This window comes from Sphingosinicella sp. YJ22, assembly GCF_011320075.1.
Lineage (GTDB): Bacteria > Pseudomonadota > Alphaproteobacteria > Sphingomonadales > Sphingomonadaceae > Allosphingosinicella.
The window spans coordinates 1-53,842 of the sequence record NZ_JAANPA010000011.1 but is presented as its reverse complement, the minus strand read 5'-3'; the positions used below and the strand labels follow the sequence as shown (position 1 = coordinate 53,842).

Below are 53,842 nucleotides of genomic sequence, written 5' to 3'. Positions count from 1 at the left end.
TGCGGTCGCTCGGCATCACCATCAGGTCGATCGGCCGGGCGACGCCGAGGTTCGACGCCATCGCCGCATCGAACGACAGGAATCCGCATTTGACCGCCTCGGCCAGCGGCGTGTCGCTGCGCACTTCGCGGTCGAGGATCGGCCGGCCATATTTGGTCTCGCCGATCTGAAAGAACGGCACTTCCGGCTTGCACTGGATGAAGTTGCCGGCGTCGTACATCAGGAACAGGGCAGGGGGCTGGTTGCCGATTCGGCCGCCGAGCAGGATCGCCGAGTTCGCCGAGATGTTGAGGCTCTCGAGCGCCCTGCCGACGCTTCGGCCGGCGATCTGGATCGCCTCGCCGACCAGCTGCGCGGCGCGGAACATGGTGCCGGCCTCGTGCAGGCTGCGGCGCATCTCGCCCTCCGGCCCTTCCGCGGCGAGCCCTTCGCAAATCAAAGTCATCACCGTCTGCGTGACCGACAGATTGCCCGCGGTGCAGGCGTAGATGGTCCGGTCGGGACCTTCGGCGAGCAGGTGGAGCTTCTTGTACATCGAGAAATTGTCGACCCCGGCATTGGTCCGGGTGTCGGCCATCATGACGAGCCCCTCGTCGAGCAGCATCCCCAGGCAATAGGTCATCCCAAGTCCCCTTTGGTCCGTGCAGCCGTCGTTGCTGCGCTTCTCGCAATCACGGACGCGAAAGTCACGACTGGCTCTGCCGCTGTTGCTGGCGTCGGCCTACCTCCTTCACCTCGACATCGACGCTGTGCGACTGGTCGCCGCCACCGGCGACCCGGCCGGAGAAGGGGGCGGCGTCGTGATAGTCGAGTCCGCAGGCGACCCGGACATAGGCCGCGTCGGTGGAGATGCCGTGGGTCGGATCGTAGCCGATCCAGCCGAGGTCGCGGTCCCACGCCTCCGCCCAGGCATGGGTGGCCGGCTGGCGATGCTCGCCGTCGCGCCGGTAGAGATGGCCGGACACGTAGCGGGCGGGAATGCCGAGCGCTCGGGCGGCGGCGATGAAGATGTGGGCGAAGTCCTGGCACACGCCGTGGCCCGCCTCGAACGCCTCGTCGGCGCTGGTGTCGAGCTCGGTGGCCTCGGCGTCGAAGCGCATGCGCAGGAACAGCCGGTCGTTGAGATGATGCAGGATCGCCCGGTCGTCATGATCGTGCTTGCGCAGGGCATGGACGAGGGGGGCGAGCGACCGTCCCGCCTCGGTCAGCGGAGTCGCGCGCAGGAAGACCTGCGGCGGCAGGTCGTACGGCACCTCGCCGACGATACCTGCGCGGTCCTCGGTCAGCACCCGGCCGGTGACTCTGACTTCGAGTCCGCCCGGCGGCCGGTCCATGTAGAGCATGTGGACGATATTGCCGAAGCCGTCGCGATGCTCGCGCAGCCGCGCGTCGCTGTCGACGTCGATGCGCCAGTCCAGCACCGTCTGGCCGGCGAAGCTGTGCGGAGTCACGCGCAGCAGCTGGATCAGCCGAGTCGCCGGCTCGGGATAATGATAGACGGTAGTGTAGCGGATACCGAGCTGCATCAGGCGAACCGGAACTGGTGGGCGATGGCGGCGCCGAGCGCGTTGTTCTCGCGCACGAACCGCTGCAACCATTCGTGCAGCCCGCGCTGGAACAGGGCGTCGATATCGTCGCCCTCGACCGCGGTCAGGCGCTGCCGTGCGAGGCGGTCGGCCTCGCCCTGGCGGCCGGTGCGGGCGCCGCACTCGGCGAGCAGCTCGACCGTCTCGGCGGCGCAGAAATGGAGCGAGCGCGGCAGCTCGCGGCGGAACACCAGCAGGTCGGCGACCCACCACGGCGCGAGCCCCTGCGGGTAGAGCAGGCGGTAGGCGAGCCGCGCCGAGACGATGTGGAGGATGGTGTCCCACTGGTCGCGGTCGAGGGTGCCGCCAACCTGCTCTCCTTCCGGCAGAAGCAGGTAATATTTGACGTCGAGCAGGCGCGCCGTGTTGTCGGCGCGCTCGATCAGGGTGCCGAGCCGGATGAACCAATAGGCCTCGGCGCGAAGCATTCGGGTGAGGGCGCCCTCGAAGCCGCGCGCCTCGGCCTTGAGCGCGTCGACGAGAGTGAGGGTGGCCTGGGTGCCGCCGGGGCTGGCGCGGCCGCGAATGGTGAGCCAGGCGCGGTTGATCGCTTCCCATACCTCGCGCGACAAGGCGTTGCGCGCGGCGCGGGCATTGTCGCGGGCGCGGGCGAGGCAGGAGCGCACCGACCCGTCATTGGCGTCGCTGAGCGTGAGATAGCGGCGCGCCGCGAATGCTCCGAAATTCTCCTGGGTCGCCTCGAACCCCGGCATTGCGCCGACCACGGCGAGGGCGCTGCGCCAGGTCTGGTCGCTCTCCGCCCGAGTGCCCAGCGAATCGAGCCGGATCGTCGCCTCGACCAGGCTGGTGGTGAACTCGGCGCGCTCCATATAGCGGCCGATCCAGAACAGGTTGGTGGCGGTGCGCGACAGCATCAGCCGGTCGTTCTGCCCGGCGCCGCGTCGGCGAGGATGAAGCTGTCCTTGGTGCCGCCGCCCTGGCTCGAATTGACGACCAGCGAGCCTTCGCGAAGCGCCACCCGGGTGAGTCCGCCGGGCACGGTCACCACCCGGTCCGGCCCGCTCAGCACGAACGGGCGAAAGTCGACATGGCGCGGCACGATGCCCTTGGCGGTGATGGTCGGGACGGTCGACAGGGCGAGGGTCGGCTGCGCGATGTAGCGGTGCGGCTCGGCGACCAGCGCGGCGCGGAAGTCCTCGATCTGCTTGTGCGTCGAGGCCGGCCCGACCAGCATCCCGTAGCCGCCGGAGCCGTCGACCAGCTTGACCACGAGCTCGGGCAAATGGTCGAGGACATATTTGAGCGCGGAGGGGTCGCGGCAGCACCAGGTCTCGACGTTGGGGAGCTTGGCGTCCTCGCCGGCATAATAGCGGACGATCTGCGGCATGTAGGAGTAGATCGCCTTGTCGTCGGCGATGCCGGTGCCCGGCGCGTTGGCGATGGTGACGTTGCCGGCGAGATAGGCGGCGATCAGCCCGGGCACGCCGAGCATCGAATCGGGCCGGAACACGAGCGGATCGAGGAAGGCATCGTCGACTCGGCGGTAGATGACGTCGACCCGCACCCGGCCCTCGGTGGTGCGCATCCACACCACGTCGTCGTCGACCTCGAGGTCGCGGCCCTCGACCAGCTCGATGCCCATATTGTCGGCCAGGAAGCTGTGCTCGTAGAAGGCCGAATTGTGATGGCCGGGCGTCAGCAGCACGCAGACCGGTTCGCGGCCCCGATGGGGCGCGGCCGCGAACAAGGTTTCATGCAGCAGCTCCGGATAGGAATCGACGGGCTCGACCGCGAAGATCTCGAACAGCTCGGGGCAAAGCCGAAGCATCGCCTCACGATTCTCGAGCATGTAGGAGACGCCCGACGGCGTTCGGACATTGTCCTCCAGCACATAGAATTCGTCCGGCCCGGTGCGAACGATGTCGATGCCGCAGATATGGGTGTAGATCCCGTGGGGCGGCCGCGCCCCGGCGACGCCCGCGCAGAATCGCGGGTTGGCGAGCACCACGTCGGCCGGCACCACGCCGTCGGCGATGATCCGCCGAGCGCCATAGACGTCGTCGACGAAGGCGTTGATCGCCCGCACCCGCTGCTCGAGCCCTTCCGACAGGCGCCGCCATTCGGCGGCGGCGAAGATTCGCGGGATGATGTCGAACGGGATGATGCGCTCGGCCGCTTCCTCGTCGCCATAGACGTTGAAGGTGATGCCCATCTGGCGGAAGGCGGCCTCGGCGGTCTGCTGGCGGCGGTCGAGCTCGGCGGGCGGGGTGGCCTTGAGCCAGCCGGCGAGCGCCTCGAAACCCTCGCGCGCCGCGGCGTTGCGCCGGCCGCCACCCCAGAGCTCGTCGAACGCCGCGCCTGCCATCGCCCCTCGCTCGGTCGGCCCATGACAGGCCGCGCCGGTTACAATGCCTGAACGCGGCAAAAACCCCAAATGCGCACAAGGTTGCGCGGGCGCCGACATTCACCTCGCGTTCACGCGCCAAACCGCTTCAATCATGCTCCCTTCCGACAGGCTCAGGACAAGCCTTGGCCTCCCCCCAAGCACCCGCTAAGAAGCCCGCCATGCTGAAGAACAATCGTCCGCTGCTTGCCCTCGCGCTCGGCGCCGCAATCATCCCGCTCGCCGGCTGCGCCAGCGGTTTCGGGAGCACCCGGGCCGACACGCGCTATGTCGCGCGCGACGTCAACACGCTGTACAATGCGGGCTACGACCGGCTTCAGCGGGGCGATTACACGACCGCCGCGGCGATCTTCGACGAGGTCGAGCGCCAGCATCCCTATTCGATCTGGGCGCGGCGGGCGCAGTTGATGAGCGCCTTCTCTTATTATGCGGTCCGCGATTACCAGAAGTCGATCGACGCCTCGCGCCGCTTCCTCGCCATTCACCCGGGCAACCGCTCGGCGCCCTACGCCCTCTATCTGATCGCGCTCAGCCAATATGAGCAGATCAGCGACGTCACCCGCGACCAGGGCATCACTCAGCAGGCGCTGGCCTCGCTCGGCGAGGTCATCCGGCGCTATCCGAATTCGCCTTATGCCGACGACGCGCGGCTGAAGGTCGACCTCGTCCGCGACCATCTCGCCGGCAAGGAGATGGAAGTCGGCCGCTTCTACCAGCGCCGCCGCCAGTGGCTCGCCTCGGTCCACCGCTTCCGCACCGTCATCGACACCTACCAGACGACGACTCACGTTCCGGAAGCGTTGATGCGTCTCACGGAATCCTATGTCGCCCTCGGCATCCCGATCGAGGCGCAGCGCTCGGCCGCCGTGCTCGGCGCCAACTATCCGTCGACCGTCTGGTATCGCCGCGCCTACGAGTTGATGCAGGACTATCCCAACATGCGGCCGCTGCGCGCCGAGCCGGTTCCGCAGCCGACCCCGGCGGCCGCGGCGAGCAACGAGCCGCCGCAGCAGCCGGTCGGCCCGCCGCCGACGCCCGAGGTTGGCAGTCCGTCCGAGCCGCAGCCCGATCCGAATCCGACTCCGGGCAACTGAGGCGGTTCCCCGCGAGCGCGAGTTTGAATTAAGAGGGCGGTGAATGCTGACCGCCCTCTCCATCCGCGATGTCGTCCTGATCGAGACGCTGGACCTGGAGTTCGGCGACGGCCTCGGCGTGCTCACCGGCGAGACCGGGGCAGGCAAGTCGATCCTGCTCGACGCCTTGGGCCTCGCATTGGGCGCCCGCGCCGACAGCGGCCTCGTGCGCAGCGGCCAGGCGCAGGCGGCGGTCACCGTCACCTTCGAGGTGGCGCGCGACCATCCGGTCCATGCCCTGCTCGACGGCAACGGCCTTGCCGGCGAGTCGGGTGAGCCGATCGTCGTTCGCCGCCTGGTCAAGGCCGACGGCGGCAGCCGCGCCTTCGTCAACGACCAGCCGGTCTCGGCCGGCCTGCTCCGCGAGCTTGGCCCGACCCTGGTCGAGATCCACGGCCAGCATGACGACCGTGGCCTCCTCAATCCGCGCGGCCACCGCGCCCTGCTCGACACGTTCGGCGGAATCGACACCGCCGCGACGGCAAGCGCCTGGACGCGCCTGCGCTCGGCGGAAACGGCGCTGGAGGAGGCGCGCGCGGTGGTCGAGGCGGCGGAGCGCGACCGCGAATGGCTCGAACATGCCGTCGGCGAGCTCGAAGGGCTCGCTCCCGGCGAGGGCGAGGACGCCCATCTCGCCGAGCTGCGCGCCTCGATGCAGACCGGCGCCCGTCTCGGCGAGGAGCTTGCGGCCGTCGAATCCCTCCTCGGCGGCTCCGAAGGCGGCCTCGCCCAGCTTCGCCAGGCGTCGCGCCGGCTCGACCGGATGGCGCCCGAGCACGAACATCTCGCCACCGCGCTGGCCGCATTGGACCGCGCCGTCATCGAGGCGAGCGAGGCCGAGGACGCGCTGGAGCGGGCGCGCGAGGCGCTTTCCTTCGATCCGGCGCGGCTGGAGGAAGCCGAGGCGCGACTGTTCGACATCCGCGCCGCCGCCCGCAAGCACCGCGTCGAGCCGGACGCGCTTCCCGCGCTACTCGCCGAGCTGCGCGAGCGTCTCCAGGCAGTCGAAGCCGGCGGGGAGCGCCTGCACGAACTGGAGCGCGCCGTCGCGGCCGAGCGCTCGGCCTATGACGATGCAGCCGACGCCCTGAGCGCCCGGCGCCGCGCCGCGGCCGAACGGCTCGACGCCGCCGTCGCCACCGAATTGAAGCCGCTGAAACTCGACTCCGCCCGCTTCCGCACCGTCCTCGTCCCCGCCGAGCCGGGAGCTTCGGGCCGCGACCGCGTCGAATTCGAGATATCTACCAATCCCGGCGCGCCGTTCGGTGGCCTGTCCAAGATCGCCAGCGGCGGCGAGCTGTCGCGCTTCATTCTCGCGCTGAAGGTCGCGCTGGCGGAATCGGGCGGGGCGACGACGATGATCTTCGACGAGATCGACCGCGGCGTCGGCGGCGCCGTCGCGAGCGCGATCGGCGAGCGCCTCCACCGCCTCGCCGAACGAAGCCAAGTCCTCGTCGTCACCCACTCGCCCCAGGTCGCCGCCCGCGGCCGCGCCCACCTGCTCATCGAGAAGAGCCACGACGGCACCGTCACCCGAACCAGCGTCCACGCCCTCGACGACGCCCGCCGCCGCGAGGAGATCGCCCGAATGCTCTCAGGCGCCGAGATCACCGACGAGGCGCGGGCGCAGGCCGGGCGGCTGCTGGAGGCGGCGTGATGAGGACTTGGCTCTTGGTCGCAGGCCTCGGCGCAATGGTTGGCTGCTCGCAACCGCATCGCTTCGAGGTCGATATCAGCGGTGTTGAAGTCGATCGCGCTGAATTGACCCTCTACAACGAGACGACCGCCATGACGCACGAGGGAAATATCGTGTCCGCCGAGCGAGCAAATCGGGCTGACGGATCGGGACAGATTGCCATCTACCGCGTTGGTGGTGAGCCAATCATCTGTCCGATTGGCTACGTTTCCAGCGGGGAGAGCGAGCCCCATCGTTTCGTCACGCGCAACGGCACATGCCAGCCCGTATGACCGAAGCCGAAGCCGCCGAGCGTCTGGCCTTTCTCGCCGCCGAGATCGCGCGGCACAACGCGCTCTATCATACCGACGACGCGCCGGAGATTTCGGACGCGGAGTATGACGCTTTGGGGCGGGAGAATGCCGCGCTGGAGAAGCAATTCCCCCACCTCGTGCGCGCGGATTCGCCGTCGCGGCAGGTCGGCGCGGCGCCCGCGGCGCATCTGTCCAAGGTCCGCCACGCGCTGCCGATGCTCAGCCTCGACAACGCCTTCGCGGACGAGGACGTCGCCGACTTCATCGACCGGGTGCGGCGCTATTTGAACCTGCCGACGGACGCGGAGGTCGCGCTCACCGCCGAGCCGAAGATCGACGGCCTGTCCTGCTCGCTTCGCTACGAGAAGGGCGTGCTCGTCCTCGCCGCCACGCGCGGCGACGGCACCACCGGCGAGGTGGTGACCGACAATGTCCGGACCATCCCCGACGTGCCGCAGCGCCTTGCCGGCGACGTGCCCGAAATGTTCGAGGTGCGCGGCGAGGTCTATATGTCGAAGGCCGATTTCGCGGCCCTCAACTCCCGCCTGCTCGCCGAGGCCGACGACCCCGAGAAGGCGCGCCAGTTCGCCAATCCGCGCAATGCCGCCGCCGGCTCGCTCCGTCAGAAGGACGCGGGCGTCACCGCTACGCGGCCTTTGCGCTTCTATGCTCATGGCTGGGGCGAGGTGTCGGCGCTTCCCGCCGACACGCAGCTTGGGGTCATGCGGGCGATCGCAAGCTGGGGCCTGCCGATCGCTCAGGACCTCGGTCGCTTCACCGATCTCGACGGCCTGCTCGGCCATTATCGCGCGATCGAGGCCAAGCGCGCCGACCTGCCGTTCGACATCGACGGCGTGGTCTACAAGGTCGACCGGCTCGACTGGCAACAGCGCCTCGGCTTCGTCGCCCGAGCGCCGCGCTGGGCGATCGCCCACAAATTCCCCGCCGAGAAGGCCGAGACCGAGCTCGTCGCGATCGACATCCAGGTCGGCCGCACCGGCAAGCTCACCCCGGTCGCGCGACTGAAGCCGGTCAGCGTCGGCGGGGTCACCGTCACCAACGCGACGCTTCACAACAAGGACGAGATCAAGCGGCTCGGAGTGCGTCCCGGCGACCGGGTCCTCATCCAGCGCGCCGGCGACGTCATCCCCCAGGTGCTGGAGAACCGCACCCCCGAGGCCGCCCGCCCGCCCTACGTTTTCCCGACCCATTGCCCCGAATGCGGCTCCGAAGCGGTGCGCGAGGAGGGCGAGGTCGACGTGCGCTGCACCGGCGGCCTGATCTGCCCCGCCCAGCGCGTCGAGCGCCTTCGCCATTTCGTCAGCCGCCACGCGCTCGACATCGAAGGGCTCGGAATCACCCATATCGAAAGCTTCTTCCGCGACGGCCTGCTCCAGTCGCCGGCCGACATCTTCAAGCTCACCAAGGAGAAGCTGCTCAGCCGCGAGCGCTGGGCGGAGATCTCCGCTCAGAACCTCGTCGCCGCGATCGACGCCAAGCGCCGCCCACCGCTCGACCGCCTCCTCTACGCGCTCGGCATCCGCCATGTCGGCGAGGTCACCGCCCGCGACCTCGCCCGCCGCTACCGAAGCTGGGAAGCCTTCATGGCCATGATCGACTCGGCGCTCGCCATCCGCGCCGACATCCAGCCGGTGCTCGGCGAGGACGAGCGCAAGTGCCTCCAACGCCGCAACAAGGCGGTCGTCGAGGCGGTCGCGACTCCCAACATCGGCCCCGAGGTCGCCAACGCGATCCTCGATTTCTTCGAGGAGCCGCACAATCGCGAGGTCGTGAGCGACATCCTCGCGGCCGGAGTCGAGATCGAGGACGTCGTCCACGAGGTCCGGGAATCGCCGGTGACCGGCAAGACGGTCGTCTTCACCGGAAGCCTCGAGGAGCTGTCCCGCGACGAGGCCAAGGCCCAGGCGGAATCGCTTGGCGCCAAGGTCGCCGGCTCGGTCTCGGCCAAGACCGACCTCGTCGTCGCCGGCCCCGGCGCGGGCTCCAAGCTCAAGAAGGCCGCCGACCTCGGCATCGAGGTGATCGACGAAGCCGCCTGGCTGGAGATCGTGCGCGCCGCCCGCGGCTAGGCGCTTCGTATCGCCCGCCGATCCTGCTATCCTCGGAGCGATCAAGGAGGCGTGCATGAAGATTGCCCTTCTCGTCGCGGCGCTGGCCGCTCAGGCCACGGCCCCGGCGCAAACGCCGACCGCCGAGGCGCCCGCAGAGCCCCAGCGCGCCGCGCGCAACATGCTGCAGGAGTCCCGTCCCGGCTGCACCCCGATCGTGGTTCAGGTGTCAGGCGAGAACCGGCGCTACGAAGGCACCCGGCTCGACCAGCAGCCGCCGGCGCAATTGCTCTACGCGGTCGATCGCAACGTCGACGGCTGCCGCGAGGTGACCTTCGTCAATGACGAGGATCGCCAGCGGGTGCAGCGGGGCCGCTGATCATGATGTGGGCGGCCGCGCTGATCCTGCTCCAGGGCGCGCAGCCCGCACCGCCGCAGCAGACGGAGCGAACCGGGGCGCCGTCCCGATGGGGCGCATGCGTCGAGGAAGAATCCTGGCGGCGCGACGACTGGTCGGCCGGACGTCCGGGCGCTCAGCGGCTCGGCGACCTGCCGGCGGGCGAGCTGGTCGAGGCGGTGCTTCGCGAAGTCGACCGCTGCGAGAGCGCCGCTCCCGCGCCGCCCGCGCCGCGTCGGCCGGAAAAGCCCGCGGGCTAGCTCAGCGCGGCCGGCGCAGGACGAGCGTCGGCCAGTCCCCCCGACTGATCGTGAAGCGCATCCGAAGGCCCTCGCGGCGATAGGCCGCCTGCACCCGCGCCGCCTGGCTGTCGAGCAGGCCGGCGAGGATCAGCCGCCCGCCCGGCGCCAGCGCCGCCGACAGCGACGGCGCCAGAGTGATCAGCGGGCCCGCGAGGATGTTGGCGATGATGAGGTCGTAAGGCGCCCGCGCCTTGAGCCGCGCATGGTCGAGACCCGGCGCCGTCACCGTGTCGAGCGCACCGGGGCCGCGGCCGAGCCGAACCGCGTTGATCGCTGCATTTTCGCGCGTGACGTCGACGGCGATGGGATCGATGTCCGACGCCATCGCCCGGGCGCCCGGCCACAGCCTCAGGCCGGCGAAGGCGAGCAGGCCGGTGCCGGTGCCGACATCGACCAGGTTGCGCGCGACGAAGCCCTCGCGCTTCAGCCGGTCGAGCGCGATCAGGCAGCCGGTCGTGGTCTCGTGCTGGCCGGTGCCGAAGGCGCGGCCGGCGTCGATCTCCAGCGCGACCGCGCCGTCGGGCGCCGAGCCGCGATGCGCCGGTGTGTGAACATAGAAACGCCCGGCCTGGATCGGCTCGAGGCCCTGCTGGCTCAGGGTCACCCAGTCCTGGTCGGCGATCTCCTCGATCACCGGCTTCGCGCCCGCCGCGCTCGGCGCCAGCGCCTGCAGCGCCGCGATCTCCGACTTGCCCGGCTTGGCCTCGAAATAGGCGTCGAGCCGCCAGTCTTCCTCGGTCTCTTCGCTGGTCATCAGCGTCGGCGGCTCGTCCATCAGCGCGAGCGGGCTGATGTCGCTGCCGAGCTGCTCGGCCTCGGCCTTGGTGCAGGGCAGGGTGAGCTTCCAGGTCATCAGCGCACGAAGCTCGCGCCGTTGACGTCGATTACGCTTCCGGTCGCCGACGCGGGCGCGTCGACCGCCATCCAGCGCACCGTCTCGGCGACCTCGTCGGGCATCGCCACGCGGCCCAGGGGGATGTCGGCGAGCAGCTTCGATCCGCCGCGGCTCTCGACATAATCCTCGGCCATCCCGGTCATGGTGAAGCCGGGGCACACGGCGAAGGCGAGGATGTTCTCGCCGGCGTAGCCGCGGGCGATGGTCTTGGTCATGCCGATCATGCCGGCCTTGGACGCGGCGTAATGCCAGTGCTGGGGACTGTCGCCGCGATAGGCGGCGCGGCTCGCGACGTTGACGATCCGCCCGCCGCCCGTCTCGCGGAAGTGGAGGACGGCGAGCCGGCTCAAGGCGGCAGAGGCGGTGAGGTTCACCTGCATGGTCCGCTCCCAGCCCGCGAGCCATGCCTCGTCGCCCTGCTCGATCGGAGTCGCCTCGAACATGCCGGCATTGTTGACCAGAACGTCGATGCGCCCGCCGAGCCGGCCCATCGCCTCCCACCACAAGGCGGTGACCTGGTCGGTGTCGCTGAAATCCGCGGCGATCTCGCCCTCGTCGCCGCGCGTCGAGTGGCCGACGACATTGTGGCCGTTGAGGGCGGCGCGGATCGCGGCGCCGATGCCGCGGCTGGTGCCGGTGACGAGGATGTTGAGGGGAGCGCTCATGGCAGCGCCCTAGGCGGCAGGCCTTTCGCCAGCAAGCCCGCCCGCAGCGGCTTCTCTGTAGGCCGATGACGGGTTAAGCCTTGCCGATCCTCGCGGGGAGCTCAGGGCGGGGACGCAAGAGGGGGGAAGCGTGATGATGAAGCTGCTCGTCTTCATCCTCGCCTGTTTCGCGGCGACCGCCGCTCAGGCGCAGGATCTGGTGCTTCGGGGCGGCACCGTCGTCAATCCGGATGGCAGCGCGCCGATCGCCAATGCCGTCGTCGTGGTCCGCGGTGGCCGCATCGTCCAGGTCGGCCGGGCGGGAAGGGTGCGCATCCCGGAAGGCGTCCAGGTGATCGACTCGACCGGCAAGTGGATCGTGCCCGGCTACATCGATTCGCACGTCCATTTCTTCCAGTCTGGCGGCCTCTACACCCGCCCCGACGGAATCGATCTGCGCCGCGCCGTGCCCTACGAATCCGAGATCGCGGCGATCCGGGGCCGGCTCGACGAGACCTTCGCCCGCTATCTGGCGAGCGGAGTCACGGCCGTCGCCGACGTCGGCGGCCCGATGGAGAATTTCGAGGTGCGCGCCCGCAGCGCCGCCAATCCGCGCGCGCCGCGCGTCGGGGTGGCCGGGCCGCTGATCTCGACCTGGCGTCCGCCGGTGCTCGCCGATGTCGCCGACCCGCCGATCATCGCCGCGACCACGCCCGAGGAGGCGCGGGCGCTGGTCCGCACCCAGGTCGCGCGGCGGCCGGACTTCATCAAGCTGTGGTACGTCGTTCGCCCCGGCGAGACCGCGCAGCAATTCCTGCCGGTGGTCCGCGCCGCGATCGAGGAGGCCCATTCGGCCGGCATCCGCGTCGCCGTCCACGCGACCGAGCTTGAGACGGCGCGCGCCGCTGTCGAGGCCGGCGCCGACCTCCTCGTCCATGGGGTCGAGGACCGCCCGGTCGATGCCGCGTTCATCGCCCTGCTGCGCCGCCGCGGCACCATCTACACGACCACGCTCGACGTCTATGGCGGCTATCTGCGCACCTTCACCCAGCAGCCGGGCTTCATCGAGCGCGAATATGCGTTGGCCGATCCGGACGTCATGGGTTCGCTCATGGACCTGCGCCATCTGCCGGACGACGTCGTCCCGGCCCCGATTCGGCAATTGGCCGGGAGGCCGGCGCCGGCGGAGCCTTTTGCGACCTTGCTCGCCAACCTGCGCACCGTGCGCGACGCCGGCATCCCCATCGCGATGGGGACCGACGCCGGCAATATCGGCACCTTGCCCGGTCCCTCCATCTACCGCGAGTTCGCGCAGATGGCGCGCGCCGGACTGACTCCGCGCGAGGTGCTGGCCAGCGCGACGATCACCGGCGCGCGCTTCCTCGGCCGCGCCGACGATCTCGGCCTCGTCGCACCCGGGCGGCTCGCCGACATGGTGGTCTTGGACGCCGATCCGCTCGCCGACGTCGCCAACCTGTCGCGGATCGCGATGGTGGTGAAGGACGGCCGCGCCTGGCGCCAGAGCGAGCTCGTCCCGGCGACGCCCGAGGAAATCGTCCAGCGCCAGCTCAACGCTTATAATGCGCGCGACCTGGAGGCGTTCATCGCCACCTATCATCCGGACGTGCAGATCTACGACTTTCCGGATGCGCCGACGATGCAGGGCCATGCGGCGATGCGCCGGCAATATGGCGCTATGTTCGAACGGGCGCCCGCTCTCCACGCGTACGTCCCGCGCCGGATCGCCGTCGGCAATTACGTGATCGACGAGGAGATCGTGAGCGGGCTGCCCGAGGGCCGACGAATCCGGGGCGCGGCCATATACGAGGTCCGCGACGGATTGATCACGCGCGTCTGGTTCACCCCGGCCGACGATTCGCCGGCCGGGTAAGCCGTCAGGCGGCGAAGCTCTGGACGAAGCGGCTGGCGGTGTTCTTGAAGCGCGCCATCTGCTCGTCGACCTCGCCGAAATTCTTCTCGACGTCGTCGATTTCGCTTGCGACGCCCTCCGTGTCGGCGCGGATCGCGGCGATCGTGCTCGACATCGAATCGGCGGCGAGCGCGGTCTCGTCGACTGCGGCGGTGATCATCGTCACCGTCTGCGCCTGCATCTCCATCGCCTTGCGGATCCGGTCGGCGCTGGTCTGCACTTCCTCGACCGTGTGACGGATCGAATCGTTTGCCTCGACGGTCTGCTTGGTCGCGGTCTGGATGGCGTTGATCTTGGCGGCGATGTCGTCGGTGGCCCGGGCGGTCTGGCTGGCCAGGCTCTTCACTTCCTGGGCGACGACCGCGAAGCCGCGGCCGGCGTCGCCGGCACGCGCCGCCTCGATGGTGGCGTTGAGCGCGAGAAGGTTGGTCTGGCCGGCAATGTCGCGGATCAGGCCGAGGATCGATTCGATCGCCTCGACATGGGCCGACAGCGCCTTGCTAACCTGCACCGCGGTGTCGGCCTGGCCGCCGGCGCGGGTGGCGACGCCCGCCGCGACCTCGACTTCCGAGCGCGCTTCCTCGATCGCCATGATCAGGCCGGCTGCGGTCTGCGCCGCCTCGCGCATCGCGACGGCCGATTGCTCGGCGGCGGCGGCGACTTCGCTGGTCTTGCCGAGCATTCCGCGCGCCGCGGTCGACGCTTCCGACGCGCGGCCGCGCAGGCGCCGGCTGCCCGACGCGGTCTGGTCGATGACCGACAGGATTTCCTGGTTGAACTCGGAGCCCTGCGCGGCGCGGCGGGTGCGCTCGGCCTTGACCCGCATCGCGTCGTTATGGGCGGCGAAGACGTCGAGCTCGAGGATCGTCGTCGCATGCTGCGCCGCCTGGAGCTGGTGGAGCGTCGCGAAGTCGCCGGCGAGCGCCTTGGCGAGCGCCTTCTGGGTCTGGTCCGACGCCGCGCAGATTCCGGAGAAGAGCGTGGTCAGCGAGATGCCGGCGGCGTTCGCCGCCTCGACATAGGAGCCGGCCATCTCGACCCAGCGACGGTCGTCGAGCGTCGTGTAGCGCGCGGTGAGATAGGGGATGAGCCGCTGGACCAGCTCGTCCATCTTCTTGGCGCCGATCGGCTGCTTGACCTCGGGCGAGCGGGCATATGTAGACCAATAGGCGCGGGCGATCGCTTCCGCCTCGCCCGACACGTGCCGCCAGATCTCGGCGCAGCGCTCCGCCAGTTCGCCCGACGGATCGAACATCTCGATGCGGCCCTTGAGCCGGACTTCGTCCTCGTTCACCACTTCAGAAGGCATGCTGGTCGTCGTCCCTTCGCGTCTCGCTTCGGGAAGGAGCCTTAAGCGGTCACTGGTTAAGATGATCTTAGCCAAGCAGGCGCCGGCGCGGCGGCCCGCGACGCGCCCTTGCAACACAGGCCAAGCGGCCTAAAAGCGGGCGTTCAACAGGGGAGGCCCGGACAAAATGCTCGCACCTTCGTCGCGGCCGCTCTCGCCGCATCTGACGATCTGGCGTTGGGGCCCGCACATGCTGGTGTCGATCCTTCACAGGATCACCGGCGCGGGACTGGCGATCGTCGGCGGCGCCGTGCTGCTGTGGTGGCTTTGGGCCGCCGCGGACGGCCGCGAATCCTACGAATATTTCGTCGGCTGGGCGACTCACTGGACCGGAATCGTGGTCGGCGTCGGGCTGACCTGGGCGTTCCTTCAGCACCTCGCCTCGGGCATCCGCCACCTGGTGATGGACGTCGGCGCCGGCTTCGAGCTCAATACCAACAAGCGCTGGTCGACGATCGTCGCGATCGTTCCGGTGCTGCTGACCGCCCTGTTCTGGGCCTATATCCTCTTCGGAGACCAGCTGTGAGCATCGAAACCCCTCTGAGCCGCGTGCGCGGCCTCGGCCCGGCCGGCCATGGCGGTCAGGATTGGTGGGCGGTTCGCCTCAACAGCGTCGCCCTTCTGCTCCTCTCGGTGTGGCTCGTCGCCTCGCTTCTGCGGCTGCCCGCCGTCGACTATGCGACCGTCACCGAATGGCTTCGCGATCCGCTCGCGGCGGTGCCGATGCTGCTGTTCGTCGTGACGACCTTCTGGCACATCCAGCACGGCCTTCGCGAAGTGATCGACGATTACGCCCATGAGGAGAGCCAGCGGGTGCTGTGGATCACCCTGCTCGCCTTCTTCGTCTATGGCGGCGGGGCCCTCGCCGCCTTCTGCGTCCTCAAGGTCGCGCTGGCCGGGGCTCCGGTCTAGCCGCCCGCCGCCGCGCGGTCAGCGCGCGGCCGGCAAGGTGAAGCGGAGGACGGCGCCGCCCCCGGGGGCGTTGTCGGCGGTCAGCTGGCCGCCATGTGCCTCGATGATCGTTCGGCTGACCGGCAGGCCGATGCCCATCCCCTCGCTCTTCGAGGTGACGAACGGCACGAACAGCCGGTCGAGCACGGCGGGGTCGATTCCGGGGCCGCTGTCGCAGAACCGGGTCTCGATCATCTTGCCCGCCCGCGCGGCGGCGATGCGCAGCCGGCGCTCCGCCGCGCCGGCCATGGCCTCGCTGGCATTGCGCACGATGTTGAGGATGACCTGCTCGATCTGCGTGCGGTCGACGAGGACCGTGAGTCCGTCCGGCAGGTCGAATTCGAAGGCAATGTCCGCGTCCGCGCCGCCGATCAGCGCAAGGCTGCACGCGTCGCGGACCAGCGTGGCGACATCGCTCTCCTGACGGCGCATCTCGCTTTGCGATACCGTGGCGCGAATCCGCGCGATGGTGGCGCCGGCACGCATCAGGCTCTCGTCCGCCTGCACCAGCCCCGACCGCGCGAGCACGTCGTTCCTGCGATCGAGCGCGTGACGGGCGCCGCGCACGAAATTGGCCGCGGCGATGATCGGCTGGTTGACCTCGTGGGCGAGGACCGAGGCCATCGTTCCCATCGCGCTCACCCGCGACAGGTGGATGAGCTCGTTCTGGAGCAGCGCGACCCGTTCCTGGGCGCGCGCCTTCTCGGTCCGGTCGAAGCCTATGACGAAGATGCTTCTGACCGTGCCGTCGGCGGTGCGCACCGGCTGATAGACGAAGTCCATGACCCGCTCGTTGGCCGGTGACCCGGGTCCCGATCCCAGCATGACCCGCCGGTCGCGTTCGGAATGGGCGACGCCGGTGCGCCGGGCGTCGTCCAACGCCGCGACAAGTCCCTCGCCCTCCAGCTCCGGAATGGCGTCGGCGGCCGCGCGACCGACGAGCTCGCGGTTGCCGAGCAATTGGCGCATCGCCTCGTTGACGAACACGATCTCGTGCTTGGGTCCGGTGAGCAAGGCCGCGAAACCCGGAGACTGTTCGAGCAGTTCGCGCAGGCGGTCGCGGTCGCGCGCGATCTCGCGCTGGCTCTCGACCGCGGTGGTGGTCTCGACCAGCGTGATCTGCACGCCGGCGACGGAATCGTCTTCGTCGAACACCGGCGACGAGCAGAAGATGAAGTGGCCGGTCTCGCCCGATCCTTCGCGCCTGACCGGTAGGTCCGGAATGAAGGTGCCGCGCCCCCCTCTCGCTTCCTCCACCAGGGCCGACAGCGCCGGCCACAGGTCCGGGCTGACCTGGGGATAGGCTGCGCCGATGCCGTGTGGAAGCGGCGGGCGGACGAAGCGCAGATAGGAATCGTTGTGGATGGTGATGAGGTCCGCCCCCCAGATCAGCGCCCTCGGCTCCTGATTGTTGACCAGCATGCCGACCGCGGTGCGTAGCGACTGCGGCCATGCCGCCAGCGGCCCCAAGGGCGACGACGACCAGTCATGGACGCGGATCTCCCGGCCCATCTCGCCGCCATGGTCCAGGAAAGAGAGGCCGTGCGGCGTGACATTCTCCATGAATAGAAGTGCTTGGATGCCAGAAGCGCGGGCCGCCCGGCAACGGGGATTTGCAACTTATGTTACGGGTGCGGATCGATTTCGGGACACGGGCCTCGCCTCTCAGCCCGCCCTTGCAACGAGCCGCGTTCCGCCTAAAAGCGGCGACATCAGGAGGCTCGGCGGGGCAACGCGCCGGGGCAGGTTCATGGGGGCAGGCTCGATGCATCGTCCATTCGGGCACCGGCCGCACGCCCCTGTCGTCGGCGGGAGCGCGGCATAATGGCTGAAGCCTATCAGCGGATCGACCACAGCTACGACGTCGTCGTCGTCGGCGCCGGCGGCTCGGGCCTTCGCGCGACCATGGGCGCGGCCGAGAAGGGGCTGAAGACCGCCTGCATCACCAAGGTGTTCCCGACCCGAAGCCACACCGTCGCAGCGCAGGGCGGGATCGCCGCCTCGCTCGGCAACATGGGCCCGGACCACTGGACCTGGCACATGTACGACACCGTCAAGGGCTCCGACTGGCTCGGCGACCAGGACGCGATCGAATATATGGTCCGCGAGGCTCCGGCCGCGGTCTATGAGCTGGAGCATGCCGGCGTTCCGTTCAGCCGCACGAGCGAGGGCAAGATCTACCAGCGGCCGTTCGGTGGCCACATGCAGAATATGGGCGCCGGCCCGCCCGTTCAGCGCACCTGCGCCGCCGCCGACCGCACCGGCCACGCCATGCTTCACGCGCTCTACCAGCAGAGCCTGCGCTACGACGCCGACTTCTTCATCGAATATTTCGCGCTCGACCTGATCATGGACAACGGCCGCTGCGTCGGCGTCGTCGCTTTGTGCATGGAGGACGGCACCGTCCACCGCTTCCGCAGCCATGCCGTTGTGCTCGCGACCGGCGGCTACGGCCGCGCCTATTTCTCGGCGACCTCGGCGCACACCTGCACCGGCGACGGCAATGCGATGGTGCTCCGCGCCGGCCTTCCGCTCCAGGACCTCGAGTTCGTCCAATTCCACCCGACCGGCATCTACGGCGCGGGCGTGCTGATCACCGAGGGCGCGCGCGGCGAGGGCGGCTACCTCACCAACTCCGAAGGCGAGCGCTTCATGGAGCGCTACGCCCCGTCGGCGAAGGATCTGGCGTCACGCGACGTCGTGTCGCGCTCGATGGCGATGGAGATCCGCGAGGGCCGCGGAGTCGGTCCCAACAAGGACCACATCTTCCTCCACCTCGACCACATCCCCGAGAACATCCTGGCCGAGCGCCTCCCCGGCATCACCGAGACCGGCAAGGTGTTCGCGAACGTCGACCTCACCCGCCAGCCGCTGCCTGTCGTTCCGACCGTCCACTATAATATGGGCGGCATCCCGACCAATTATCATGGCGAGGTCGTGACGCTGAAGGACGGCAATCCGGACTCGGTTGTGCCCGGTCTGTTCGCGGTCGGCGAGGCGGCCTGCGTGTCGGTCCACGGCGCCAACCGCCTCGGCTCCAACAGCCTCATCGACCTGGTCGTGTTCGGCCGCGCCGCCGGCCACCGCCTCGGCGAGATCCTGAAGCCCGGCACCGCGGCACCGTCGTTGCCCAAGGACAGCGACGCCCTGGCGCTCAATCGCCTCGACCATTTCCGCTTCGCCAAGGGCGGCAGCCCGACCGCCGAGGTCCGCGACCAGATGCAGCGCACCATGCAGTCCGACTGCGCGGTGTTCCGCACCGAGCAGACGCTCGAGGAGGGCAAGGGCAAGATCGACGCGGTCTACAAGCGGATGGAGGACATCCAGGTCACCGACCGCTCGCTGATCTGGAATACCGATCTCGTCGAGACTCTCGAGCTCGACAATCTGATCAGCCAGGCCGTCACCACCATGTACAGCGCCGCCAACCGCAAGGAGAGCCGCGGCGCCCACATGCACGAGGACTATCCCGACCGGAACGACGCCGACTGGATGAAGCACTCGATCGTGTGGTTCGACGGCTGGGGCGGCACCGGCGGCGGCGTCAAGATCGACTACCGCCCGGTCCACGACTACACGCTCACCGACGAGGCCGAGTACATCAAGCCCAAGGCCCGCGTGTACTGAGGCGGCGCGCGGGCCGGGCGTCGGGCGCCCGGTTCAGCGCGCGCTTGATATCCGAAGGCGACGAGGATGGCGCCGCCCGGCCCGCCCGCCAGTCGACTTGGTTACCGCTTTCTTCTGGGCGAGGACGGCAGGGCCCGCGGCCGCCCGGTCGGCGTCACGCCTGACCCGCGCGGCGCGCTGATCGTCGCCGACGAGCTTTCCAACACGATCTGGCGGGTCACGCCGCCGCGCGCGCCGCCGCCCCCGCGATGAGGCGCGTCGGCGAAACTAGCGGCTGAATAAGAATTTGGTCGGGGAGAGAGGATTCGAACCTCCGGCCCCTGCCTCCCGAAGACAGTGCTCTACCAGGCTGAGCTACTCCCCGACCGATCAATCCGGGCCCGGTCGAGACCGGGCCGGCGGAGGCAGAGGCGGGTCTATAGGGGCCGAGTTCGGGGAGTTCAAGCGCCCGAAAGCCCCCTGACCACGCTTTTCCCGACTATCTCGCCGAGCTTCCGTCGTCGGTGACGATCCACTCCGACACCTGGCAGATGTTGACGTCGCGCTGCTCGCGGGTCGAGCCGTCGGCGAACTGCGCCTGGAGGTCGTAGCGGCACTCGCCATTATTGTCGTTGAAGTCGACGATGGTCGACTGGCCGGCCGACAGGGTCAGGGTGGGGATGCGGTCGGCGCCCCAATTCTGGTCGCTGGTCGGCGAGCCGCGCAGGAAGCTGATCGTCTGGCCGCTATTGTTGACGATGCGCACCCGCCGGTCGAAATTGTCGGCGCCCGCGCGCTCGCTGTCCGATCCCATGCGGACGGTGGAGCCGCCATTCTCGCCGCCCGAGCGCTCGCCATTGCCGCGCTCGCCGTTGCGGCGCTCGTCAGTGCTGCGCTCGCCGCTCCGGTCTCGGCTGTCGTTGCCGCCGCCGAGCATCGACTTCATCTTGCCGTCGCCGCGCTCGGCGCTTTCGGAACCGCCGCCGCAGGCGGCCGCGCCGGCGATCAGCAGGATGGCGGCGGTGCCCGCGCCGAAGCGGCGCAGCCGGCTGGTGAAGTTGTGTGACATGGCGATCTCCCCTCGATTACGTCGTGCGGCCGATTCCGAGCTGCCGCAACATTTCCTCGACATACGTGAATTTCTCGCGCGGCGATCCGTCGCGGGCGCGCTCGGCCTCGGCCGCCTCGATCTTCTGCCAGTCGCGGAAGGTGACGATGTCGACCTGCCGCTCGTCGAGCAGCCGGTCGAGGCCCGGCCGGCCCGACTTGCGGCTGAGCGCGGTGCCGAAATCGGCATGGATGAGGTCGGCGATTGCGAAGCCGTCGGGCCGGTTGGTGCCGATCGTGCCCGTAGGCCCGCGCCGCGCCCAGCCGACGCAATAGAGACCGTCGCCGATCCGCCCCTCGTCATTGGCGAAGCGGCCGTGATCTTCATCATAGGGGACGCCGTCGATCGGCGGCGTTCGGTAGCCGATGCAGCTGACCACCAGGCCGCACTCGACCGCATAGGTCTCGCCGGTGCCGACGGCGCGGCCGGACTCGTCGAGCTTGGTGCGCTCGACGATCACCCGCTCGACCTTGCCGTCGCCTTCGATGCGCACCGGCTTGGCGAAGAAGTCGAAGTCGATCGTCTTGGGCTTGTCGCCGACGGGCGGGTTGGCGGCGAAATCGCGCAATATGGTGACCGACTTGCGCAGCCCCGGATCGAGCGCGGCGTCGTCCTCGACCGGCGGCAAGTCGGCGGGATCGACTCGCGGCGCCGCCCGCTCGAGATGGCCGAGCTCGCCCAATTCCTTCGGGGTCATCGCGATCTGGTGCGGCCCGCGCCGGCCCAGCACATGGATGTCGCGGATCGCCGAAGCCTGCAGAGCGTCCAGCGCGCCCGCGACGATGTCGGAGCCCTCGAACTCGTGCGCGGTCTTCGACAGGATCCGGGCGACGTCGAGCGCGACATTGCCGTTGCCGATCACCACCGCGCCGGGCGTGTCGAGCCTCGGCGCGAGCCCGACGAAGTCGGGATGGCCGTTATACCAGCCGACGAAGGCCGCCGATCCGACCACTCCGGGCAGGTCGTCGCCGGGGATCCCGACCGGCCGGTCGTTCGGCGCCCCGGTCGCCAGGATGACCGCGTCGTAGAGTTGCTGGAGCTCGTCGATCGCGACGTCCTTGCCGACCGTGACGTTGCCGACGAAGCGGACATTGTCGCTCAGCGCGACCTTCTCGTAGCGCTTGTACACCGCCTTGATCGACTGGTGGTCGGGCGCGACTCCGAAGCGGATCAGGCCGTAGGGGACGGGCATCCGGTCGATGACGTCGACATGGACGTCCGCGCCGTAGATCTTCTGCAGCGCCTCGGCGCTGTAATAGCCGGCCGGCCCAGACCCGATCACCGCGACATGACGCATTGAGGACTCCCGCCGCTCCACTCGTTGGTGATGCTTAGCGGGCGCGGGCCGGGGCGCAAAGGCGCCGCGTCAGCTCTTGGTCTTGGATTTGTCCTCGAGCATCTGCTCGCCGCCCTTGCGGATGCCGGCCTCGATCAGCGGGCGGAAGAAGCCGAGCGCCGGCGGAAGCACGATCTCGACGCGCACGAGCGTCTCCTGGACGTCGACCGCGGCGCGAACGTCCTGGCCCATCAGGCCGATGGCGAGGTTGAGCTTGTCGCCGGTCCAGCCGCTCTCGACGGTGGCGCCCGCGGGCAGGTGCCGGCCGAGGCTGCCGGTGCCGTTCTCGATCCGGCGCCGGGCCTCGGCGCGGCCGAGATTGTGGGGAAGGTCGACGGAAAGTGGGGTCATAGGTTCGGCTCTAGCGGTGCGCCGGCGCGATGGCGAGGCCGTCGCCGTCCTGCCCGGCGGCGAGGCGGCGAAGCACCGTTCCGCTCGCCATGTCGATCTCGGCGATCTGGTTGCGCCCGGTCTCGGCAGCATAGAGCCGGTGTCCGTCGGCCGAGAACAATATCGTGACCTGCCGCGCCTGCTCCTCGCCGCTCACGGGAACGGTGCGCACCGCCGCGCGGGTGGCGGCGTCGATGACGGTGAGGCAGCCGCAGCCGAGATTGGAGGTGACGATCCAGCGCCCGTCCGGGCTCGCCAGCACCCGGATCGGCACCGGCCCGGTCGCGACCTCGGCGACCCGCTCGAAGCTGGCGGCGTCGAACGCCTGCACGCGCGCGCCGCGCAGGTCGCCGACCCACAAGGTGCGCCCGTCCGGAGTCAGCGCGATCCCTTCCGGGCTGCCGCCGACCGCGATGTCGCGCAGCTTGGTGCCGCTGGCGAGGTCGAGCACGCTCACCGTGCCGTCGGCGATGTTGGCGGTGAAGGCGCGGCGGAAGTCGGGCGCGACCGCGACCATGTGGGTGCCGCGCTGCCCGGTCGAAATCGCGGTCACCGCGTCGCCCCGCCGCGTGTCGACGACGGTCAGCGACTGGCTGCGCTCGGTCGTCGCCACGATCCGCCCGTCGGGCAGCCAGGCGATTCCGTGCGGCCCCTGATTGGGGGCGAGGTCGATGACCCGCAGCCGCTCCCGTGTGGCGATGTCGAAAATGTCGATCGACTGCGCCCCGTAGGACACCACCGCGGCCTGCCGCCCGTCGGGCGAGATGGCGATCTCGTGAGGCATCCGCCCGGTCGCGGCTCGGCCGAGCTCGCGCCCCGTGGCGAGATCGATGAAGCTGACGCTGTCCTCGCCCTTGTTGCCGACCAGCAGGGTCCCGGCCGCGTCGCTCGGCGCGGGCGCGTCGCTCTGGGCGAGGAGGGCGGCGGCGAGGATCAGCAGCTTCATGGGTCACTCCGGCTGGTGTGTGACGACATTAACACAGCGGACCTTCGCCGCAACCACCCCATTGGCAATCGCGGCTTCTCGGTTATGCCGGGGCGGATGTTCCGCCTGCGGCTACTCCTCGCGACGATCCTGCTCGCCGCCTGCGCCGCGCCGGCGGCCGCTCAGGAGTTGCCCACCGAGGGGCAGAGCGAGGCGGCCTACCATGCCTTCCTCGCCGCCAAGCCGCACGTCGCCACAGAGGTGCGCGCCTTCGAGGCCTGGCTTCGGCGCAAACAGGTCCACGCCGTCCTGCCGACCTGGCAGCTTCTGCGCACCGCGACGATGTGGCGCGAGTGCAACGGCCCGCCCTTCCAGGTGCCGCCGCGCAAATATTGGGAGAATGTCGCCGCGACCCTGCGCTTCGTGCAAGCCCATGTCGTGCCCGCGGTCGGCCCGGTCCAGGCGGTGTCCGGCTACCGCAATCCCGGCCTCAACCTTTGCGCGCGCGGCTCGGCGGGCAGCGCCCACCGCGATTACAGCGCGCTCGACCTGGTTCCGTTAAAGCCGCTCGACCGCCGCCAGATCTTTGACCGCATGTGCCGGGTCCACCGCCGCAAGGGGCAGGCCGCCGGCGTCGGGCTCGGCTTCTATGCCTTCACCCGCTTCCACATCGACACGCGCAGCTTCCGCCGCTGGGGCTCGGCCGGACCGATGGGAAATGAGTCCCCCTGCGCGGTGATCGAGCGCGGCGAGGACCCGCTGGCGCCGCCTTTGCCGGCTCCCCTGCCGGCGCCGCTTCCGGTTCAGCCTCCGGTCATTTTGCCACCGGTTTCGCCGACTCCGCAGGAAGTTCCATCGAATCCGCCGCCTCCGGGCCGATCTGCGATGAATCGATAGCCTGCCGGGGTGAATTGCGAACGGCGGGGGTCACACCCGCGAAAAGCCAACTATATCAAGCGCATGCAAAAATTCACGGTTGGGGCCGCGGTTGCGGCGGCGCTCTCGCTCACTCTGGCTCCGGCCACGGCCACCGCTCCGGTCGCGCAAGCGCAGCCGGCGGGCGGCATCGCCCAGGCGCAGCTGACCAGCGCGACCGCGTCCGCGGCGACCGCCGCGGTGCCGGTCCGAATCGACGGCTTCGCGCAGGACAACGGCCCCGAGATCACGCCCGGCCAGTCGCGCGCCGATTTCGCCGCATGGCTCGCCCGCTCGCCGGCCAATCGCGACGCGCTGACCGAGTTCCAGAACCACCTCAATGCCAACGGCGTCGGCGACGTCGTTCCGGTATGGCAGCTGGTGCGGACGTCGTCGTCCTTCCGCCAGTGCGGCGCCGCCGGTTTCGAGGTCGCCCCGCGCGACAAGTGGGACAATATCGTCAAGACGCTTCAGTTCGTGAAGCGCGACGTCGTCCCCGCGGTCGGTCCGGTCCAGCCCGTCTCGGGCTATCGCAATCCCGAACTCAATCGCTGCTCCAACGGCGCGCCCGCCTCGGCCCACCGCCACTTCTTCGCGCTCGACCTGGTGCCGGTCTCGGCCTCGGTCAGCCGCCGCGACCTGGTTCGCGGCGTCTGCGCCGCCCATGCCCGCGACGGCCGCACCTACGAGGCCGGCCTCGGCTTCTATTCGGGGGTGCGCTTTCACGTCGACTCGAACGGCTTCCGTCGCTGGGGGCCCAACGGTCGCGGCGCGACGAGCCCCTGCGTGACCGGCGCCTGAGCCGTCCCGGCTGCGTCGGCAGCCACCGAAACGATCCCCTTGCAAGGCCGCTCTCCGGTGGAGGACGGCCCTGTTCGTCGTTGACGGTTTCGCTTTCGTCGCAATGGCTTCACCTCGGTCCGGCAACGGAGTAAGACGCAGGGACGGGCAAGAGGGGAGACATGCTCATGTCGCGTATCGTGCTGATTTCGGCCCTGGTTATGGGCAGCCTTGCGACGCCGCTGCCGGCCGTCGCTTCCGTGGCGGCGGCGCAGGCCAATGCGCAGACGTGCCAGCAAACGCCGGCGCGCCAGACCCGGCGCAACATTCTCGGCGGGATCGGCGGCGCGGTTGCCGGCGGCCTGCTGGGATCGAACCGCGTGACCAGCACGATCAGCTCCGTGCTTCCGGTCCAGACTTTGCTCACCGACGCGCTGATGAACCTGCTCGACACCTGCGAGCAGCAGAAGGCGGCGCAGGCGACCGAGGAGGTCACCACCCGCGCCGAGCGCGGCGGAGTCGGCACGACCTCCGAATGGACCAGCGACACCCGTCCCGGCGTTCGCGGCCGCTCGACCGTCACCGCGGTCGACAATCCCGGCCAGGGCCAGGGCGGCCAGCGCTGCATGACCGTCACCGACATCGTCATCATCGACGGCGAGGAGACGTCGATGCCCAAGCGCATGTGCCGCACGCCGCCCTCGACCCGCTATGCGCGCGTCTAAGCTGCTCGCGGGCCTTGTCGCCGCCGCCTTGACCTGCGGACAGGCGACGGCTCAGGCCCGCGACCCGGCCAACCCGACCTGCCCGGCCAATCCCGATTGGTCGAACATCCCGTCGATGACCTTCACCTACGAGGTCATCAACGGAGTCCGAGTGCTCAAGGCGGAAGGCCGGATTGACCAGCAGACGCCGACCCGGCTGGAGGCTGCCCTCGCCGAATATGAGGATCAGTTCGACGAGATCTGGCTGCGCTCGCCGGGCGGCGACGCCCGCGCCGGGACCCAGGCCGGCTTCATCATCCGTCAGGCCGGATATCCGACCCGCATCCCCGCGGGCTGGGCCTGCTTCTCGGCCTGCAATTTCATGTTCATGGGCGGCGGCGTCCGCTTCGTTGACCCGGGCGGCCTGTTCATGGTCCACATGTTCACTCATGTCGGCCAGGGCAGCGCGGTGCGCCAGGACCTTGCCCGCGGCGGCGAGCAGACCGCCGGCATCGTCGGCGAGATCGAGCAGGCCTCGGCCCTGCTCGCCACCGAGGACAACGATTTCCTCATCCGCATGGGCGTGTCGCGCAACCTGTTGACCGACATCATGTACCAGGTGCGCGCGGTCCCCGCCGGGCCGGACCGCGAGACGCGCCGCTGCCTCAGCCAGGACGAGATCATCCGCTACAATGTCGGCCACCGCGAAGGCTGACCGGCGGGGAAGGGGGAAGTGATGCGGCCGATGCTCCTGCTTCTGGCCCTGGCCGCTTCCCCCGCCGCCGCGGAGCCGGACGACTGCCTCGCCGACACCACTCCTGCGGCCGCGGATGCCAGCCGCCAGCCGATGCGCTTCACCGTCGAGGAGCGCGGGCCGCTGGCCGTGCTCCGCGCCGAGGGCACGATCGACGTCGGCGCCGCCGCGCGGCTCGCGCCTCTGCTTGATTCCGACCCCGACGAGATCTGGTTCGATTCGCCCGGCGGCGACGTCCGCGAGGCGCTACTGATCGGCCGCGAGCTCCGCGCCCGCCGCGCCTTCACCCGCATCCCGCCGGGCGCGCGCTGCGTCGGCGCCTGCGCCGAGGCGTTCCTCGGCGGAGTCGCTCGCGAGGTCGACGAGGGCGGCCGCCTCGGCGTCACTGCCGTGCCCTTGTCCGACCCTTCGTCCGCCCAGACCCAGGCCGAGCGCGAGAATGCCGCCGCGCGCTGGGCCGAGGAGCGCGCCGATTATTATATCCGCGCCGGCATCAGCCGCGGGCTTCTGCGCCTCCAGCTCGACACGCCCGCGCCCGGAATTTGCTGGCTCAGCGACGCGGGCCTCAGGCGCTACAACGTGACGAACCTGCCAGCCGCGGAGGCTCGGTCCGGCGACTAGGGTCCTTATCAATCGGGCTAGCCTGCCCGAAAAGCCCTCTCCCCAGCGGGGAGAGGGTTGGGTGAGGGGGCTCGGACTCGACGATTATCCTCAAACCCCGAACCCCCTCACCAACTCCGCCTAGGCGGCAGAGCCGCCAAGGCTCCGTAATCCTCTCCCCGCCGGGGAGAGGGCGCGTGGGAGTTGCGAGTGCGAACCCTAGTCCGCCGCCCGCCATTCGCCCGGCGCCAGCCCGTCCAGGCTCCATTCGCCGACGCTCCACCGCACCAGCCTCAGCGTGGGGAACCCAACCGCCGCGGTCATCCGCCGAACCTGGCGGTTGCGCCCCTCGCGGAGGGTCAGCCGGAGCCAGCTGTCGGGCACGCTCTTGCGGAACCGCACCGGCGGGTCGCGCGGCCACAAGGCCGGCGGCTCGATCCGCTCGACCTCCGCCGGCCGGGTCATTCCGTCCTTCAGCTTCACGCCCCGCCGAAGCGCCGCCAGCGCCCCCTCGTCCGGCTCGCCCTCGACCTGGACCAGATAGGTCTTCGTCATCTTGAACCTGGGGTCGGCGATCCGCGCCTGCAGCCGCCCGTCGCCGGTCAGCAGCAGAAGCCCCTCGCTGTCGCGGTCCAGCCGTCCCGCCGCATAGACGCCCGGAACGTCGACATAATCGGCCAGCGTCGACCGTGACGGCCCGGCGCCCTCATCGGTGAATTGCGGAAGCACGCCATAAGGCTTGTTGAACAGGATCAGCCGCGGCCCCGCCGGAGCGGCTCGCTCTTCCCTCCGCGAGTGCTCGGCCTTCCTGCGCACCTCTGCCTCTTCGCTCGCCGCCGGGACGATCAACGAGGTCCCCGTGCCATCGGCGATGGCCGGCGTCTACAGGTCGGTTCGCCGATCAAAGACGAAGGTCGGGGCGGAACTGCCGGATCGTGGCGAGCAGGTGGCGCAGCCGCCGATCGTAGAAGGTCGTGTTGATTCCGAAGGCGCGGTTCGAGCCGGACCGCTGGAACCGCACGATCTGCTGGAGACCCGAGTTCATCGTCGACACGCCGCTTATGTCCCGCCACGGCACCGGATCGTCGCCCAGCTTCCTCGTCCAGATGCCGCGCTCGTCGGCGCGCACCTGGGGCGCACGGTTCAGCGCGCGCATCAGGAACACCGCCGCTGCTCCGACGCAGGCCGCGACGATCGACCAGCCGACCGCCGGCTGAGCGTCGCTCCCGGTCGGGATCACGCCGGCTGCCGCGAGTCCGAGCACGGACAGGGCCAGGCTTGCCGCGGCAAGGCCCAGATGGACCGGGCGGGACCAGCGCGCTTCGTAATGCATCTTCCACTCCCCTTCTTCGGCTTCGTTCCGCTCAGCACCGCGCCTCGAGCACCATGTTGAACGGTCCCTCGGTTGCGCGCCGCACCTGCCCGAACCCCGCCCCGGCGAGCACCTCGGTCAGTCTCGCCTCGCCGGCCTGGGCGCCCAGTGCCTCGCCCACTTCCTGCGCAAGCGAGGTCGGCACGCAGATCATCGTCGACGCGTTGTAGAACAGGCGGCTCACCGGGTTGCCGACATTGTCGGCCGGCGAGTCCCCGGCGATCGGCTCGACGATCATCCACACGCCGTCATCCTTGAGCAGCGAGCGCATGTGGCGCGCGCAGCCGCGCGGATCGCCCATGTCGTGAAGGCAATCGAACATGGTGATGAGGTCGAATTCGGTGTCGCCAATGTCCTTGGCGGGGACCGCCTCGAAGCGGACCCTGTCGCCAAGCCCGTGCGCCGCGGCGTGGGCGTTCGCCTGATCGATCGACGGCTCGTGGAAATCGTAGCCGACGAAGCGGCTGTTGGGGAAAGCCTTGGCCATCAGCAAGGTCGAGAAGCCGACGCCGCAGCCGATGTCGGCGACCGTCGCTCCGGCTTCGAGGCGCGGCACCATGCCGTCGATCGCGGGCAGCCACGACTGCACGATCCCGTTGACGTAGCCGGGCCGGAAGAAGGCGCCGACCGCGCAGAACAGGCAGCCGGAGGATTCGCCCCATGTCACTCCCGCCCCGGTCCTGAAGCCCGCCTCCACCTTCGGCTCGCCCTCGATCATCGAGGCCGCGAGATCGAAGGCGCCGGCGAGGTAGAGCGGGCTGTCCTCGACCGCGAACACCATCGCCTGCTCTGGAGACAGGCTGAAGCGGCCGTCCGACGGATCCAGGGTGACGTAGCCGTTGGCGGCCTGCGCCATCGCCCATTCCCGAACGTAGCGCTCGGCAAGGCCGAGGCGCGCCGCCAGCTCGCCGGCGGTCGCCGGACCGTCGGCGTGGAGCGACCGGAACAGGCCGAGCCGGAAGCCGATGCGGACCGTCGGCACGCTGAACGCGCCGCCGAGATCGCCGAGCATCTTGCCGACCAGCGCGTCGAGCGCCTGCGCGTTCACCTCTGCCATCGCACCGTCTCCCGTCTGGATGAGCCGGCATGGTCGGCCGGAAGGCAGCCGCGGCCAATGACCGCATGCCCGGAAAAATTGATCGAAACGCCGGCGATCTGCTAGCTGTCTCCACTAGGCCAGATGGAGCGATCCACATGGAGACGACCGCGAGGGCGCTTGACGACCCGCCCGCTCACTCGAGCGACCCCGCGGTGTCGCGCGCCCTCCATCTGATCCACTCCCGCTTCGCCGAGAAGCTGGACACGGCAACGCTCGCTCGCGAGGCCGGCGTCTCGCGCAGCGTCCTCGGTGAGCGCTTCGCCAGGCTGATCGGCGAGCCGCCGATGCATTATTGCGGCCGCTGGCGGCTTCGCCAGGCCGCGATCATGCTTCGCGATGGCGACCGCAAGGCGGGCGAGGTCGCCTATGCCGTCGGCTTCGGAAGCGAGGAGGCGTTCAGCCGGGCATTCCGGCGCGCCTACGGCCAGGCGCCGGCGACGTGGCGGCGGCAGGCGCGCTCATCCCGCTCTCCCGAGGCGCTCCCACGCCAGCAGGTGCATCATTGCACGGCGCGCGACGGGACACGCCTCGCCTGGTCTTCGGTCGGCGCCGGCTTTCCGCTGGTGAAGACGGCCAACTGGCTCAACCATCTGGAATTTGATTGGGAGAGTCCGGTCTGGCGGCACTGGCTCAGGGAGCTGATGCGCGACAATCGTCTGATCCGCTATGACGAGCGCGGCAACGGCCTGTCGGACTGGGATCCGACCGAGCTGTCCTTCGACAGCTTCGTCGACGATCTCGAGAGCGTCGTCGAGGCGGCGGGCCTCGCCGAGTTCGACCTGCTCGGCATCTCGCAGGGCGCGCCCGTCGCCATCGCCTATTCGCTTCGCCACCCGGGCCGGATCCGCCGAATGGTGCTTCTCGGCGGCTATGCCCGCGGCTGGGCGCTTCGCCTGAAGGGCGAGGATCTGGCGCGGCGGGAGGCGATGGTGACCCTCACCCAGACCGGCTGGGGAAGCGACGTTCCCGCCTACCGCCAGATGTTCACCGGCCTCTACATCCCGGGCGGCACGCCCGAGCAGCTCGACTGGTGGAACGAGCTTCAGAAGGTGTCGGCCACGCCCGCCAATGCGGTCCGGCTCCAGCGTGTGCTCGGTACCATCGACGTGACCGGACTGCTCGCCAGGGTGACCGTGCCGACCCTGGTTGCTCACGCGCGCAACGACCATGTGATCGCGTTCGAGGCGGGCCGGGAGCTCGCCGACGGCATCCCCGGAGCCACCTTCGTGGAGCTCGACAGTGCCAACCATGTGCTCCTGGAGCACGAACCGGCCTGGCCGCATTTCCTGACCGCGATGCGGAGGTTCCTTCGCCGCTGATTGCCTGGGCGGCCCACGGCGCCTTCTGCACCAGCGGATCGAATGGCTGGGCGGGCCGTGGCCGGACCGCGCCCGCTTTCGCGCCGACCGCCCCCGTGATAGTCTGCGCTCGCGACAGCAGGGGGAGCTTGACGTTATGTCGAGTGCCATCAGCCGCCAATTCGCAGCCGCCGTCGCGCTCGGCGCGGCGATCCTCGGACTGGCTTCGATCAGCCATCGCGAGATCGCCGCCGCGGACCATCTCGACGCGCCGACCCGAACCGATCCGGCCTTCGACCAGATCCCGGACCGCCCCGCCGACATCGCCGACGTCTATGCGTGGCATACCGCCACCGACGTCATCGTCGCGCTCACCTTCGCGGGCCCCAATCCCGCCGACCAGGCCGGCACCTACGACCGCGACGTCCTCTACGAGATCAACATCTCCAATGACGGGATCCCCGAGACGACCGAGGTGCCGATCCGGATCCGCTTCGGGCATGACGGCAACCGCCCCGGCGTTCAGGTCACCGGCCTGCCGGGCGGCGCGTCGGTCGAGGGACCGGTCGAGGAGACTCTCGCCGTCAACGGCATGCTGGTCCGCGCCGGCCTGTTCGACGACCCCTTCTACTTCGATCTCCAGGGCTTCCGCGAGACGCGGTCGATGGGAACCTTGCGCTTCAACAACCAGCGCGACTTCTTCGCAGGCCAGAACGACACCGGCGTGGTGATCCAGATCCCCCGCGCGCTGATCCAGGCCCAGCCCCGGCTGATCCACGTCTGGTCGGCGGCGTCGCGCTTCGGGGGCAATCTGTGATGGCGCGGCCGCTCGCCGCCGCCGTCGCCCTGCTCCTTCTCGCCGTTGCCGGCTGCGACGGCGGCGGGATTGCGGGCGGCAACCCGCCGCCTCCGCCTCCGCCGCCGCCGGCCGCCGCCAGTTTCGACGTGACTCCGTGCCTTCTCCAGTTCGTCGCGCCGGGGCAGAACCTCGCGTTCCTCGTCATTCCCGACGTGCTGACCATCAACACCGCGCGGCCGGCCTCCTTCCCCAACGGCCGAACCCCCGCCGACCCGGTGATCGACCGAACGCTCGCTCTGATCTTCCTCGATTTCAGCCGCCACTCGGTCGACACCTTCCACAACATCCCGGTCAATCCGGGCGGCAACGACGTCGCTCTGCCAGCCTCCTTCCCGTGGCTCGCGCCGGCCTTCGGCGGCCAGCGCCCGTCGCTCGGCGGCAGCAATTTCGATTTCCGGACCGATCCCGAGTCCGCCTACACGCGGGTCGACCGCATGGGCATGCCCGCCATCGCCACCGCGCTGATCGGAAGTGCTTCGAAAATTCCCTATAATGACGACAGCCCGCCACAGGACCTGTCCGCCCCGCCGGGATCGATGACCTTCAAATGGGTGCCGGAGATCCGCAGCCAGCTGACCACGCTGACCAACGCCCTGGCGGACGACTTCCGGGCGGCGGGGCTGACGATGTGCGCTCAGCCCATCTGACGTCGGGGCCGGCCGCCGCGGTGCGCGCGCTGGCGGTCGCCGCCATCGCCCTCGCCGCGATCGTCGCGATCGACCGCCTGCCCCAGCCGGCGCCGCCTTCCACCGCGACCGCCCCGCCCGCGACCGGCCCCGCACGAAGCTACGGCCAGCTCCTCGCCCAGCACGATTCCGCCCTGGCCGAACGCCGCGAGCGGGCAGGGGAGCGCCCCGGCGAATGGCTGGTCGAGGAGCAATATGCCCGCGCCGCGCTCGCCCGGGCTCGGCTGACCGGCTCCTATGACGACTATGCGACCGCCGAGCAGGCGCTGGGCCGCGCCTTCGCCCACGCCCCGCCGGGCGCCGGCCCCCATCTCAGCCAGGCCGTCCTCGACCTGGCGCTTCACCGCCTCGGCCCCGCCGAGCAGGCGCTCGCCGCGATCGACCGCTACGCCGTCCCGCCCGATCCCGGCGAGCGCGCCGAAATCGCCGCCATGCGCGGCGACATCGCTTTCTATCGCGGCGACTATGCGGGGGCCCTTCGCCGCTACGACGAAGCCGACTCGCTCGAGCCCGGAATCGCCCATTTCCGCCGCGCCATCTTCCATTCCAAGATGGGCCGCGCAGACCTCGCCGAGCGCCATTTCGGCCTCCACGAACAAAGGCTGGCCGCCGCCGACCGCCACGGCCGCGCCAATGTCGAGCTCCAGCGCGGAATCCTCGACCTCGACGCCGGCCGCACCCGCGGGGCCATCGCCCATTTCCGCGCCGCCGGCGTGCTCTTCCCCGGCTGGTGGCTGGTCGACGAGCATGTCGCCGAGGCGACCGCGTTGCTCGGCGACACCGCGCAGGCCGAGCGCCTCTACCGCGACGTCATCCGCCGCACCGGCAGCCCGGAGTTCATGGACGCGCTCGGCGCCCTGCTGCGAGCCCGCGGCGCCGGCGCCGAGGCCGAGACCCTTCGCCGCCAGAGTGCGGCCATCTGGGAGCGCCGCCTCCGCCAGTTCCCGGAGGCGGCCTTCGGCCACGCCGTCGACCATTGCCTCGCCTTCGCCCGCCCCGGCTGCGCGCTCGCGCTGGCCCGGCGCAACTTCGCCGCCCGGCCCTATGGCGAAGCCGGCGAGAAGCTCGCCCGGGCCCTCGCCGAATCCGGCCGCCCCGCCGAGGCGCGCGCCGTCATCGAGCGGGTCCTCGCCAGCGGCTGGCGCACCCGCGATACCGATCGCCTCGTCCACCGCCTCGCCGCCGCCCGGTCGGCCCGATGACCGGGGCGCAAGTGGAAGCGGGTGCATTACTAGGCCGACTGGAATCGTGACGTTGCTGCAACAAGACGAGGAAAAAGTCGTGACCCAGTAGAAACGACTTTTCGATTTCGTGCTTATCTGGCTCTCTTGTTGCGTCGAACCGATGGAGTCGGACATGACCAAGGGAATCGTCAACGTGCGTTCCGGTTGTGCGGCGGTGGCTCTGATCGCCGCGTTCCTTGCCACCCCAGCGGCCGCTCAGGGCATTCAGCCCGACCAGCCGGTCCGCACCGACGCGGAGGGCAACGCGGTCCAGGGTGAAGATGTGGTCACCGTGACCGGCTCCCGAATCCGCCGCAATCCGCTCGATCTTGACGCTCCGGTGGTCTTCGTCGACCAGGACGACATCTCGCGCACCGGCCTCAACTCGATCAACGACGTGCTCCAGCGGCTGCCGAGCTCGGGCGGCGGGCTCAATTCCAGGTTCAACAACAGCGGCAATCTCGGCAACCCGCCCGACGGCGGCGGAGTCGGCGCCGGCGCGGCGGAGATCGACCTTCGCTACCTCGGCTCGCGCCGCGTTCTCGTCCTCGTCGACGGCCTGCGCTACGTGCTCGGCGCCTCGGCCAGCGGCGTGCCGGGCTCGACCGACCTCAACTCCATCCCCGAAAGCGCGATCGAGCGAGTCGAGGTGCTTCAGGACGGCGCGTCGGCCATCTACGGCTCCGACGCGATCGCCGGCGTGGTCAACATCATCACCAAGAGCCGCCAGGACGGATTCCTCGCTCAGGCCCAGATCGGCGGCTATGACGAAGGCGACGGCTTCACCCAGAACTACCAGCTCAGCTGGGGCAATGGCGGCGACGGCCCGCTGCGGGTCGTGGTCGGCGGCAATTATGTCCGGCAGGACCCGGTCTTCTCGGGCGAGCGCGCGCTGTCGGCCTTTCCCGAGCCCTACACCAGCGCCTGCCAGGCGACCTGTTCCAGCTTCACGCCCAGCGGGCGCTACACCGGCAGCATCTTCCTCGGCGGCAATGCGACCCTGATCGCGCCGGTGATCGGACGTTCGGCGACTCCCGCGGACTTCCGGGGCTTCGTCAGCCCGGCCGACCGCTTCAACTTCCAGCCGTTCAACTTCCTGCAGATCCCGCTTGAGCGGATCGGCCTGTTCGGCAACCTGCGCTACGAGCTGTCCGACAGCGTCAATTTCTCGCTGCGGGCGCTGTGGAACCAGCGCGAGTCCAGGAATCAGGCGGCGCCGCTGCCGTTCGGAATCGGGCCGACCTCCGGCCTTACTCCGGTCCTCAGCAACATCGTGGTCAGCGCCACCAATCCGTTCAATCCGTTCGGGGTCGATCTCGGCGGCAGCAACAACAATGTCGGCGCCATCTTCCGGCGCTTCCTCGAAGGCGGGCCGCGCCGGTTCCACCAGACGGTCGACACCATCTACGGAGTCGCGAGCGTCGACGGCGAGTTCCAGATCGGCGGCAACGCCTGGTTCTGGGACGTCAGCGCCTCCTACGGCCGCAACCAGGCCGAACAGACCATGTTCGGCAACATCCACTCGGGACTGCTGCGTCAGGCGCTCGGCCCCATCTCCGGCTGCACCGCGCCCTGCGTCCCGTTCAACCTGTTCGGCGGCTTCGGCTCGATCACTCCGGAGATGATCAACTTCGTCACCTTCGAGCAGAATGACAGCAGCGAGCAGAGCCAGTTCGACGCGACCGCCAATCTGTCGGGAAGCCTGTTCGACCTTCCCGGCGGCCCGGTCGGGCTCGCGGTGGGCGTCGAATATCGCGATCTGGAGGGCCGGTTCGACCCCGACCCGGTGGTCTCGGCGGGGTTCAGCTCCGACATCCCGGCGCAGCCGACCAGCGGCGGCTACGACGTCCGCGAGGCCTATGCCGAACTTCGCCTGCCCCTGCTCCGCGACACCGCCTTTTTCCACCGGCTCGAGCTGACCGGCGCCGCGCGCTACTCGGACTATTCGACCTCGGGCTCGACGACGACGTTCAAGGCCCAGATCAACTGGCAACCGATCGAGGACCTGCTGTTCCGCGGCAGCTGGGCCGAAGGGTTCCGTGCGCCGTCGATCGGCGAGCTGTTCGGCACCCAGTCGCGCTTCGACGAGGTGCTCGACGATCCCTGCTCGTCCCATACCGGCAACCTGGCGCCGCGGCGCTTCGCCAACGATGCCGAGGTCAGGGCCGCGTGCATCGCGGCCGGCGTGCCCGCCAACGGCAGCTATCAGCAGGCCAACGCTCAGATCTCGGTGACCACCGGCGGCAACCAGGCGCTCGCCCCGGAAAATTCCGAAAGCTATGTGTTCGGCGGCGTCTACAGCCCGTCCTGGCTTCCGGGCCTGTCGCTCGAGGTCAATTATTACGACATTGAGGTGGTCGGTGCGATCCAGGCCATTCCCCGCTCGACCACGGTGCTCAACTGCCTGCTGACCAACGATCCGGCGACCTGCGGGCTCGTGACCCGGGTCAATGGCGAGTTGATCGAGGTCCAGGGCTTCCTCCAGAACATCGCCGCGATCCGCACCGACGGCATCGACGTCAACATCGCCTATCGCGGGCTGGAGACCGGCATCGGCACGCTCGGCTTCACCTGGAACAGCACCTTCCTGCAGAATTTCGACGTCGTCGTTCCGGGGCCGACGGGGCCGGATCTGCTGAGCAGGGAGGGCACCCAGGTCGGCGCCCCGGCCCAGGCCTTCCCCGATTTCAAGTCGGTCGGCGTGGTCGATCTCGACACCGGTCCCTTCGGCCTGACGCTCATCGGCCGCTACGTTTCGGAGCTCGAGGAGGTGGGCGGCAACGTGATGGAGTCGGTGTTCTACACCGATCTCCAGGTGCGGTTCGACGTCGGCCCGGACGACCGGTTCGGCTTCGCCTTCGGAGTCAACAATCTGTTCGACGTCGAGACGCCGGGCTGCGTGACCTGCGAATCCAACAACTTCTCGCAGACCGCGCACGACATCCCCGGCCGCTATTTCTACGCCCGCGCCCGAGTCCGCATGTAGGGGTTGAACGTCAGCCGGGACGAGTATCTCCCGTTGACGGATGCGGCTGAGTGCCAAGGCTGAGAACCGATGGCGACTGCCCGGTCGAGGTGATCTTTGCCGCCGCGCCGTCGCCCCATGAACGCGCGCGCCGATAAGCCCGCCGGCGCCAAGGCATCGGCAGCCCGCCGCTGAGGCCGAAGCGCGGGTGAGGTCGGCGGCCTGGATCGGCGTCTGAAGTGGTCCGCGCCGCGGCGCGCTGCCGATGCCTCGACGCTCAAGCCAGCCTCTCGCGGCAACGGGTCAACCATCCGATCGGCGTCAGGCGCCCCACCAAATGTTGACCACTATCAAGGCGGACCGATGCCCGCCGCCTATTCTCCGCGTCGCATGGGCGGGGCCCCGATCGAGGAGATTAGTTATGCCGGCAGGCAATCGCGCAATCACGTTCCGGGAACCACGCAAGATGACTCTCGAGGACCACGGATACCCGAAGCTCGAGGATCCGAAGGGCAGGAAGATCGAGCACGCCGTCATCCTCAAGATCGTCACGACGAACATCTGCGGCAGCGATCTGCATATCTACAACGGCCGCTTCGCCGCGCCGTCGGGAATGCAGATGGGCCATGAGAACACCGGCGAGGTGGTCGAGGTCGGCTCCCATGTCGAGCGCGTCAAAGTGGGCGACATCTGCTCCGTGCCCTTCAACGTGGCTTGCGGCACATGCCGCAACTGCCGGGAACGCCACACGGAAGTGTGCCTCAACGCCAACGAGGAGCTCGGTTTCTGCGGCGCCTACGGGTTCAATCTCGGCGGCTGGCAGGGCGGCCAGGCCGAATATATGCTCGTGCCATGGGCTGACTTCCAGTTGCTTATATTCCCCGACAGGGAACAGGCGATGGAGAAGATCAGGGACCTGACCCTGCTCTCCGATATCCTGCCCACCGGCTATCATGGCTGTGTCGAGGCGCGGGTGGGAACCGGCTCCACCGTCTACATCGCCGGCGCCGGGCCGGTCGGTCGCTGCGCCGCGGCGAGCGCGCAGCTTCTCGGCGCATCCTGCATCATCGTCGGCGACCATAACGAGGCGAGGCGCGCGCTGGTGAAGAATGCCGGCTACGAGGTGGTCGATCCATCCAGCGCCACGCCTGTCGCCGACCAGATCGAAACGATCCTCGGCACGGGCTCTCGCTGGGTCGATGCGGGCGTGGATTGCGTCGGCCTCGAGTGCCACGGTCACGGGCCCGACGGCAGTTCCAAGAATGTGGAGGAAGCCGTCATCAACACGTTGCTGGAAGTGGTCAGGCCGGCCGGGGCCATGGGCATCCCCGGCGTCTACACCAACCTGGATCCGGGCGCTCCCACCGAACTCAACAAGCAAGGCTTGATGGCCCTGGCCTTCCCCTCCGCCTGGGTGAAATCTCCGTCGCTCACGGCCGGCCAATGCCCGGTCATGCGCTATAACCGCGATCTGATGATGGCCATCCTGTGGGACCGGATGCCCTACCTGACGCCGCTTCTGAACACCGAGGTCATCCCGCTGGAGCGGGCGGTCGACGCATATGAGATCTTCCTGGACGGATCGCCCAAGAAGTTCGTTATCGATCCGCACGACATGACCAAGCTCATGTCGGCTCGGGACGAGAGCGAGTCGGCGCCGTCCGCCGCGCCGAGGATGGAAGTGGCTTGAGCGTCGGCCCTAAGGGCCTCGCCGACGTCGGACGCTGACGGCCGCTTCCCACACCCCCGCGATCTAGCCGGCTGTTGGCGGCTAGATCGCGGGGAATGCCTCAGAGGCATCGAGATTCGCGGTCCGTCGATGCTCTCCGACAGTGGCGTCCGGCCGCGCCTTCACTCGGCGGCGAGTTCGGCGAGCACGGCGAGGCGAATGGCGTCGGCGAGATGCGTGCCGAGGCGATGAAGCATTCGGGCCCGGTGAATTTCGACGGTCCGCACGCTGATGCCCAGCCGGTGCGCGATCTGCTTGTGCGGCTCGCCCGCGACGAGGCCGTTGAGCACCTCCCGCTCGCGAGTGGAGAGGCCCTCAATCTTGCGCGCCGCCTGGACGGCCCTGCGGTATGTTCCGGGAGACCCCTCCTGGCGACGTTCGAGCGCGGCGAACAATCCGCGTGACAGTTCAGACTGGAGAAGGTCGAGTCGTTCGCCGGCCCGCTCACGCGCTTTGGCTTCGGCTTCGAGCGTCGCGGTTGCTTCGTCGAGCGCGCCGTCGCGCATCTCGATGACCAGCTCGAGACCCCGCTCGACCACCTTTCGATCCGTGATGTCGAGCGCCACCCCGAGGAACGATGCCGGCTCTCCATTCTCGAACCGGGTCTCGCCGCACGTGGCGACCCAGCGTTCGATCCCGTCCGCGCCGAGCACGCGATACTCGACATCGTACAAGCCGTCGCCCGCGGGGTCGTAGGCTCGCTCGACAGCCGCCTCGACCCGGTCGCGGTCCTCGGAGTGAATGCCGTCGAGCCAGACCTGGAACGTGACTTCCGCGCGGTCGGACAAACCCCACATCTTCCGGACCCTGTCGTCCCAGGTCATTCGGCTTTCGCCGTCTTCGATCTGGATCGCGTAAAGCCCAAGACCTGCGAGCTCGACGGCTGACTTCAGCCTCTCCTGGCTTTGCCGCGCCGACTGGTGCGCGCTGGTCGTCTGATAAGCAGCGGCGGCGAACCGCGCGAGGCTGGTGAGGACCCGCCGATCCTCGGCATCGAACTCGCGCGACGGATCGTGGCTGATCGCCCACACCGTGCCGATCGGCGCGCCATTGCGATGAAACGGCGCGAGCATTATCTCCTCGATGTCGGGCGTCGCCTGTCCTGTCGCCGGGAACTGCGCGAGCACGTCGCGGAAGATCAGCACCTCGTCATGCTCGACGACTTTGCCGCACGGGCTCGCTGAGCGGGGCATGCTTCCATTGACGAACGGCGCCCACGCGCCGGCGACCGCCGGCCAGACGAACTCGTCCGTCTCCTCGCGCAACAGACTGACCCCCGCCGAATCCGCTCTGCAAGTCTGGAGGATCAGCTCGCACAACAGGTCGAGCACAGTGTCGGGCCGCTGCGCCATTTCGTCGGCCAGCGCGAGGAGGGCCGCGTTCTCGCGCACCGGATCGCTGGGCCGTGGCGGACGTGACGAGAGCCGCTGCCGCGTCAGGAGAACAGGATCTAGCGCAGACTCGGGTTGCATTTCATGCCCACGCGCACTTTGCCCCCGCGCCAATTTAGGATCCGCAAGTCTCAGCCGCCGCCCTGAGAGCAAACGTGCCGACGATGGGGCCTGATAACATGAACGGCTGATCTCAGCGCCCGCCAAGATACTGATGCATGTTTCGACGAGGCGGGGCGGCGCTGCGAGACGATCCCCGCCTACCTCCGCCCGCGCGAGCGGCCGCGGGTCATCGGGTCCGGCTTCCTCGGGGGCGTCCAGCCCGGCGGCGGGGTCATGCGCTGCTGGCTGGTGCCGAGGCCCATCCGGCCCGGCTGCTGGCGCTCGAGCCCCGTCGGGTCGATCTCCGCCGCCGCCGGCTCCCCGCTCTGGCCGCGAAGCAGGCTGATCTGGTCGCGAAGCCTGCCCGCCTCCTCGAAATCCATCGCTGCGGCGGCTTCCTCCATGCGAAGGCGGAGCTCTTCGATGCGGCTGGTCATGGACGAAGAACGCGCGGCCACCCATTTGGCTCAGCCGCGCTCGCCGCTTTGCCTCCCCCGCGCCCGCCTGCTAGGGGCGCGCGAACCTGACCCAGAAAATCGCGAAATGACCGACCTTTCCAAGATCCGTAACTTCTCCATCATCGCCCATATCGACCATGGCAAGTCGACGCTGGCCGACCGGCTCATCCAGGTCACCGGCGGCCTCACCGCGCGCGAGATGACCCACGGCCAGGTGCTCGACAATATGGAGATCGAGCAGGAGCGCGGAATCACCATCAAGGCGCAGACCGTCCGCCTCGAATGGAAGGGCCACGTCCTCAACCTGATGGACACGCCCGGCCACGTCGACTTCGCCTATGAGGTGTCGCGCTCGCTCGCCGCCTGCGAGGGCGCGCTGCTCGTCGTCGATGCGGCCCAGGGCGTCGAGGCGCAGACCCTGGCCAACGTCTACCAGTCGATCGAGCACGACCATGAGATCGTGCCGGTGATCAACAAGATCGACCTGCCCTCCGCCGAGCCCGAGAAGGTCCGGAACGAGATCGAGGAGATCATCGGCCTCGACGCGTCCAACGCGGTCCTCGCCTCGGCCAAGAGCGGCATCGGCATCGAGGAGGTCCTCGACGCGGTCGTCGAGCGGATTCCCCCGCCCAAGGGCGACCGCGACGCGCCGCTCAAGGCGATGCTCGTCGACAGCTGGTACGACCCCTATCTCGGAGTCGTCATCCTCATCCGGGTGATGGACGGCACCGTCCGCAAGGGTCAGCAGGTCAAGTTCATGGCCGCCGGCACCACCCACCTCGTCGACCGCGTCGGCTGCTTCCGCCCCAAGATCGAGCAGCTGCCCGAGCTCGGCCCCGGCGAGATCGGCTTCATCACCGCGCAGATCAAGGAAGTCGCCCAGGCCCGCGTCGGCGACACGTTGACCGACGCCAAGAAGCCCACCGCCGAGCCGCTGCCGGGCTTCAAGGAAGTCCAGCCGGTCGTGTTCTGCGGCCTCTTCCCCGTCGACGCCGCCGACTTCGAGAAGCTCCGCGAGAGCATCTCCAAGCTGCGCCTCAACGACGCCAGCTTCTCGTTCGAGATGGAGACCTCCGCCGCGCTCGGCTTCGGCTTCCGCTGCGGCTTCCTCGGCCTCCTCCACCTCGAGATCATCCAGGAGCGGCTGACCCGCGAATATGATCTCGATCTCATCACCACCGCTCCGAGCGTGGTCTACAAGGTCCACCTCACCAAGGCCGCCGGCGAGGCCGAGGGGCGGGTGATCGAGCTTCACAACCCCGCCGACATGCCCGATCCGAACCGCATCGCGCTGATCGAGGAGCCGTGGATCGAGGCGACCATCTACGTGCCCGACGAATATCTCGGGCCGATCCTCAAGCTGTGCCAGGACCGCCGCGGCATCCAGAAGAACCTCACTTATGTCGGCGGCCGCGCCCAGCTCACCTACGAGCTTCCGCTGAACGAGGTGGTGTTCGACTTCTACGACCGGCTGAAGTCGATCAGCCGCGGCTATGCGAGCTTCGACTATCACCAGATCGGCCACCGCGAGGGCGACCTCGTCAAGATGAGCATCCTGGTCAACGAGGAGCTGGTCGACGCACTCTCGATGATCGTCCACCGCGGCACCGCCGAGACCCGCGGCCGCGGCATGTGCGAGCGGCTGAAGGAGCTGATCCCGCGCCACATGTTCAAGATCCCGATCCAGGCGGCGATCGGCGGCAAGGTCATCGCCCGCGAGACCATCTCGGCGCTGCGCAAGGACGTCACCGCGAAATGCTACGGCGGCGACGCCACCCGCAAGCGCAAGCTCCTCGAGAAGCAGAAGAAGGGCAAGGCCCGAATGCGCGAATATGGCAACGTGAGCATCCCGCAGGAGGCGTTTATTGCTGCGCTGCGGATGGGGGAAGAGTGAGCCGCACAGCGGTAGCGAAGCCGGCGCCCAGCGCCGCCTGAGCAGCCGCGAGAGACGGCGAACTCCGGCCGGCGGGGCGGCTGGCCCGTCGCCAGCCGAACCCGTCCGACGTCACGGCGCGGCTTTGCCGCGGCGCTCTTGTTGAGCCCGTGACCTAGCGGCGGATTTCCGCCACACCTCTCGGATGCTCGCCCTCCTAGCCCTCCTCCAAACCACCGCCGCCGCGCCGGACCTCCCCGGAGTCACCCTCCACCCGCTCTACCGCGCCCCCTTCGCCTGCATCGAGCATCCCGCCGGCCAGGCGACCTTCCTCGGCGACGCGCTCGGCACCGACTGCATGGTGACGGGAGGGCAGGAACCCGGCGGCCCGGGCTTCACCAGCTTCTACCGCAGCGACGGCCGCGCCAACGCGGACTGGTACGGCTGGGGCGCCGAAGTACTCGCGCCGTTCGACGGAGTCGTCGAGCGCGTCGTCGCCAACCCTGTGGTCAACACCCCTGGCAATGTCGGCCGCCCGCCGGCCGCGATGATCCTGTTCCGCCGCGCCGACGGCACCAAAATCCTCTACGCCCACGTCGCCGACGTCACCGTCGCGGCAGGAGACCGGGTGCGCGCCGGCCAGCCCGTCGCCAGGGTCGGCAACAACGGCATCTCGAGGCTCCCCCACATCCACGTCGGCGCCTACCGCGGCGCGACGGCCCTCCAGGTGCGGTGGGATTTGAGGGTGATGGGGCGGGTGCGGGACAGTAGGCACTAGTAGTGAGGGGTCGCACCACAACGGTCCATCCATGAAATCTGACCCTTTGCACGACGCCGTGGGTCCGAGTAACGACTGGGATTGTGAGAACGTTGTGCCTCAACCTGGCCCGCCTGTAGATCGGACACAATGGCTAAAGTTGGATTAGAGACATTAAAGCGCGCTGCGGAAACTAAGATTCCGTTTGTCGCCGTTTTGGGCCAAGCCGCCGGTTGGGGAGAGAATCGCGACCCTCTCCTGAACCGGGCGCTTGTCCTAGCCATCGACAACGCGTGGCCAGCGCATCACTTCGACTCGATGTTGGATGAGGCCGCGATTGAAATTGGCATAAAGGGGTTGGATATTGCGGTTTATCGAAACAAACGTCTGGAAAGGTGGCAAGACTTAGTTGCTTGCTTTCATTCCCCCGAAGAAGCCCGGGAGGGCCTGCGTCGCGCAATTCGCGCTGAATTGGTGATGGTTTTTGGAAGCGCTTAGTCCCAGGCGCTCTGAAGAAAAACTTAGACGGAAGAAGACGCGAGCCCATCTGCCTCGGACGCGGCGGTTCGGGGCGATGCAGACCGTCACGGAAGTAAATTCCGCGACGTCAGTACTGTCCCACTGTCGGGCGCAGGCTGGCCGGCCTTCGCGCTCTCTCGCGCTGCTCCGGCGGCCGCTCGCGGCCGGCGTCGCTGCGCTCGGGCGCGCCGCCCTTGCAAAATAGGATTTCGTCTGATCTACCGGAGCCATGGAACATAAGCGGAACGTGTGCCGTCCCGCTTTGGGCCGCCGACTGGCCGGCGACGGCGCTCCGCGGCCGCGGGACCCCCCGCGTTTCCATGCGACAGTCGTGACAGTCGTGACATTCGGCCTGCCCCGCACTCGATCCCGGGCGACGTTCGGCCCGCGGTGCCGGACCGGCTCCTCATGCGCGTTGGTGTGACCTTTGTGCGACCTTTCGACTCCGGGGGCGCGGTCGCGCGATAGGGTTCGGTCCCGCTCTGTATCGCGGCGGGACGGGTGCAACAGGGCGGTTGCCCGAGGCGCGAGTCGAGCGTTTGGGTTCATCAACGGGAGAGGAATGCGATGATCCAGTTCGCGCTCAAGTCGCTGATGAGCCTGGCCGCAGTGATGATCCTCGCCGCACCGGTGACCCTGCCGGCCGAGGGGACCGGCCAGCCGCCGCGCCTCGCTTATGCCGACGTCTCCGGAGTCGAGGCGGTGCCGCCCGGCGAGGTCGCGCAGACGCAGCCGCGGGCCTCGGCGCGTGACACCCGCCCGATCGATGTGCGCAATCTTCGCATCACCCGCGAGCTCGCCGTCCCCAACTGGCTCCGGCCCGGCGAATATGCCTGGGACGCCGAGGCCGCCGCGGCCGCGACCGGCGAGGCGATCATCGTCGTCAACCTGCGCGCCCGCGTCCTGTCGGTCTACAAGAACGGGGTCGAGATCGGCCGCTCGTCGATCCTCTACGGCGCCCCCGACAAGCCGACCCCGACCGGCACCTTCCCGATCCTCGAGAAGCGCCGCGACCACACCTCCAACATCTACAACGCGCCGATGCCGCACATGCAGCGGCTGACCTGGGACGGGGTCGCGCTCCACGGCAGCCCGCGCCTCGCCGACGATTTCGCAACCAACGGCTGCATCGGCCTTCCCCGCGAATTCGCCGCCTTGCTGTTCGAGGTCACCCGGGTCGGCGACCGCGTCGTCGTGTGGAGCGGCCGCGCCGAGAGCTGATGCCGAGGTTCTACTATCCTTAGCCCCTCACTCCGTTCGCCCTGAGCCTGTCGAAGGGCTATCCTTACTTCTCCACCGTGCAGGAGGAAGTGTAGGGCTTCGACAAGCTCAGCCTGAACGGTTTGGGGCGGGCGGGGCTGATTTGTCTAGCGGGATGCCGGATTCGTCGACTCGGGAGTGCTTGAAGGAGGGAATTGCGGCTTGAGTGACCGCATGAGCTTCAAGGCGATCTACACCCTGGCCGGCGCGGCGATCCTCGCGCTCGGCCTCGTCACCGGCGGGCCGCCGAGCCCGTCGCCGGGCGCGATCGCCGTGGCCTCCACGGTCGCGCAGGGCTAGACCCCTCTTCCCTCCCGCCCCCGCTTGCGCAACAAAGGGGAGCGAGCTTTTGTGGCTTTGGGGGGACAAGGCACATGCGGTATGAAGCGGGCGGAGCGTTCGTCGTCGGGCTGATGGTCAGCGCCTGCGCCGTCGTCGGCCCGCTCGCCAACCCGCGCATGACCGACGCGCCTCACGCCGCCTGCGTCGCCATAGGCCAGCCCGCGCCCGCCGCCGACCAATGCTTCACCCTCGCCGAGCAGCTCCCCGACGGCACCCGCCGCGCCTGGCAGGGCGGCGCCCTCGGCCCCGGCCAGGTGCTGCTCGCGGTCCATGGCGGCGGCGAGGCCTGCGCGGGCACCTTCACCCACCTCACCGTCACCGCCGACTCGCCCGGCGCCGGCCGCGCCGAGCTCGCCACCTGGGACGCCCACGTCCGCCCCGGCCACGCCCGCGAGATCCACTGGCGCGAGGGCTTCGCCGGCCGCACCTTCGCCCTCGCCGACATCGGCTCAGCGCTGATGAACCCCGCCGGCGCCCGAATCACCGTCCGCGAAGGGACCCTCGAGCCGAGCCAGCTCTGCTTCAAGAGCTACTGAGCGTTTTTGCAGGTTCAGCTTTGGTGGGCTAGGGACGCGGCACGTTCCGTCCCGGAGGTTTGCCTTGCGTCTGTTCCTCGCCGCGTTCGCCCTCGTCGCCACCGCCTGCACCACCGCCGGAGACAGTCCGCAGACCCGAATGGTCGCGCCGATCCTGACCACTGCGGACGCCCGCGACACCCACAGCTACGCCCGCCCCGAAGTGGCGCGCGTCACCCATGTCGACCTCGACCTCGCGCTCGATTTCGACGCGCAGCGGGTCGAGGGCACTGCCGCGCTCGACATCCTCGCCGCGCCCGGCGCCCAGGAGATCGTCCTCGACAGCAAGGGCCTTGAGATCGCCGGAGTCACCGACGCCAACGGCCGCGCGCTGCCGCTCGTCGTCGGCGCCGAGGACCCGGCCAAGGGCGCCCCGGTCACCATCCGCATGGGCGACGCGCGCCGCATCATCATCCGCTACCGCAGCGGCCCCGGCGCCGCCGCGCTGCAGTGGCTGACTCCGCAGCAGACCGCCGGCGGCCGCCACCCCTATCTCTTGAGCCAGGGCCAGCCGACGCTCAACCGCACCTGGATCCCCACCCAGGACAGCCCCGGCATCCGCCAGACCTGGACCGCGCGCATCACCGCGCCCGAGCCGCTGAAGGTCGTCATGTCCGGCGACCGCCTCACCCCCGACGGCGAGCCCGCCGGCGCCGGCCGCCGTGCCTACCGCTTCGCGATGAACCAGCCGGTCGCGCCCTATCTGATCGCGATCGCCGCCGGCGACATCGCCTTCCGGCCGCTCGGCCCGCGCACCGGCGTGTGGACCGAGCCGGCGATGATGGACCGCGCCGCCGCCGAACTCGCCGACACCGAGCGCATGGTCGAGGCCGCCGAGGCGCTCTACGGCCCCTATCGCTGGGGCCGCTACGACGTGATCGTCCTCCCGCCGTCCTTTCCCTATGGCGGCATGGAGAACCCGACCCTCACCTTCCTCACCCCGACCTTCATCGCCGGCGACAAGAGCCTGGTCGGCCTCGTCGCCCACGAGCTGGCGCACAGCTGGTCCGGCAACCTCGTCACCAACGCGACCTGGGCCGACGGCTGGCTCAACGAGGGCTTCACCTCCTATTTCGAGAACCGCATCATGGAGGCGATCTACGGCCCGCGCCGCGCCAGCCAGGAGGCGGCGCTCAGCTTCGACGACATGATGTCGGCGCTGAACGAGGAGGGGATGACCGGCTCGACCACGCGGCTCAACCTGACTGGAGCCGACGGCACGCCCGAAGGCGGCGCCAGCGGCATCGTCTATGACAAGGGCGCGGTCTTCCTGCGCACGCTCGAGCGGATCGTCGGCCGCGAGCGCTGGGACGCCTATCTCAGGTCCTATTTCGACCGCCACGCCTTCCAGCCGATGACCTCGGCGCGGTTCCTCGCCGACCTGCGCGCCAACCTCGTCCAGGGCGACGCCGCGCTCGAGCAGCGGCTGATGCTCGACCAGTGGGTCTATCAGCCCGGCCTTCCGTCCAACGTCGCTCGGCCCGATCCGGCGGCCTTCGCCGAGGTCGACCAGGCCGTCGCGGCATTCGCGGGCGGCGGCGCGGCGCCGGCGGCGTTCGGGCGCTGGACCACGGCGGAGCGGCTGCGCTTCCTCAACCGCCTGCCGCGCGAGCTCGCGCAGCCGCGCCTCGCAGCGCTCGATAGCGCGCTGGCGCTGAACACGGCCGGCAACAACGAGGTCCTGTTCGCCTGGCTCAACCTCGCGCTCGCCAACCGCTACGAGCCCGCGGTCGCCCCGGCCGAGCGCTTCCTCGCCGCGATGGGCCGCCGCAAGTTCGTGCTTCCGCTGTTCCAGACCCTGTGGGGCGAAGGCGAATGGGGTCGGGCGATCGCGCGCCGCGTTTATACCCAGACCCGGCCGACCTATCACTCCGTGACGACCGGCAGCGTCGACCGCGTTCTCGGAGTCCAGTGATGGCGTTCGGCAAGGTGACACTCGGCGTGACCGCAGCGCTCGCGTTGATCGTGTCCGCCTGCGGCGCGCCGGCCCCGGCCAATGAGGCTGTGACCAACAATATCGCCCTCGCCCCCGAGGACGTGCTCGCGGAATCGAACGCCTCGATCATCGCCGGAGGCAATGGGGCGGTGACGGACGTGAGCCCCCCGGCGGGCAACGAGACCAGTGCCCCGGCGGAAGCCTCGACCACCATCCCGGCGCGTTTCCACGGCCGCTGGGATGCCAGCCGCGAGGCGTGCGGACGGGCGTCGAGCGGGTTGCGCCTGACGGTCGCTGCTTCGAGCCTGCGCTTCTATGAGAGCGTGGGCGAGGTGACCGCAGTGCGCGAGATGGGAAGCTCCGTCGCGGTCGACCTGCGGACCACCGGCGAGGGCGAGACGCGCACCGAGACCCGCACCCTTCGCCTCGGCGGCGACGGCCGTCTCGTGGTTGAGAGCGGCGGCACCTCGGCCACCCGGGTGCGCTGCCCGACCTGAGGCTAGCGCACCCGCTTGACGAACACCCTGCCGTCGGCGCGCTTCTCGGTGAGGAAGTTCGGCAGGGCCGCAACCAGGTCCGCAAGCCGGCTGTAGCCGTAGCTGCGGGCGTCGAACGACGATCGCGCGCTGGCCCTCTGGCCCACTTCGGACAGGCTGGCGAAGCCGCGCTCGTCACGCTTGGATGCCCTGATCGCGTCGCCGAGCAGCTCGACCAGCGCGGCGTCCACGGCCGGCTTCTCGTCAAGCAGCTCATCCTCATTGCGATCGACCAGCGCGCTGACATCGATGAACCGGCTGCACGCCTGCTTGAACGAGTCCGGAGTCTTGGCGGTCCCGAAGCCGTAGACCGGCAGCCCATCCTGGCGGATCCGCATCGCCAGCGGCATGAAATCGCTGTCGCTCGACATGATCCCGAAGCCGTCGACCTGGCCGCGGGCGAGCAGGTCCATCGCGTCGATCGTCATCTTCATGTCGGTCGCGCTCTTGCCCTTGGTCACGTCGAACTGCTGCTGCGGCTCCAGGGCATGGCGGTGGGTCATCTCGGCCCACCCCTTGAGCGCCGGCTTGTTCCAATTGCCGTAGACCCGCCGGATGTTGACGGTGCCGAGCTCGGCCAGGACGGTGAGCACCTGCTCCAGCGTCTGCGGCGAGGCGTTGTCGGCGTCGATGAGCAGGGCGATGTTGGGGGAGTGGCTGCGGTCGACCATGGCATTCCTTGATCATGCTGCTCCCGCGATGGGGCAGCGTCTCTGGTGGACAATAGTCCGGGGATTGAGGCGTTCCTGACGGTCTGTATCGTGAGACGATGAGCGAACCAAAGGAAGAGCGCCGCAGCGCTGGGGGCAAGGGTTGCGGATGCCAGGCGGCGGTCGCCTTCATGATCCTGATCGGACTGCCCGTCCTGTTGATCTCCAGCTTCGGCATGGCGCCCTGCCAGGATGGTCCCTGCAATCCCGACGGCGCGCGCGACTTCCGGACCGTTGCCGCGGTGCTGCTCGTGCTGGCCGTTCTGCTCGGGCTAGGCGTGTGGCAAACGGTCGAGTGGGGAGCGCGGCGTCAGCCCGCGGGCGGCAATCGGGTCCGGCGGCTGCTCGAAATCGGCGGAGTGGCGTTGCTGCTTCTCGCAGGCGCGGGCCTCCTCGCTGTGACCATGCTGTAGCTCCAGGACGACCTGCCTTCAGACTCGACTGATCGTCAGCCGCCGAGGGGATCCGGTACGAACGGCAGCCAGATCGTCGCTCGGTAGCCGTCCGCGACCGGGCCAGTCTCGATGCGCGCGTTCTTGCCGTAGCGCTGGGCGAGGCGCTGGCGGCTGTTGGCGAGGCCGATGCCGGTGCTGGTGCGCGGGCGCGAGCTCTCTTCGCCGTCGGGCGAGGTGTTGAACACGCTGAGCACGACCTGGCTGTCCTCGCGCACCGCCTCGACCGCCAGGTCGGCGGGGCCCTTCAGCGCGGAGACGCCGTGCTTGATCGCATTCTCGACCAGCGGCTGGAGAATGAAATTGGGGACCATGGCCTCCGCGGCCTCCGGAGCGATTTCGATGCTGACGCTGAGCCGCTCGCCGAAGCGCGCCGCCTCGAGGTCGAGATAGGCCTCGATCGTGTCGATCTCCTGGACCAGCGGCACGTCCTCCATCGGGTCCGAGTTGAGCGAGGCGCGCAGGAAGTCCGCGAGGCGCTGGATCATCTCCTCGGCCTCCTCGCGCCGGCCGAGCGTCACCAGGCTGGAGATCGAGTTCAGCGTGTTGAACAGGAAATGCGGATTGAGCTGGAGGCGCAGCGCCGCAGCGACAGCCTTGGCTGCGGCCGCCTCGGCGCTCGCCGCTCGGGCGGTGCTCGCTTCCGCCTGCCCGCTCGCCCGCATCGCCCACAGCAGGGTGAGCGCCAGGCAGAAGGTCCACAAATAGAGGAAGGCGACGCCGAGCAGGCGCTGCAGCGAGAGGTCGAGGGCCCATTCTTGCCAGTCCGGGATGACGTGAAGGGCGAGCCAGCGCAGCAGGTAGACGTCGAACAGGGTCTGCAACGCCGTGGCCGCGGCGATGGCGACCAGGAGCAGCGGCCAGCGCAGAAGCAAGGCGACCGGACGCTCGTTGTTGCGCAGCCAGTTGAGCGTGAGCGTCTGGGCCACGCCGAGCGCGAACATCGGCACCGAGGCGGCCAGCATCAGCCCGGGCGGGGTGCGGCCGATCAGGTAGGCGATGGCGTCGACCAGGATGTAGCCGAATGTCCAGATGACGACGGTCGGGCCGAGCGCGGTGCCTCGGAACCTGGCGGAAAGCTGGTCGATCACGGCCGGTCTCAACGGGGCGCGGGCACGCACGGGACGAGGCGGCCGTCGGGATCATATTGCGGCCAGCGCACCGCTGCGCCGCTGCGCAGCATCTCGCAGCTGATGTCCTGTCCGGACGGGTTGCGGCAGCTCGCGTCGACATTGTTGTAGGAGGGACCGAACGAGGTGCATTCGAGCCGGCCGACGGCAAGTCGGGTCAGCTGCGCCTTGGCTTCGGCGCCGGACGCTTCCGGGCAGAGATTCTCATAGCGGCAGCTATTGTCGGCCTCGCGCGCCTCGATTCCGCGCAGCCGGACCCGCACCTGCTTGCCGGTCGTGTCGGTCTCGGCGCAGTTGATCGGCCCGTCGCCGTCATAGACGCTCTGGACGGTGCAGGGGAAATGGCTTCCCGAAGCGGTGTCGACGGCCGCCGACGAGGTCTGGCCCACCGCGCTGAACAGGATGAAGGCGATGGCGGCGAGGATGATCAGGGCGATGGCGATCGCCCCGCCCGATACTTTCCTCATCCCTTCGGCTGAACCGTGCGCCACCCTTTGCTCCCCCCAGCCTGGCGCGCGGAGAATGGCGCAGAGCGCGCGCCAAGACAATGTTTCCTGTCGAGAAGCCGCCGACCGGCGAAAGTCAGCGGGCGGCGACCCCGGCGTCGGCGGTCTCCGGCTCGCGCGACCATTGGTTGATCCGCTCGCTCACCGTGAGATCCCTAAGCAAGGCATCGACGCTGTGCTGGAGCTCGGGCAGGCGGACGATCTCGTGGCGGGCGCCGCGATAGGCTTCGACGAGCATCACCGCGTCGACGAGGACGTTGAGCAGCATTTCCTCGGGATCGGGGACATCCTCGAGGTTCGCGAGCAGCGCGAGGACCTTGCGCCGCGCTTGCTCGGGTTCCGTCGTGACTTCCTGGCGACTGACCAGCCAACCCATGGCGATACTCCTACTGGGGCATCGCCAGACTACGCCAATAGGGCCGTGGGGTAATCGTCACCCGGCGCGGCGGAGAGTCGCTCTGCCGCAATTACGGGGCTGCAACGGTCGTCCCGGAGCAATCGGCGCTACGCGTTGCCGCTCGTCCGCCGTCGCGCGAGGAGCATCGCGGCGACGACGAAGGCGCCGAACAAGGCGCCTTCGAGACCGGCGGTGACCATCTGGCTGACCGGGCCGAACCCGTTCTCGCCGAGCATCGCGCCGATCTCGTCGAGGCCGACTCGGGAAGCGGGAAGGTTGCGGGCGAGGAGATCAAGGCTACCGCCGAGCAGCCGGCCGCCGGCGACGGGAATGAGGAGACCGCCGACTCCTCCCGCCACCGCCGCCGCCGCAACGCTCCGCCGAAGCGACGGCAGCTCGGCGTGCCGCCCCGCGAGCCAGGCGCCGAGGCCGACCGCTCCGCCGAGCATCGCCCCTTCTGGCGCGCCGGTGATGTCGCCGGGAGACTGGCCCAGCAGCAGGTTGAACGCATCGAGCGCGACCAGCTTAACCGCGGCACCGACGATCATGCCGCCGAGGCCGCCGCCGACGATGGTCCACGGGCCCGGACGATCGGAGACGAAACCCGACGCGGCGATGCCGAAGGCGACCCCGGCGGCGCCGATCAGCGCCACCGCCATGGTCACGCACAGCATGACGAGAAGCACCGAGGCGGCGCCCATTCCGGGCGCGAGCGGCTGCGACGAGCCGGCAAAGCCATAGAAGAGCCCGCCGAAGAAACCGGCGACGACGCCGCCGACCGTGCCGGCGGCGCCGAGCAGGAGGAAACGCTGCCAGCGATGCGCCGCCAGCGCCGCCGGCGCGTCACGCTCGGCGGCGGCCGCCTCGCTGTCGCCATTGTCCCGTTCGACCGGCGCGATGAACCGGTAGCCATGCTTGGGCACCGTCTCGATGAATCGCGGACGGGCGGCGTCGTCGCCGAGCTGTCGCCGGAGCGTTCGAACGCACTGGGTGAGCGCCTCGTCGGTGACCGGGACGCCCCGCCAAACCTCGTCCATGAAGCGGTCCTTGGAGACCAGCTTGCCGGACTCGCTCACCAGCAGGGCGAGCGCGTCGAGGTAGCGCGCGTTGAGCTCGACCGGCGCGCCGTCGCGCCTCAGCTGGCGGTCGACGGGATCGAGGAGGAAGCGGTCGAAGCGAAAGCTGCCCGGCGCCATATTGTCAGCAAGACCTCAGGAGTTGCGCGTACCGCTCGCGGCTACTTAGGCGCGGCGGCGGGGGAATGGCAAACCCGGGCTACGCCGCTGGCACGGCAAGCAAGGCGTCGGCCATCAACGCCGCCGCGCTTTCCGGATCGTGGATCGAGGCGAGGGTGCGCCATGTGGCGAACTGGAGAGCGACGAGCAACAAGGGGCGGGCGCGGTCTGAGAGGCCCTCGCCGAGCACCGCCGCGGCCTGGGCGAAGGTCGGCGCCATGCGCAGCGCGACGATCTCGCGGGTGAGCGCGTGATGCTCGGCGTCGCGCAGCACGCAGGCGGCCTGGCCCTCGTTGCGCCGGTACCAGCCGTAAAGCTCCGCCAGGCCCGCGCTGAGACGATCGCGGCCGGGGCTGAGCACGCGCCATTCCTCCACCGCGGGCAGGGGATCGCGCTCCAGCGCGAGGCCGGAGCAGGCGAGGAACAGGTCGCGCTCGTCGGGGAAGTGGGCATAATAAGTGTGGCGCTGAACGCCGGCGCGCTCGGCGATCTGCGCGACCGTGGTCCGCGCCGGTCCGACCGAGCAATGCAGGTCGACCGCAGCCTCGACGATGCGGCGGCGAGTCTCCTCCTGCTTCAGCGCCCGAGCGCCGAGCCGATAGCTCCGTTTATTCGCTGCACGCGATTGTGCATCGGAAATTGACATGGCCGATATTTAGATGCACATATATGTGCAGTCAATAAGACTCGGTGGCAGGGGCGAGTGGAAGGGAGAGAGGGAATGACCACCCGAGTGGATGAGATCGCCGAGGGCATCTACCGCATCTCGACTTATGTCGCGGAAGTCGCGCCGCCGGCGGGCTTCGTGTTCAACCAGTATCTGCTCCTCGCCGACGAGCCGTTGCTGTTCCACACCGGCCACCGGCGGCTGTTCCCGGCGGTGCGCGAGGCCGTCGCGCGGCTGATGCCGGTCGAGCGATTGCGCTGGATCAGCTTCGGCCATGTCGAGGCGGACGAGTGCGGCGCGATGAACCTGTGGCTCGACGCGGCGCCGCGGGCCGAGGTGGCGCATGGCGCGACCGCCTGCGACGTCAGCCTCAACGACCTCGCCGATCGGCCGCCGCGGCTGCTCGCCGACGGCGAGACAATCGACCTCGGCGGCAAGCGCGTACGCTATATCGACACGCCGCACACGCCGCATGGCTGGGAGGCCGGCCTGCTCATGGAGGAGACGACTGGCACGTTGCTGTGCGGCGACCTGTTCACCCAGGTTGGGACGGTAGAGGCGCTGACCGAGAGCGACATCGTCGGGCCCGCGGCGGCGGCCGAGGACCTGTTCCGCTTCTCGAGCCTTCATCCGGAGATGGCGGCGACGATCCGCCGGCTGGCGCCGCTCGCGCCCACGACGCTGGCGCTGATGCACGGTCCCGCGTTCGCCGGCGATTGCGCGGCCGCGCTGGAGGCGCTGGCCGACGATTATGACCGCCGCACCGCCGACTGGCGCGAGCAGCGCGCGCTGGCCGCCTAGGAGAAGATGGCCAAGCCGCGTTCGAAGCTGCCGCCTCGCGAGGCGATCCTGGCGCTGGCCGACGAGGGCGGCCGCCTCGCGGTGCGCGCCGCGCCCGGTGCGTCGGCGGACGCCATCCTGCTGCCCGAGGCGGGCGGGCCGTTGCGACTGGTCTTGCTGCGCGTGGTGGTCGCCATCTTCGGCCTCCATTGAGACGGGGAGTTTTCGGCGGATCCAACCCGTGGGCGCACGCCAGTG

At 69.2% G+C, this 53,842-nt stretch carries 56 protein-coding genes and 1 tRNA gene (1 of these 57 cut by a window edge); 33 read left to right on the top strand and 24 right to left on the bottom strand.

Going from position 1 to position 53,842, the window contains the following annotated elements:
• The 4 genes from G7B71_RS05980 to G7B71_RS05965 form a co-directional block, all read right to left on the bottom strand.
• Positions 1-622 carry the 5' portion of a peptidase gene (locus G7B71_RS05980; protein WP_166038878.1) on the bottom strand. Its footprint begins 125 nt before the window's first position, so 622 of the gene's 747 nt are visible here — the first part of the coding sequence; its start codon is at positions 620-622; its stop codon lies beyond the left edge, outside the window.
• A 64-nt stretch (positions 623-686) separates the two neighbouring features.
• The gene (locus tag G7B71_RS05975) at positions 687-1,526 is read right to left on the bottom strand and encodes a transglutaminase family protein (protein WP_166038876.1); all 840 of its coding nucleotides are present in this window, start codon (positions 1,524-1,526) and stop codon (positions 687-689) included.
• Positions 1,526-2,461: an alpha-E domain-containing protein gene (locus G7B71_RS05970; RefSeq protein WP_166038874.1), complete on the bottom strand. Its 936-nt coding sequence runs from the start codon at positions 2,459-2,461 to the stop codon at positions 1,526-1,528. Before G7B71_RS05970 ends, G7B71_RS05975 begins: the two co-directional genes overlap by 1 nt.
• Positions 2,461-3,912 carry a circularly permuted type 2 ATP-grasp protein gene (locus G7B71_RS05965; RefSeq protein WP_166038872.1) on the bottom strand — a complete coding sequence of 484 codons (1,452 nt, stop codon included), beginning with the start codon at positions 3,910-3,912 and terminating at the stop codon, positions 2,461-2,463. The genes G7B71_RS05970 and G7B71_RS05965 overlap by 1 nt, the downstream gene beginning before the upstream one ends.
• A gap of 200 nt (positions 3,913-4,112) precedes the next feature.
• Here G7B71_RS05965 and G7B71_RS05960 point away from each other — a divergent pair, with 200 nt between their 5' ends.
• From G7B71_RS05960 to G7B71_RS05935, 6 genes are read left to right on the top strand one after another with little or no spacing between them, the layout of a single operon-like run.
• Positions 4,113-5,045, top strand: coding sequence for an outer membrane protein assembly factor BamD (locus tag G7B71_RS05960; RefSeq protein WP_166038871.1), 933 nt, complete (start codon positions 4,113-4,115; stop codon positions 5,043-5,045).
• Positions 5,046-5,088: 43 nt separating this feature from the next.
• Entirely contained in the window at positions 5,089-6,741 is a 1,653-nt protein-coding gene (gene recN / locus G7B71_RS05955) for a DNA repair protein RecN (protein ID WP_166038869.1), read from the top strand.
• A gap of 14 nt (positions 6,742-6,755) precedes the next feature.
• A complete protein-coding gene (locus tag G7B71_RS05950) occupies positions 6,756-7,052 on the top strand; it encodes a hypothetical protein (RefSeq protein ID WP_166038867.1) in 297 nt (98 codons plus the stop codon).
• The gene (gene ligA / locus G7B71_RS05945; RefSeq protein WP_207774723.1) at positions 7,049-9,163 is read left to right on the top strand and encodes an NAD-dependent DNA ligase LigA; all 2,115 of its coding nucleotides are present in this window, start codon (positions 7,049-7,051) and stop codon (positions 9,161-9,163) included. Before G7B71_RS05950 ends, ligA begins: the two co-directional genes overlap by 4 nt.
• Before the next feature lie 55 nt (positions 9,164-9,218).
• Positions 9,219-9,521 (top strand): hypothetical protein, encoded by a 303-nt coding sequence (locus tag G7B71_RS05940; protein WP_166038863.1) that lies wholly within the window; start codon positions 9,219-9,221, stop codon positions 9,519-9,521.
• Between the two features lie 2 nt (positions 9,522-9,523).
• The gene (locus G7B71_RS05935; protein ID WP_166038861.1) at positions 9,524-9,799 is read left to right on the top strand and encodes a hypothetical protein; all 276 of its coding nucleotides are present in this window, start codon (positions 9,524-9,526) and stop codon (positions 9,797-9,799) included.
• A gap of 1 nt (position 9,800) precedes the next feature.
• On the opposite strand, the gene G7B71_RS05930 is transcribed toward G7B71_RS05935, so the two are convergent.
• Together G7B71_RS05930 and G7B71_RS05925 are read right to left on the bottom strand one after the other, a co-directional pair.
• Positions 9,801-10,694 (bottom strand): 50S ribosomal protein L11 methyltransferase, encoded by an 894-nt coding sequence (locus G7B71_RS05930; RefSeq protein WP_166038859.1) that lies wholly within the window; start codon positions 10,692-10,694, stop codon positions 9,801-9,803.
• Positions 10,694-11,401, bottom strand: coding sequence for an SDR family oxidoreductase (locus G7B71_RS05925; RefSeq protein WP_166038857.1), 708 nt, complete (start codon positions 11,399-11,401; stop codon positions 10,694-10,696). The genes G7B71_RS05930 and G7B71_RS05925 overlap by 1 nt, the downstream gene beginning before the upstream one ends.
• A gap of 133 nt (positions 11,402-11,534) precedes the next feature.
• Between G7B71_RS05925 and G7B71_RS05920 the strand changes: the two genes are divergently transcribed.
• A complete protein-coding gene (locus G7B71_RS05920) occupies positions 11,535-13,271 on the top strand; it encodes an amidohydrolase family protein (protein WP_166038855.1) in 1,737 nt (578 codons plus the stop codon).
• A 4-nt stretch (positions 13,272-13,275) separates the two neighbouring features.
• On the opposite strand, the gene G7B71_RS05915 is transcribed toward G7B71_RS05920, so the two are convergent.
• Positions 13,276-14,619, bottom strand: coding sequence for a methyl-accepting chemotaxis protein (locus G7B71_RS05915; protein WP_166038853.1), 1,344 nt, complete (start codon positions 14,617-14,619; stop codon positions 13,276-13,278).
• 166 nt (positions 14,620-14,785) lie between these two features.
• Here G7B71_RS05915 and sdhC point away from each other — a divergent pair, with 166 nt between their 5' ends.
• Together sdhC and sdhD are read left to right on the top strand one after the other, a co-directional pair.
• A complete protein-coding gene (gene sdhC, locus G7B71_RS05910; RefSeq protein ID WP_166038851.1) occupies positions 14,786-15,184 on the top strand; it encodes a succinate dehydrogenase, cytochrome b556 subunit in 399 nt (132 codons plus the stop codon).
• Positions 15,181-15,570 carry a succinate dehydrogenase, hydrophobic membrane anchor protein gene (gene sdhD, locus G7B71_RS05905; RefSeq protein ID WP_166038848.1) on the top strand — a complete coding sequence of 130 codons (390 nt, stop codon included), beginning with the start codon at positions 15,181-15,183 and terminating at the stop codon, positions 15,568-15,570. Before sdhC ends, sdhD begins: the two co-directional genes overlap by 4 nt.
• Before the next feature lie 18 nt (positions 15,571-15,588).
• Here sdhD and G7B71_RS05900 read toward each other — a convergent pair whose 3' ends face one another.
• On the bottom strand, positions 15,589-17,172 hold the full coding sequence (locus G7B71_RS05900; protein ID WP_166038846.1) for a PAS domain-containing sensor histidine kinase: 1,584 nt from the start codon (positions 17,170-17,172) through the stop codon (positions 15,589-15,591).
• Positions 17,173-17,433: 261 nt separating this feature from the next.
• On the opposite strand from G7B71_RS05900, the gene sdhA reads away from it, so the two are divergent.
• Positions 17,434-19,236 (top strand): succinate dehydrogenase flavoprotein subunit, encoded by a 1,803-nt coding sequence (sdhA, locus tag G7B71_RS05895; RefSeq protein ID WP_166038844.1) that lies wholly within the window; start codon positions 17,434-17,436, stop codon positions 19,234-19,236.
• Positions 19,237-19,302: 66 nt separating this feature from the next.
• The gene (locus G7B71_RS05890) at positions 19,303-19,488 is read left to right on the top strand and encodes a hypothetical protein (protein WP_207774724.1); all 186 of its coding nucleotides are present in this window, start codon (positions 19,303-19,305) and stop codon (positions 19,486-19,488) included.
• A gap of 35 nt (positions 19,489-19,523) precedes the next feature.
• Here the strand turns inward: G7B71_RS05890 and G7B71_RS05885 are convergent.
• The 5 genes from G7B71_RS05885 to G7B71_RS05865 form a co-directional block, all read right to left on the bottom strand.
• Positions 19,524-19,600: transfer RNA gene (locus G7B71_RS05885), tRNA-Pro, on the bottom strand.
• A gap of 114 nt (positions 19,601-19,714) precedes the next feature.
• On the bottom strand, positions 19,715-20,284 hold the full coding sequence (locus G7B71_RS05880; protein WP_166038842.1) for a hypothetical protein: 570 nt from the start codon (positions 20,282-20,284) through the stop codon (positions 19,715-19,717).
• 16 nt (positions 20,285-20,300) lie between these two features.
• The gene (locus G7B71_RS05875) at positions 20,301-21,620 is read right to left on the bottom strand and encodes an FAD-dependent oxidoreductase (RefSeq protein WP_166038840.1); all 1,320 of its coding nucleotides are present in this window, start codon (positions 21,618-21,620) and stop codon (positions 20,301-20,303) included.
• 69 nt (positions 21,621-21,689) lie between these two features.
• Positions 21,690-22,010, bottom strand: a complete 321-nt coding sequence (locus G7B71_RS05870) for a polyhydroxyalkanoic acid system family protein (protein WP_166038838.1) — start codon at positions 22,008-22,010, stop codon at positions 21,690-21,692.
• 10 nt (positions 22,011-22,020) lie between these two features.
• Complete coding sequence (locus tag G7B71_RS05865; protein WP_166038836.1) at positions 22,021-22,995, bottom strand: cytochrome D1 domain-containing protein; 975 nt, start codon at positions 22,993-22,995, stop codon at positions 22,021-22,023.
• A 96-nt stretch (positions 22,996-23,091) separates the two neighbouring features.
• On the opposite strand from G7B71_RS05865, the gene G7B71_RS05860 reads away from it, so the two are divergent.
• The 5 genes from G7B71_RS05860 to G7B71_RS05840 all read left to right on the top strand — a co-directional run bounded on the left by G7B71_RS05860 (position 23,092) and on the right by G7B71_RS05840 (position 26,748).
• Complete coding sequence (locus tag G7B71_RS05860) at positions 23,092-23,871, top strand: D-Ala-D-Ala carboxypeptidase family metallohydrolase (RefSeq protein WP_166038834.1); 780 nt, start codon at positions 23,092-23,094, stop codon at positions 23,869-23,871.
• 63 nt (positions 23,872-23,934) lie between these two features.
• Complete coding sequence (locus G7B71_RS05855; RefSeq protein ID WP_166038833.1) at positions 23,935-24,690, top strand: D-Ala-D-Ala carboxypeptidase family metallohydrolase; 756 nt, start codon at positions 23,935-23,937, stop codon at positions 24,688-24,690.
• Between the two features lie 161 nt (positions 24,691-24,851).
• Entirely contained in the window at positions 24,852-25,394 is a 543-nt protein-coding gene (locus G7B71_RS05850) for a hypothetical protein (RefSeq protein ID WP_166038831.1), read from the top strand.
• Positions 25,381-26,088, top strand: coding sequence for a hypothetical protein (locus G7B71_RS05845; protein ID WP_166038828.1), 708 nt, complete (start codon positions 25,381-25,383; stop codon positions 26,086-26,088). The genes G7B71_RS05850 and G7B71_RS05845 overlap by 14 nt, the downstream gene beginning before the upstream one ends.
• A 21-nt stretch (positions 26,089-26,109) precedes the next feature.
• A complete protein-coding gene (locus G7B71_RS05840; RefSeq protein WP_166038826.1) occupies positions 26,110-26,748 on the top strand; it encodes a hypothetical protein in 639 nt (212 codons plus the stop codon).
• Between the two features lie 198 nt (positions 26,749-26,946).
• On the opposite strand, the gene G7B71_RS05835 is transcribed toward G7B71_RS05840, so the two are convergent.
• The 3 genes from G7B71_RS05835 to G7B71_RS05825 form a co-directional block, all read right to left on the bottom strand.
• Positions 26,947-27,543, bottom strand: coding sequence for an rRNA large subunit pseudouridine synthase E (locus tag G7B71_RS05835; protein WP_243406123.1), 597 nt, complete (start codon positions 27,541-27,543; stop codon positions 26,947-26,949).
• A gap of 85 nt (positions 27,544-27,628) precedes the next feature.
• Positions 27,629-28,060 (bottom strand): hypothetical protein, encoded by a 432-nt coding sequence (locus tag G7B71_RS05830; RefSeq protein WP_166038824.1) that lies wholly within the window; start codon positions 28,058-28,060, stop codon positions 27,629-27,631.
• 31 nt (positions 28,061-28,091) lie between these two features.
• Positions 28,092-29,156: a class I SAM-dependent methyltransferase gene (locus G7B71_RS05825; protein ID WP_166038823.1), complete on the bottom strand. Its 1,065-nt coding sequence runs from the start codon at positions 29,154-29,156 to the stop codon at positions 28,092-28,094.
• A 137-nt stretch (positions 29,157-29,293) separates the two neighbouring features.
• Here G7B71_RS05825 and G7B71_RS05820 point away from each other — a divergent pair, with 137 nt between their 5' ends.
• The 6 genes from G7B71_RS05820 (at position 29,294) to G7B71_RS05795 (ending at position 37,919) form a co-directional block, all read left to right on the top strand.
• The gene (locus G7B71_RS05820) at positions 29,294-30,517 is read left to right on the top strand and encodes an alpha/beta fold hydrolase (protein ID WP_166038821.1); all 1,224 of its coding nucleotides are present in this window, start codon (positions 29,294-29,296) and stop codon (positions 30,515-30,517) included.
• Positions 30,518-30,653: 136 nt separating this feature from the next.
• Positions 30,654-31,313: a DUF4331 family protein gene (locus G7B71_RS05815; RefSeq protein ID WP_166038819.1), complete on the top strand. Its 660-nt coding sequence runs from the start codon at positions 30,654-30,656 to the stop codon at positions 31,311-31,313.
• Positions 31,313-32,002: a DUF4331 domain-containing protein gene (locus G7B71_RS05810; RefSeq protein WP_166038817.1), complete on the top strand. Its 690-nt coding sequence runs from the start codon at positions 31,313-31,315 to the stop codon at positions 32,000-32,002. Before G7B71_RS05815 ends, G7B71_RS05810 begins: the two co-directional genes overlap by 1 nt.
• Positions 31,984-33,243, top strand: coding sequence for a tetratricopeptide repeat protein (locus tag G7B71_RS05805; protein WP_166038815.1), 1,260 nt, complete (start codon positions 31,984-31,986; stop codon positions 33,241-33,243). Before G7B71_RS05810 ends, G7B71_RS05805 begins: the two co-directional genes overlap by 19 nt.
• 154 nt (positions 33,244-33,397) lie before the next feature.
• Positions 33,398-36,250, top strand: coding sequence for a TonB-dependent receptor (locus G7B71_RS05800; protein ID WP_166038813.1), 2,853 nt, complete (start codon positions 33,398-33,400; stop codon positions 36,248-36,250).
• A 400-nt stretch (positions 36,251-36,650) separates the two neighbouring features.
• On the top strand, positions 36,651-37,919 hold the full coding sequence (locus tag G7B71_RS05795) for a glutathione-independent formaldehyde dehydrogenase (protein ID WP_166038811.1): 1,269 nt from the start codon (positions 36,651-36,653) through the stop codon (positions 37,917-37,919).
• A 161-nt stretch (positions 37,920-38,080) separates the two neighbouring features.
• On the opposite strand, the gene G7B71_RS05790 is transcribed toward G7B71_RS05795, so the two are convergent.
• Both G7B71_RS05790 and G7B71_RS05785 read right to left on the bottom strand, forming a co-directional pair.
• The gene (locus G7B71_RS05790) at positions 38,081-39,463 is read right to left on the bottom strand and encodes a LuxR C-terminal-related transcriptional regulator (protein ID WP_166038809.1); all 1,383 of its coding nucleotides are present in this window, start codon (positions 39,461-39,463) and stop codon (positions 38,081-38,083) included.
• 146 nt (positions 39,464-39,609) lie between these two features.
• A complete protein-coding gene (locus G7B71_RS05785; protein ID WP_166038806.1) occupies positions 39,610-39,888 on the bottom strand; it encodes a UvrB/UvrC motif-containing protein in 279 nt (92 codons plus the stop codon).
• Between the two features lie 106 nt (positions 39,889-39,994).
• Between G7B71_RS05785 and lepA the strand changes: the two genes are divergently transcribed.
• From lepA to G7B71_RS05745, 8 genes are all read left to right on the top strand, one after another.
• Positions 39,995-41,803, top strand: coding sequence for a translation elongation factor 4 (lepA, locus tag G7B71_RS05780; RefSeq protein WP_166038804.1), 1,809 nt, complete (start codon positions 39,995-39,997; stop codon positions 41,801-41,803).
• A 184-nt stretch (positions 41,804-41,987) separates the two neighbouring features.
• On the top strand, positions 41,988-42,560 hold the full coding sequence (locus G7B71_RS05775) for a M23 family metallopeptidase (protein WP_166038802.1): 573 nt from the start codon (positions 41,988-41,990) through the stop codon (positions 42,558-42,560).
• Positions 42,561-42,689: 129 nt separating this feature from the next.
• Positions 42,690-43,037, top strand: coding sequence for a hypothetical protein (locus G7B71_RS05770; RefSeq protein ID WP_166038800.1), 348 nt, complete (start codon positions 42,690-42,692; stop codon positions 43,035-43,037).
• A gap of 588 nt (positions 43,038-43,625) precedes the next feature.
• Positions 43,626-44,279 (top strand): L,D-transpeptidase family protein, encoded by a 654-nt coding sequence (locus G7B71_RS05765; protein WP_166038798.1) that lies wholly within the window; start codon positions 43,626-43,628, stop codon positions 44,277-44,279.
• A 201-nt stretch (positions 44,280-44,480) separates the two neighbouring features.
• On the top strand, positions 44,481-44,618 hold the full coding sequence (locus G7B71_RS05760) for a hypothetical protein (protein ID WP_166038796.1): 138 nt from the start codon (positions 44,481-44,483) through the stop codon (positions 44,616-44,618).
• 74 nt (positions 44,619-44,692) lie between these two features.
• Positions 44,693-45,196: a hypothetical protein gene (locus tag G7B71_RS05755; RefSeq protein WP_166038794.1), complete on the top strand. Its 504-nt coding sequence runs from the start codon at positions 44,693-44,695 to the stop codon at positions 45,194-45,196.
• A 64-nt stretch (positions 45,197-45,260) separates the two neighbouring features.
• Positions 45,261-47,150, top strand: coding sequence for a M1 family metallopeptidase (locus tag G7B71_RS05750; protein ID WP_243406122.1), 1,890 nt, complete (start codon positions 45,261-45,263; stop codon positions 47,148-47,150).
• Positions 47,150-47,668, top strand: a complete 519-nt coding sequence (locus G7B71_RS05745; protein WP_166038793.1) for a hypothetical protein — start codon at positions 47,150-47,152, stop codon at positions 47,666-47,668. The genes G7B71_RS05750 and G7B71_RS05745 overlap by 1 nt, the downstream gene beginning before the upstream one ends.
• Positions 47,669-47,670: 2 nt before the next feature.
• On the opposite strand, the gene G7B71_RS05740 is transcribed toward G7B71_RS05745, so the two are convergent.
• Positions 47,671-48,378 (bottom strand): NYN domain-containing protein, encoded by a 708-nt coding sequence (locus G7B71_RS05740; protein ID WP_166038791.1) that lies wholly within the window; start codon positions 48,376-48,378, stop codon positions 47,671-47,673.
• 98 nt (positions 48,379-48,476) lie between these two features.
• Between G7B71_RS05740 and G7B71_RS05735 the strand changes: the two genes are divergently transcribed.
• Complete coding sequence (locus tag G7B71_RS05735) at positions 48,477-48,830, top strand: hypothetical protein (protein ID WP_166038789.1); 354 nt, start codon at positions 48,477-48,479, stop codon at positions 48,828-48,830.
• A 35-nt stretch (positions 48,831-48,865) separates the two neighbouring features.
• Here G7B71_RS05735 and G7B71_RS05730 read toward each other — a convergent pair whose 3' ends face one another.
• From G7B71_RS05730 to G7B71_RS05710, 5 genes are all read right to left on the bottom strand, one after another.
• The gene (locus tag G7B71_RS05730; RefSeq protein ID WP_166038787.1) at positions 48,866-49,960 is read right to left on the bottom strand and encodes a histidine kinase; all 1,095 of its coding nucleotides are present in this window, start codon (positions 49,958-49,960) and stop codon (positions 48,866-48,868) included.
• Positions 49,961-49,968: 8 nt separating this feature from the next.
• A complete protein-coding gene (locus tag G7B71_RS05725; protein WP_166038785.1) occupies positions 49,969-50,466 on the bottom strand; it encodes a thermonuclease family protein in 498 nt (165 codons plus the stop codon).
• Between the two features lie 115 nt (positions 50,467-50,581).
• Positions 50,582-50,881 carry a hypothetical protein gene (locus tag G7B71_RS05720; protein ID WP_166038783.1) on the bottom strand — a complete coding sequence of 100 codons (300 nt, stop codon included), beginning with the start codon at positions 50,879-50,881 and terminating at the stop codon, positions 50,582-50,584.
• Positions 50,882-51,009: 128 nt separating this feature from the next.
• Positions 51,010-52,098, bottom strand: a complete 1,089-nt coding sequence (locus tag G7B71_RS05715) for a transcriptional regulator (protein ID WP_166038782.1) — start codon at positions 52,096-52,098, stop codon at positions 51,010-51,012.
• Between the two features lie 79 nt (positions 52,099-52,177).
• Complete coding sequence (locus G7B71_RS05710) at positions 52,178-52,783, bottom strand: TetR/AcrR family transcriptional regulator (protein ID WP_166038780.1); 606 nt, start codon at positions 52,781-52,783, stop codon at positions 52,178-52,180.
• Positions 52,784-52,858: 75 nt separating this feature from the next.
• Between G7B71_RS05710 and G7B71_RS05705 the strand changes: the two genes are divergently transcribed.
• Together G7B71_RS05705 and G7B71_RS05700 are read left to right on the top strand one after the other, a co-directional pair.
• The gene (locus G7B71_RS05705; protein ID WP_166038778.1) at positions 52,859-53,605 is read left to right on the top strand and encodes an MBL fold metallo-hydrolase; all 747 of its coding nucleotides are present in this window, start codon (positions 52,859-52,861) and stop codon (positions 53,603-53,605) included.
• Positions 53,606-53,611: 6 nt separating this feature from the next.
• Positions 53,612-53,797 (top strand): hypothetical protein, encoded by a 186-nt coding sequence (locus G7B71_RS05700; RefSeq protein ID WP_166038776.1) that lies wholly within the window; start codon positions 53,612-53,614, stop codon positions 53,795-53,797.
• Positions 53,798-53,842: the final 45 nt, after the last annotated feature.

Coding starts and splice junctions, on each gene's coding strand:
- G7B71_RS05975 (WP_166038876.1), bottom strand. CDS start 1,526: ATGCAGCTCGGTATCCGCTACACTACCGTCTATCATTATCCCGAGCCG.
- G7B71_RS05970 (WP_166038874.1), bottom strand. CDS start 2,461: ATGCTGTCGCGCACCGCCACCAACCTGTTCTGGATCGGCCGCTATATG.
- G7B71_RS05965 (WP_166038872.1), bottom strand. CDS start 3,912: ATGGCAGGCGCGGCGTTCGACGAGCTCTGGGGTGGCGGCCGGCGCAAC.
- G7B71_RS05960 (WP_166038871.1), top strand. CDS start 4,113: ATGCTGAAGAACAATCGTCCGCTGCTTGCCCTCGCGCTCGGCGCCGCA.
- recN (WP_166038869.1), top strand. CDS start 5,089: ATGCTGACCGCCCTCTCCATCCGCGATGTCGTCCTGATCGAGACGCTG.
- ligA (WP_207774723.1), top strand. CDS start 7,049: ATGACCGAAGCCGAAGCCGCCGAGCGTCTGGCCTTTCTCGCCGCCGAG.
- G7B71_RS05940 (WP_166038863.1), top strand. CDS start 9,219: ATGAAGATTGCCCTTCTCGTCGCGGCGCTGGCCGCTCAGGCCACGGCC.
- G7B71_RS05935 (WP_166038861.1), top strand. CDS start 9,524: ATGATGTGGGCGGCCGCGCTGATCCTGCTCCAGGGCGCGCAGCCCGCA.
- G7B71_RS05930 (WP_166038859.1), bottom strand. CDS start 10,694: ATGACCTGGAAGCTCACCCTGCCCTGCACCAAGGCCGAGGCCGAGCAG.
- G7B71_RS05925 (WP_166038857.1), bottom strand. CDS start 11,401: ATGAGCGCTCCCCTCAACATCCTCGTCACCGGCACCAGCCGCGGCATC.
- G7B71_RS05920 (WP_166038855.1), top strand. CDS start 11,535: ATGATGAAGCTGCTCGTCTTCATCCTCGCCTGTTTCGCGGCGACCGCC.
- G7B71_RS05915 (WP_166038853.1), bottom strand. CDS start 14,619: ATGCCTTCTGAAGTGGTGAACGAGGACGAAGTCCGGCTCAAGGGCCGC.
- sdhC (WP_166038851.1), top strand. CDS start 14,786: ATGCTCGCACCTTCGTCGCGGCCGCTCTCGCCGCATCTGACGATCTGG.
- G7B71_RS05900 (WP_166038846.1), bottom strand. CDS start 17,172: ATGGAGAATGTCACGCCGCACGGCCTCTCTTTCCTGGACCATGGCGGC.
- sdhA (WP_166038844.1), top strand. CDS start 17,434: ATGGCTGAAGCCTATCAGCGGATCGACCACAGCTACGACGTCGTCGTC.
- G7B71_RS05890 (WP_207774724.1), top strand. CDS start 19,303: ATGGCGCCGCCCGGCCCGCCCGCCAGTCGACTTGGTTACCGCTTTCTT.
- G7B71_RS05880 (WP_166038842.1), bottom strand. CDS start 20,284: ATGTCACACAACTTCACCAGCCGGCTGCGCCGCTTCGGCGCGGGCACC.
- G7B71_RS05875 (WP_166038840.1), bottom strand. CDS start 21,620: ATGCGTCATGTCGCGGTGATCGGGTCTGGGCCGGCCGGCTATTACAGC.
- G7B71_RS05870 (WP_166038838.1), bottom strand. CDS start 22,010: ATGACCCCACTTTCCGTCGACCTTCCCCACAATCTCGGCCGCGCCGAG.
- G7B71_RS05865 (WP_166038836.1), bottom strand. CDS start 22,995: ATGAAGCTGCTGATCCTCGCCGCCGCCCTCCTCGCCCAGAGCGACGCG.
- G7B71_RS05860 (WP_166038834.1), top strand. CDS start 23,092: ATGTTCCGCCTGCGGCTACTCCTCGCGACGATCCTGCTCGCCGCCTGC.
- G7B71_RS05855 (WP_166038833.1), top strand. CDS start 23,935: ATGCAAAAATTCACGGTTGGGGCCGCGGTTGCGGCGGCGCTCTCGCTC.
- G7B71_RS05850 (WP_166038831.1), top strand. CDS start 24,852: ATGCTCATGTCGCGTATCGTGCTGATTTCGGCCCTGGTTATGGGCAGC.
- G7B71_RS05845 (WP_166038828.1), top strand. CDS start 25,381: ATGCGCGCGTCTAAGCTGCTCGCGGGCCTTGTCGCCGCCGCCTTGACC.
- G7B71_RS05840 (WP_166038826.1), top strand. CDS start 26,110: ATGCGGCCGATGCTCCTGCTTCTGGCCCTGGCCGCTTCCCCCGCCGCC.
- G7B71_RS05830 (WP_166038824.1), bottom strand. CDS start 28,060: ATGCATTACGAAGCGCGCTGGTCCCGCCCGGTCCATCTGGGCCTTGCC.
- G7B71_RS05825 (WP_166038823.1), bottom strand. CDS start 29,156: ATGGCAGAGGTGAACGCGCAGGCGCTCGACGCGCTGGTCGGCAAGATG.
- G7B71_RS05820 (WP_166038821.1), top strand. CDS start 29,294: ATGGAGACGACCGCGAGGGCGCTTGACGACCCGCCCGCTCACTCGAGC.
- G7B71_RS05815 (WP_166038819.1), top strand. CDS start 30,654: ATGTCGAGTGCCATCAGCCGCCAATTCGCAGCCGCCGTCGCGCTCGGC.
- G7B71_RS05810 (WP_166038817.1), top strand. CDS start 31,313: ATGGCGCGGCCGCTCGCCGCCGCCGTCGCCCTGCTCCTTCTCGCCGTT.
- G7B71_RS05800 (WP_166038813.1), top strand. CDS start 33,398: ATGACCAAGGGAATCGTCAACGTGCGTTCCGGTTGTGCGGCGGTGGCT.
- G7B71_RS05795 (WP_166038811.1), top strand. CDS start 36,651: ATGCCGGCAGGCAATCGCGCAATCACGTTCCGGGAACCACGCAAGATG.
- G7B71_RS05785 (WP_166038806.1), bottom strand. CDS start 39,888: ATGACCAGCCGCATCGAAGAGCTCCGCCTTCGCATGGAGGAAGCCGCC.
- lepA (WP_166038804.1), top strand. CDS start 39,995: ATGACCGACCTTTCCAAGATCCGTAACTTCTCCATCATCGCCCATATC.
- G7B71_RS05775 (WP_166038802.1), top strand. CDS start 41,988: ATGCTCGCCCTCCTAGCCCTCCTCCAAACCACCGCCGCCGCGCCGGAC.
- G7B71_RS05770 (WP_166038800.1), top strand. CDS start 42,690: ATGGCTAAAGTTGGATTAGAGACATTAAAGCGCGCTGCGGAAACTAAG.
- G7B71_RS05765 (WP_166038798.1), top strand. CDS start 43,626: ATGATCCAGTTCGCGCTCAAGTCGCTGATGAGCCTGGCCGCAGTGATG.
- G7B71_RS05755 (WP_166038794.1), top strand. CDS start 44,693: ATGCGGTATGAAGCGGGCGGAGCGTTCGTCGTCGGGCTGATGGTCAGC.
- G7B71_RS05745 (WP_166038793.1), top strand. CDS start 47,150: ATGGCGTTCGGCAAGGTGACACTCGGCGTGACCGCAGCGCTCGCGTTG.
- G7B71_RS05740 (WP_166038791.1), bottom strand. CDS start 48,378: ATGGTCGACCGCAGCCACTCCCCCAACATCGCCCTGCTCATCGACGCC.
- G7B71_RS05735 (WP_166038789.1), top strand. CDS start 48,477: ATGAGCGAACCAAAGGAAGAGCGCCGCAGCGCTGGGGGCAAGGGTTGC.
- G7B71_RS05725 (WP_166038785.1), bottom strand. CDS start 50,466: ATGAGGAAAGTATCGGGCGGGGCGATCGCCATCGCCCTGATCATCCTC.
- G7B71_RS05720 (WP_166038783.1), bottom strand. CDS start 50,881: ATGGGTTGGCTGGTCAGTCGCCAGGAAGTCACGACGGAACCCGAGCAA.
- G7B71_RS05715 (WP_166038782.1), bottom strand. CDS start 52,098: ATGGCGCCGGGCAGCTTTCGCTTCGACCGCTTCCTCCTCGATCCCGTC.
- G7B71_RS05710 (WP_166038780.1), bottom strand. CDS start 52,783: ATGTCAATTTCCGATGCACAATCGCGTGCAGCGAATAAACGGAGCTAT.
- G7B71_RS05705 (WP_166038778.1), top strand. CDS start 52,859: ATGACCACCCGAGTGGATGAGATCGCCGAGGGCATCTACCGCATCTCG.
- G7B71_RS05700 (WP_166038776.1), top strand. CDS start 53,612: ATGGCCAAGCCGCGTTCGAAGCTGCCGCCTCGCGAGGCGATCCTGGCG.